The organism is Cryobacterium sp. TMT3-29-2 (assembly GCF_004564305.1).
GTDB classification, from domain to species: domain Bacteria; phylum Actinomycetota; class Actinomycetes; order Actinomycetales; family Microbacteriaceae; genus Cryobacterium; species Cryobacterium sinapicolor.
In genome coordinates, this window is sequence record NZ_SOGK01000072.1 from 53,770 (window position 1) to 95,430 (window position 41,661).

Below are 41,661 nucleotides of genomic sequence, written 5' to 3' on the forward strand. Positions count from 1 at the left end.
GAACCGGACTTGAGCGTGACGATGGCACGCTTGGTGTCCTTGCGCTTGCCCTGACCGAACTTCGTGCGACGCGTCTTGCCGATACGGTTCATGGTGTTGATCGAAGCGACCTCCACCTTGAAGATCTTTTCGATCGCGAGCTTGATTTCGGTCTTGTTCGAGCGCGGGTCCACGATGAAGGTGTACTTGCCCTCGTCGATCAGGCCATAGCTCTTCTCAGAGACGACCGGAGCGATGATGACGTCGCGGGGATCCTTGTTGATCGGGGTAGCCATTATGCGGACACCTCTTCCTTCTTGGTCTTGCTCGCCACGAACGCGTCGAACGCGCCCTTGGTGAAGACAATGTCGTCGCTGACGAGCACGTCATAGGCATTCAGCTGGTCCCACGGCAGAACGTGCACCGTCGGCAGGTTGCGGATGCTGCGCAGCGTCATTTCGTCGGTGCGCTCCAGGACGACCAGCACGTGCTTGCTGCTGGCGATCTGGCTGAGAAGCTCGATGGCGCCCTTGGTGCTGGGCGTCTCGGCGCTGAAGAGTGCGGTCACGACGTGCAGGCGGTCACCACGAGCGCGGTCAGAAAGGGATCCGCGCAGTGCTGCCGCGATCATCTTCTTGGGAGTGCGCTGTTCGTAGTTCCGCGGGGTCGGTCCGTGGACGATGCCACCACCGGTCATCTGAGGGGCGCGAATCGAGCCCTGACGGGCGCGACCGGTTCCCTTCTGCTTGAACGGCTTGCGGCCGGAGCCGGAAACTTCGCCACGACGCTTGGTCTTGTGCGTTCCCTGACGTGCGGCAGCGAGCTGCGCGACGACGACCTGGTGGATCAGCGGGACGTTGGTCTGAACGTCAAAGATTTCGGCGGGCAGCTCAACGGAGCCGGCCTTCTTACCCTTGGCGTCGATGAGATCGAGTGAGGTAGTCATACGACTAGGCTCCCTTCACTGCATTGCGGACGAATACGAGGCGGCCCTTGGCGCCGGGAACGGCACCCTTGACCAGCAGGAGGCCCTTCTCGGCATCCACGGCGTGAACCTTGAGGTTCAGCACAGTGACGCGCTCGCCACCCATACGACCGGCCATGCGCATGCCCTTGAAGACACGGCTCGGGGTCGAGGAAGCACCGATGGAACCGGGCTTGCGGTGGTTACGGTGCGAACCGTGAGAGGAGGAAACACCCTTGAAGTTGTGACGCTTCATAACACCGGCGAAACCCTTACCCTTGCTGGTGCCCATGACGTCGACCTTGGTGCCGGCAGCGAACACACCGTCAACGGTGAGTTCCTGGCCCAGGGTGTAGTCAGCGGCATCCGCAGTGCGGAGCTCGGTGAGGTGGCGGCGAGGCGTGACGCCTGCCTTTTCGAAGTGTCCGGCGGAAGGTTTGTTCACCTTGCGCGGGTCGATGGCCCCAGCAGCGATCTGGACGCCGGCGTAGCCGTCGATGTCCTTGCTGCGGATCTGGGTGACAACGTTGGGCGAGATCTCGATGACGGTGACGGGAACGAGCTTGTTGTTCTCGTCCCATACCTGCGTCATGCCGAGCTTCTTGCCGAGGAGACCCTTGGTGGTCTTGGTATCTGCGTAAGACATCGCGGGCCCTAGAGCTTGATCTCGATGTTGACGTCGGCCGGCAGGTCGAGACGCATGAGCGAGTCGACGGCCTTCGGGGTCGGGTCAATGATGTCGATCAGACGCTTGTGGGTGCGCATTTCAAAGTGCTCCCGGCTGTCCTTGTACTTGTGAGGCGAACGGATGACACACACCACGTTCTTCTCGGTCGGAAGCGGCACGGGGCCGACGACAGTCGCACCCGCGCGGGTCACTGTGTCGACGATCTTGCGCGCCGAGATGTCGATGACCTCGTGGTCATACGACTTAAGTCGAATGCGGATTTTCTGTCCCGCCATGTCGAACTCGCTTTCTTGTCAAGGCTTCTTACATCCCGAGGGTTGCATTGGACGCCGTAGTAGCACTGCTGCTGTCGCACCACTGTTCATCTGTCAATTTCGGCGGGGCCGCGGTGCGGTCTCGCCGAGCCAACCCGCTTCTCCACACTCGCGCATGGGGGAAGGCATGGCTTTACCCAGCTTTCCCGGCTGTTGGTTTGAGCTATGTCCTGCTACCCGCGGCCTAACTGTGCACCTGGCGCCTTTTACGGCGAACGGCACAAGCTATGCACTGCCTGGCAGTGATCCCGACACCGCGTGCAGCGCGGCAGTCGAAAGTGTTGAACTAGAAGAGTCTGCCACAGGGTCGGGTCATTGTGCAACCCGGGCGTGTCGCGCGCGGCGTGTCGGCACATCCGCGTCGTTCCGCGGCTTCACCGACGCTCCTCCCGGGCGCGTCGCCGTTGCTATCCGGACTTCGCGCGGGTGCTGCGCCGCTCCGCGCGTGGCACGCCACCAGCGCAGCGGCGCAGCATGCGCGCACCGCCCGGGAAGCACCGAGAAGCACCGCACCTCACCGAAATTGAAGTCGCGGGCGTCCGGTCGGCAGCCCCAACTGCAGCAGCCGGCTGCGAAGCCGGCTCTGGCTCATCCCGACCGGGAAGTCCCAGCGGGTGAACGCGTGCACCTGGCGTCGCACGCCATCCTCCCGGCGTTTCTCGTCGTAGACCACCTGCGCTGTTGTCCGGCCGTCGAGCATCACGGGGTCGAAGTACTTGCGCTTGCCGTCGGCCTCCCCCACCGAGTGCTCGGCGATCCAATAGAAGTCGGTGAAAACCGTCTTGCCATCGACAACGAACGGATGCTGCAGCACCGGCTCCGGAAAGCCGTTCAGCGCCACATTGACGCGGCTTCCAGACTCGTTGGGTGACCCAGACAGCGTCGAGGCGAAGTCGATCACGGCCCGCGCCCGCACCGACCCGCGGAACGGCAGCATCCGTTCCCAGGTCTCGAGCAGCCTGACTCTGGTGGTCAGCGGCCGAAAGCGCCCGGTACGATCCACCGCAATGGCGCGGTCCGCGATGGCCACCGCGGATTTCAGATCCAGAGTGGCCGCCAGGTCGATCACGGTGCGTTCGATGGTGGTGACCAGGAGCCCGTTGACCGTGGTGACATCCGTCGGGTCCAGGCCCGTCGCGTGTTTTCGGATTCCCGGGGTGGAGCGACCGCCCCGGGTGCGCTCGGTGAGGAAGTGAACCTCGAGTGGCCAGCCGAAGAGGGTAGGGAGTGCCCACAGAACGGCAGCGGATTGGTGGGAGAGCACCAGTTCGGTCTGCCGCGTTTCCGCCGCACCGCGCACTCGGAGCGCGTACCGCTGATCGCTGTTTAGCGCGGCCCACAGCGTGGCGTCGATGTATTGGCCGCGCGCCAGACGGTGCAATTCGCCTCTGCCCGCGAGGCGGCGGAGACGAAGGTCGGCGCCGAAGGCTCTGCGGAGATCGGACGAGAGGAGGAGGCCGTTGGGTGAGAAGTGCTCGTCAGGTGAGTCAGGCATCCGGCCACTGTGCACTGCTGCGTCTCCGTCAACGCCTCAACCCGGGCACCTGCACACTCCGCTCCGGCCGAAGCGCCTGTGGAGAACAGGTCGGATGCCGGCTCGCGGACACTGCGCCGGCTCGCGGACACTGCGCCGGCTCGCGGACACTGCGCCGGTTCGCGGGTGGCATGCCACGCGCGAACCGGCGCACGACCCGCGGAGCGGTGAGCGCGGCGAGCTCGGCCCGGGCTAGCGTGCGTCGGGGTCAGTGCCTTGCGCGCCGCGGTCGGTCGGGCCGTCACCGCGGCCGAGGTGCTTGTCCGCCTTGTCGCGGGCATCCTGGATCTTGTCGGCGTGCTTGTTGCCGGTGACCTTGTTCGCGGCGGCGGCACCCCCGTCGAGGATCTTGTCGGCGACCTTCTCGCCCTTCTCCGTTTTGAGGAACTCCTGCGCCTTGCGGCTGATGTCGTTGAAATTCACGGGGTGCTCCGATCTGGGGCGGTTGGGGTTCTAAGAGAGGCTAGTTCCTGGGCGATTCAGGATCAAATGCCCCGGTAGAGGGGGACGAAAAAGGGGCCTGTCCGAAGGACAGACCCCTTGATCTCGACCGGCTCGATCACCGAGGTGACCGAACCGGCGAAGGGAACTACTTGATGATCTTGGTCACCGTTCCGGCGCCGACGGTGCGGCCACCTTCACGAATGGCGAAGCCGAGGCCTTCTTCCATGGCGATCGGCTGAATCAGCGCGACGTTCATGTCGGTGGTGTCGCCGGGCATGACCATCTCGGTGCCCTCAGGCAGCGTGATGACGCCGGTGACGTCCGTGGTGCGGAAGTAGAACTGCGGACGGTAGTTCGCGTAGAACGGGTTGTGACGCCCACCCTCATCCTTTGACAGGATGTACGCGGTGCCCTCGAAGTCGGTGTGCGGCGTGACCGAACCCGGCTTGACGACAACCTGGCCGCGCTCGACGTCTTCGCGCTTGGTGCCACGAAGAAGAAGACCACAGTTCTCGCCGGCCCAGGCCTCGTCGAGCTGCTTGTGGAACATCTCGATACCAGTGACCGTGGTCTTGATGGTCGGGCGGATGCCGACAACCTCGACCTCGGAGTTGATCTTGAGGGTTCCACGCTCGGCGCGGCCGGTGACGACGGTTCCACGACCGGTGATCGTGAAGACGTCCTCGATCGGCATCAGGAAGGGCTTGTCCTTGTCGCGGACGGGCTCCGGGAAGTAGTCGTCGACAGCCTTCATCAGCTCAAGGATGTTGCCAACCCACTTCTCGTCGCCTTCAAGCGCCTTGAGAGCGGAGACGCGCACGACGGGAGCGTTGTCGCCGTCGAAGCCCTGGGCGGAGAGGAGTTCGCGAACCTCGAGCTCGACGAGCTCAAGGATCTCTTCGTCGTCAACCATGTCGGACTTGTTCAGTGCGACGAGCAGGGACGGCACGCCGACCTGCTTCGCAAGCAGAACGTGCTCACGAGTCTGAGCCATCGGGCCGTCAGTAGCGGCAACCACGAGGATCGCGCCGTCCATCTGAGCAGCACCGGTGATCATGTTCTTGATGTAGTCAGCGTGGCCGGGTGCGTCGACGTGCGCATAGTGACGCTTTTCGGTCTCGTACTCGACGTGCGAGATGTTGATCGTGATACCGCGCTGGCGTTCTTCCGGAGCAGAGTCGATCGACGCGAAGTCGCGCTGAACGTTCGTCTTGGACGGGTACGTGTCGGCGAGGACCTTGGAGATCGCTGCAGTCAGCGTGGTCTTTCCGTGGTCAACGTGACCGATCGTTCCGATGTTTACGTGCGGCTTGGTCCGCTCGAACTTGGCCTTGGCCACTGTGGGTCCTCCTAGGACTCATGGCTCCATCGACCGCTGGTTTGCGGCCGGTGGAACTGCTGGATTTGTGTACTTATGCTACTAGGGCCGGGAGGCCGAAGCGATTTGGGCCCGAAGGCCCGTAAGAGACCGGAAGGCCGCAGGCTACTCGCCCTTGTTCTTCTGGATGATCTCTTCGGCCACGGCCCGGGGGACCTCCGCATAGCTCTCGAAGGTCATCGAGTACACCGCGCGGCCCGAGGTCTTCGACCTCAGGTCACCGATGTATCCGAACATCTCCGACAGCGGCACGTTGGCGCGAATTACCTTCACGCCCTGAGCGTCCTCCATGGTCTGGATCTGTCCACGACGCGAGTTGAGGTCGCCAATGACGTCGCCCATGTATTCCTCGGGCGTACGAACCTCGACGGCCATCAGCGGCTCGAGCAGGACAGGGTCAGCCTTACGAACGGCTTCCTTGAAGCCCATCGAACCGGCGATCTTGAACGCCATCTCCGAGGAGTCGACGTCGTGCGCGGCGCCGTCAAGCAGGCTTGCCTTGACGCCCACCATCGGGTAGCCGGCCAGGACGCCGACGTGCAGCGCATCCTGGATTCCTGCGTCCACCGAGGGGATGTACTCCCGGGGGATGCGGCCACCCGTGACCTTGTTGACGAACTCGTAGCTCTTATCGGCAGTGATCTCGAGCGGCTCGATCGCGATCTGAATCTTCGCGAACTGCCCGGATCCACCGGTCTGCTTCTTGTGCGTGTAGTCGTGACGTTCGACCGCCCTGCGGATGGTCTCGCGATACGCGACCTGGGGCTTGCCGACGTTGGCCTCGACGTTGAATTCACGGCGCATCCGGTCGACCAGGATGTCCAGGTGAAGCTCGCCCATTCCCTTGATGACCGTCTGACCAGTTTCCTGGTTCTGCTCGGTGCGGAAGGTCGGGTCCTCTTCGGCCAGCTTCTGGATCGCGAGACCCAGCTTTTCCTGGTCCTGCTTCGTCTTCGGTTCGATCGCAACCTCGATGACCGGGTCAGGGAACGTCATCGACTCGAGCACGACCTGCGCGTTCGGGTCGCACAGGGTGTCGCCTGTGGTGGTGTCCTTGAGGCCGATGACCGCGTAGATGTGACCGGCGGTCACGAAGGCCACCGGGTTCTCCTTGTTGGCGTGCATCTGGAAGATCTTGCCGATGCGCTCCTTCTTGCCCTTGGTCGAGTTGACGACCTGGGCGCCGGAGTCAAGGTGACCGGAGTACACGCGAACGTAGGTCAGACGACCGAAGAACGGGTGGACGGCGACCTTGAACGCGAGGGCCGTGAACGGCTCCGTCGCGTCGGGGTGACGCATGATGACCTTTTCCTCATCGCGCGCGTCGTGGGCCTCGATGGCCGGCACGTCGAGCGGGGTGGGGAGGTAGTCGACGACTGCGTCAAGCATCGGCTGAACGCCACGATTCTTGAACGCGGAACCGCAGAGGACGGGGTAGATCTCGCTGGCGACCGTGAGCCCCCGAATCGCGTGCTTGATCTCGGAGACGGTGAGCTCTTCGCCGGAGAAGTACTTCTCCATGAGGTCGTCGTCGGTCTCGGCGACGGTCTCGAGGAGCAGCTTGCGGTACTCCGCAGCCTGCTCGATGAGGTCGGCGGGGATCTCTTCGATGGCGTACTTGGAGCCCATCTCGACGTCACCCTTGGAGTCGCCACGCCAGGTCAGTGCGCGCATTTCGACGAGGTCGACAACGCCTTCGAAGGTGTTCTCGGCGCCGATGGGCAGCTGGATGACGAGCGGCTTCGCGCCGAGGCGCTTGACGATCGTGTCGACCGTGTAGAAGAAGTCGGCGCCGAGCTTGTCCATCTTGTTGACGAAGCAGATGCGGGGCACGTCGTACTTGTCGGCCTGGCGCCAGACGGTCTCGGACTGGGGCTCAACGCCCTCTTTGCCGTCGAACACTGCGACAGCGCCGTCGAGGACGCGGAGCGAACGCTCCACCTCGACGGTGAAGTCGACGTGGCCGGGGGTGTCGATGATGTTGATCTGGTTTTCAGCCCAGAAACAGGTCGTCGCGGCAGACGTGATGGTGATGCCACGTTCCTGCTCCTGCGCCATCCAGTCCATGGTCGAGGCGCCGTCGTGCGTCTCGCCGATCTTGTGATTGACACCCGTGTAATACAGGATGCGCTCAGTGACGGTGGTCTTGCCAGCATCAATGTGAGCCATGATGCCGATGTTGCGGACCTTACTCAGGTCGGTGAGCACGTCAAGTGCCACGGGGGTCCTCCGGAAGTTTGCTTATGGTGCTTGGGGCGAAACAGGGCATCCGATATCCGGGCCTCGGTGATCGAGCTTGTCGAGATTTGATCTCGACAGGCTCCATCACCAAGAGCCCGGACTCCGGAACGCGACTACCAGCGGTAGTGTGCGAAGGCCTTGTTCGCCTCGGCCATCTTGTGCGTGTCCTCGCGGCGCTTCACAGCGGCACCGAGGCCGTTGGATGCGTCGAGGATTTCGTTGGTGAGACGCTCGGTCATCGTCTTCTCGCGACGGGCCTTGGCGTAGCTGGTCAACCAGCGCAGAGCCAGGGTGTTGGCGCGGTGCGGCTTCACTTCGACGGGCACCTGGTAGGTGGAACCACCGACGCGGCGCGAACGCACCTCGAGGGTCGGGCGAACGTTGTCGAGTGCTTTCTTCAGCGTGACGACGGCATCCGCACCGTTCTTGGCAACGACGCCTTCGAGTGCATCGTAAACGATGCGCTCGGCGAGGCCCTTTTTGCCGTCGAGGAGGATCTTGTTGACGAGCTGGGAGACGATCGGGGCGCCGTATACCGGGTCAGCGATAACGGGACGCTTGGGCGCTGGGCCTTTACGAGGCATTACTTCTTCTCCATCTTGGCGCCGTAGCGGCTACGAGCCTGCTTGCGGTTCTTGACGGCCTGGGTGTCCAGTGCGCCGCGAACGATCTTGTATCGAACACCGGGGAGGTCCTTAACACGACCACCGCGGACGAGCACCATGGAGTGCTCCTGCAGGTTGTGACCCTCGCCGGGGATGTAGGCGGTGACCTCGGTACCGTTCGACAGCTTGACGCGGGCGACCTTGCGGAGAGCCGAGTTCGGCTTCTTCGGCGTGGTCGTGTAAACACGGGTGCACACGCCGCGCTGCTGGGGGTTGGACTTCAGGGCGGGCGCCTTGGTCTTGGTGACCTTGGGGCTGCGGCCCTTTCGTACCAACTGCTGAATGGTGGGCACTAATTACTCCTTGTTATTGCTGCACGGTGACAGCTCATTGATGGTTAGCATTCGAATCGATCCGTTTCCGGCCCGATCGAGTTCATCTGGACCCACCGACACACGGAATGAATTCCGCAAGCTGAGGCAGGTATGCCGTGGGGGCTGCTCGGAGAGCAAACCCTGTGTGAGTGCCAGATCGAGGCGCCTAAGGTGCGGCACGACAAGATCGCGATGGCATAACTCAAGCGCACGACACAGCGCACACCCCGAAATACTAACTCGGCGGTGGCAACCCGGTCAAATGGATCACATGGTCCGAGGGGTTCGTTCAGGAGTTGTTCAGATGTTCCGGGGCCAGAGCGGGGAATCGAGCGCGGTGTCGAGGTCGGCGAGGAGAGCGAGCACCCAGGGTTCGACGAATTCGGCGACGGCGGTGCGCATCCGTTCGCGGTGCCGAACCAGCTCGGCGCAGACGCGGCCGCCGACCAGGGCGGCGTGTGCGTCGGCGCGGGCGACCTCGGCGCGGATGGCCGCCTTCTCCGCGTCGGTCAAGGGAGCCGGGGCGAGGGGCGCGGCGACGGATGCCTCCGGCCGGGCGAGTTCGGCGAACGTGAACAGGTAGGGGGCGTCGGGCGCGGCCGGCGGGTCGAGGTCGAGGCCGGTGTAGGCCGGGTCGAGGCCCTCGGCCGGGTGGTAGGCCGACGCGGCCTTGCGCTCCTCGTTCAGCTGGATCTCCCGGCTCAACAGCGGCAAGTGCGTCTCGGTGAACTCGTCGACCTCTGCGTCGATCAAGTGCTTCAGGCGCATGGCGAGGGCGTGCTGCACGGCGTGCGGGACATCTGTCGTCAGGCCAGCGGCCGCGATGACCGGCGACCCGAAGCAGGTGCGGCACAGTCGGGTGCGGCCGCGATGCGTGCCCGGGCGCCACCGGGGCAGCCAGGTCAGCCAGTCGTCAACCTGATGGCTGACCCGCGACTCGATGGAACCGTCCATGGACATCAAGGGTACTCGATCGAGCCGCTGCGCGGTCGGTGAATTTCTAGGCCGGCATCTCAGTCATCATCGCGTTCCCACGGCCATTTCGGCGGGCCGCGTTCGGGCATCCGTGAGGCCAGGACCAGCGAGTAGAGCAGGGTGATGATGAAGGCGAGGATGCCAGTGGTCACCGCGAACGGGCCCAGCAGCACCGAGGCCGCGAACCCGACGCTGTCGCCCGGGAGCCCGGCGGTGTCGGCCGGCACGCCGGTGCCGAGCGCGTAGAGCACCCCGCCCACCAGAACGAAGACTCCGATCGCGGCGAATCCGGTGCCCAGGGAGTACCCGACGGCGATCCGCTGGTTCTCCGGCCTGGTGCGCAACCCCAGGAGGAGCATCAGGATGAGCACCAGCACCACGGCGGCGGCGGTCATGATCGGCCCGACGAGGGGTCCGGCGTTCGGGTCACTGATGACATCCGTGTCGACCAGCAGGCTGATCAGGCCGAAGGCCGCGACGAGGAGCGCGGCGAGGAGCACCGCGGCGAAGACGGCGACGACCGTCGCGTATTGCTGGTAGTCCCGCATCGCTCCCCCTTGCTGGCGTGCCTGCCGGGGCCCGGCGCGTGGTGTGCGCCGGGCGTCGACCGACTAGTTGCTGCGGATGCCCTGCGGTCCGGCGGCGAGGACGCGGTCGTACTCGGCCTTCGATGCGGCGTTGCGTTCGGTGATGGAGCGGCCGTTGCGGGCGATCCAGGCGCCGGCCCAGATCGGCACCTCGCGGGCGACGATCGCGGCGGCGATGGCTCCCGGGTTCAGCCACTGCTGGCTGATAAAGCGTGCGGCCTGGTCGGGCGTGAAGTTCCACGCCTGCACGCTCAGGAGCGCCGCCCCGATGTAGGAGAAGTAGACGACCACGGCCACCAGGAAGCCGAAGAGCACGTAGGCCCACCAGCCGCCGCGGTTCACGAGCAGCACCAGCAGGGCGAACGCGACGAAGAAGAAGATGACCGGCACGTAGAAGATGGGCAGCACGATGAACTCGGTGAACTTCGTGGCCGTTTCGGAGATCGACAGGCTGCCGATGCCGGAGAGGGCGAAGGCGACGAGCGCGTAGAGCACCGCGAAGATCACGGTGGAGAGCAACGCGATCACGACGCCGGGGCCGCGGTTGCTCTTGTACTTCGGAGCGGTCGGCGCCTGGATGTAGATGGGGGGCTGAACTGTGGTGTTCGTGGGGGTGTGGGACGCGGTGGGAGCGTCGGCCCGGGTGTCGACCGGGTCGATGCGCTGGGTCTCGGCCGTGCTGTTCGAAGCGGTGCTGTTCGCAGGAGTGCTGTTCACGGAGGCGGCGGGCACGTAGGCGGCCGTCGCGGGCTCACGGGAGGCGTCGTGGGTGCCAGGAGCGGGAGTATGGGTCTCGGGGGCGTCGTAGGAGACGGGTTCGCCGACGGGCTCGCCGTGAGCGGATGCCGGTGCCAGAGTTGCAGCGTCGGTCGCGTCGCCTGAGTCGGCCGGCGCGGAGTGTGAGCCTGACCCGGTGTAGTCGGGGGCATCCGTGTGCTCGGCGTGGCCGACGTTGTCGACCGGTTCCGGGTCGTGGTCGTAGTTGCGGTTGCCCTCGGGGGGTGTGGTGTTACTCATGATGCGCTCCTTGTGGCCGAGGCCGTAACGGTCAGGAGCAACTGTAGCAATGCGACTCCCCGGTCGGGGGAGGCTCGGCCGGACGCGGCGCCCTATTCTCCCGTGACTGCAAGCGGGGCAGGTGATGCCACGATCGAGTAGATGAGGCCCGAAATCGACCCGTCGACGAGGCCATCGTTTCCAGGTTCGGCAGACGGCTGCGGTGCCGCGGTGCCACCGACGGGCGCCGAACTCAACGTCGCTGAAGTCGTAGTCAGACCAGTAACGAGGAATAGTCTCGGGCCCATCTGCAGGCCGTTCACGAAATTGAGCACGTTGCTGTAGGTCCCCGACACAGTGATCTGGACCGAGAGCGAAGCGAAATTGGATGCCGTGATTCCGGCGTTGGTTACGGGCGGGGATCCCGGTGCGGCAGTCGGTGCCGGGGTCGCTGTTGGAGCCGGGCTGGGCTCGGGGGCCCCGGCTTCGGCCGCGGGCGCAACGGGGGCCACGAGTGCAACGGGTGTGTAGGCCTCCGCATCGGCGATGGTGAGGCCCTTGAGGGTGACCTGGTTCGCGTTCGCCAGGGCGTCGAGCTGATCGACGTAGTCAGGCGCGTTGGTGCCAGACGGAACGGACTTGTTCAGAGACGCAAGTTTTTGATTGAGACCGTCGATTCCCTTGAAGTCTTCCTTGAGCTTGGCCAGGGAAGCCCGGTGGCCCACATTGGTCTGCTCGACTGAAACACGCTGATCGTTCGCAGTCGCGATAGCCGCAAACTGGGGCTGGAGGCCGATGACCCAGCCCAGCGCAATGACGAGAACCATCATCAGCGCGGAGCCGATCATCCAGAGCCGGTTCTTGTCCATGGCTACTTGCCTTCCGTCGCGAAGCGCTTCGAGAAGGCGGCGTCGTTGATGTGCATAGTGATATTCACTTTGTAGGTGTTGGTTGCCTCGTCCAGGTTGGCCGAACTCGGAAGGGCGTCGGCATACCCCGGCAACGTCGCGAGCGCGTTCAGCCAGGTCGGAACATCGGGAAGAACAGCGCTTGTCGCAGTGAAGCCAACCGTGGCGACGCGCGCACCCTGTAGTGGCAGGGTCGGCTGATCATAGATCGCGAGCGGCGAGGCCGAATCGACGGCGATGCCGTCAATCGTCACGCCCGGGGGCAGGGTCGCTTGAACGTTCTCAAGGTATTTCTTCCAGTCGATCTCCGTTGAAGAGCCGACCTGCTGAGCCGCCTCGACGAGGGTGACCTGGTCTTGCACCTTCCGCACTTCGATGTACTTCGACTGCTCTACCAGGAGACCGGCCGTACGCGCCTGCTCGTCCGCCAAGCGCATTTGAGCTTCTAAGGACAAGGCCGTTGCTGCGACGGATCCGACGATCACGAGAGCAAGCACGCCCACTACGCCGAGAGCGAGGCGCCTGCGCATAACTTTCGTTGTGCGTTCCTTTCGGACCTCAATCGGAAGCAGGTCTACCCGCGGTTCTCCGCCGATGACCAGTGTCTCTTTGCGTTTGTCGCCACTCATGTTGCGCTCCCCAACGCAAGGCCCAGCGCGACAGTGAAAGCTGAGCTGCTTCCTCGCAGCGCCTTTTCGTCAACCGAACGGGCCAAAGACACTGTCGAGAACGGATCCGCCATCGAAACGTCCAAGCGCGTCAATTCCGCCAACGCTGCGGCAAAGCCGTTGAGGAGCGATCCTCCCCCGGTGAGTACAATCCGCTGCACCTGATCAGCCGGCCGTGTATTTCCGTAGTAGTTGATGGTGTTGCGGAGACTCGTCAACAGTTCACTCGTCACCTGATAGATGATTTCGATTGCCGGCTGGTCCGCCGACGGAACGGCGCCCGTGGCTAACCCCCGGGTGCGTTTGATCGATTCGGCCTGCACCGCGTCCACTTCAAGCCCGTTGCGGAGAGCCTCGGTGAGGTCGTCGCCGCCCGTCGGGATGATTCTCACGAACTGGGGAACTCCATCCTTGATGATCACGACGCTGCTGGTGTTTCCCCCTAGATCGAGGAGGGCAACCGTGCCCGTGATTTGCGGGCGGGTCACCAGCACCCGGCTGAGTGCGAACGGGATGAGATCAACGTCAACTGTAGTCAGCCCGGCTAACTGGGCGGCCTTGACGTTGCCCAGCACTGCTTCTTTCACGGCCGCAATGAGCAGACCGTTAACAACCAGCCCGTTCTGCCCGGTCGATTCAGAGATGGGATAGAAGTCAAGGAGGGCGTCCGCGACGGGGACTGGAAGCATGTCCTGCACTTCGAACGGCAAGGACTCACGGATGCGGTTCAGCGACATCTTCGGAACGGTCAGGTCGCGGGCGAGCACTCGCTGGTTTCCCATCCCGAGTACGACGTCCTTCGACTTGAATCCGCCCTGAGACCACAACAGCTTGAGTGCGCCCGCGACCGTGTTCGGCTCAAGCACCTCACCGCGGCTGACGGCACCGTCGGGCAACGGGACCTCGAAGTACCGCAGTAAAGTCGGCTTCGCCTTGGCCGGATCGGCCAATTCCACGGCCCGAAGCGCGGCGCTGCCGATGTCAATCCCTACGACGCTCGTTGCCACTGCATCCTGCTCTCTCTAACCTATTTGATAGTCATTGCTACGCCACACCGAGGAGCGACAAGTAGCCTTGCCACAGCTGATCCCCGAAGAAGATTCCGACCCAGGCCCCGCCCAGCATCCACGGGCCGAACGGAATCCCGCTTTTCCGGCTGGCGCGTTTCGTCAGTAGCAGTCCAAGGCCGAAGATGCCCCCCAGCAAGAATGCCGCAAAACCCCCGACTATGAGCTCTCCCCAGCCGAGGCAACCGAGAAATAGTCCGAGGACGCCGGCAAGTTTGACGTCGCCGAAGCCCATTCCTCCTGGGTAGATGAGCGCGAGGCCCAGGTAGATAGCCCAAAGGATGGCGAGCCCCAATATCCCCCGTATCAGCGCAGAGGGATCACCGCCAGCGACTGCTGCCCCGCCGAGCAGCGCAAAACCAACCAGATAGGTCGGCAGCACGATCCGGTTGGGCAACGTATGAGTGTCGAAGTCGATCAGTGCGAGCGTGACGCTGACTGCGGCCAGATACAGGTACGCGAGGACCGTGAAGACCGCGGCGCCTGCACCGGGAACGTCGGATGGTGCGCTAAGAAAGTGAATGGCAACGACCACGAAGAACAGAGCCGTGCCCAGTTCGACAAGGGGGTACCTTGCGGAAATCGATGCCGCGCAATCCCGGCATCGACCACGCAGAAGCACCCACGAGAGCACGGGAACGTTATCCCAGGGGCGGATACCGGCACCACATGAGCCGCACGCGCTGGGCGGTGCAATGATGGACCGCCCGGCAGGAACGCGGAAAATCACAACGTTAAGGAAAGAGCCGATCAATGCCCCGAAGATTCCCGCACCGACCAGCGGGAGTACTGCGTAAATCACCCAACATCCAGCGTGCTGAGAGGATCGCCCAATTTCGCTCCCGTTTGAACGGGATTCGTCAGGCCGCCACTTAGATCGATCCCTTGCACACCAACGGGTACAAATTCAAGGGAGGCCTGTTGGTTGAACTCCACCTCCCCCCCATACAACTGACCACGGAAGCCGTTGCGATTGCTCCGGATCTTGCATGGTGTATAGACCATCGCTGCGATATTGGTTCCGAAATCTGTTTCGTTTGTCAGGAAGATATCGCCCTTCAGGGTGCTCGGAGCGGTAGGGCTGCAGGTTGGTTGCCCATCAGGCACGTCGTCAGGAACAAGGAAGGTCAGCGTGCGCGGCGTTACGGGGAGGCTCAGGTTGGTGAAATACAGCTTGTCGAACGTGAACTGGTTCGCCACCAACACGATGTTCGATTTCAGATCGACATAGTCCATGCTATTGCTGGTCGTCACCGGGACGTTGGGGCACGCGTTCAAGAAATTGACGACGGTTGGCGTGATGTAGGTCGCGATCTGTGCCCACTTTGTACCCGCCGCGTTGTTCTTGCTGATGTCGCACGAGCCTGTCCAATTGACGATGTTGTACCCCATCCCGGTCCATTGCGCGGGATCCCACTTGATATCGGTCCAGTTCGGGATCGCAGGAATGGGCACCGTTGCGCCGGACCTAACGGTCGCAGTGTTGTAAGTACTGCCCGCAATGGAGAGCGTCCCGGTCGCCCAAATTGACCCGCCGACGTTGCTCGAGTCAATGACGACGTTGCCATTGACATGAATTTTCCCCGCTACGTCGCACGCATTCAGCTTCGCGTTGCCATCACCCAGGATCAAATCACCACCGATCTTTGCGTTGTTCGTGCATTCGACGTCGCCCGTTTTCACCATTACAGACGTCGCAACGCTGTTGTCCGCCGAACTGAGGTTGAACTTCTTGAGGACCCCATCGACGGAGTTGGCGTACACGGCGGCTCCATCGATGGGTACCTGAACGATGATCGGCACCCACTTGTAGATGGCCTGAACTGTGCTCTTGTCCCCTGAGCTGGCCCGCGCTACACCGAGCTGCTCGGCAGTTCCGACAGACGTAATGCGAACGTGGGTCGCGCTGACCGGCGGACACCCGTTTGTCCAGGTCGACCCGGCGTTCAACGAATAGCCGATTGTCGAGGTGAAGACGGGCACCACTGTCGAGGTCAGAACGTTCCCCCCCGTCGTGCAGCCGTTTGTGGTCTTCAGCCGCGCGAGAGCAACATCGATGCCGGCGTCTGCGGCCGCATGGGATTGCACGCCGGCGCGGGACGAGGTCGTCGTTCCTGCTGATTGAACAGTCACCGCGCCAATCGTTATTGTCACGATCGAGAGGACGATCATGAGACCCAACACCGCCACCAGTGCACTCCCGCGTTCACCACGACGGACTCGAGACAGTTCTCTGGTTATGAACATGGCGGGCTCACTCCTGGGCCTGGTGTAGGCATCGGTTGTCGGCTGGCTGCAGTCGTTTGTATGAGAACGGGCGCACCGGAGGAGCCAGCAACCCTGAAACTGAGCACGACTTGAGGGCCACTCGCGCTGAACACCGGCGTTGAATTTGCCCGGCTGACCCCGGAAGCAAATAACGTCCAAGTCGCGACGTCACTAGGGGAAGCTGGAACCGCGATCGCGGATGCTGAACGCGTGGAGCGAATTTCCCCGTTACCGAAATACCAGGCCACATAGCGCACTGATACCGGCGTCGCAAGGGCGTTATCAACAACCGTGAGGCGCAACAAGCATGTACCGGCGGAAGAGGGTGTGGCCCTCAACTCACGCGCCGCGCGCACGTCGCGGGTAAGCGCTTTGGAGACGAGCTGGCCAGTGTTACTCGATTGAGCTGCCTCTCGAACGCTCGATTGTGCTTTCATCGTGCCTATCAGCATGCCTCCGACGATGACCAAACCGAGTACGCCGATTGCCAATGACACAACCAGCTCGATCAGAGTGAACCCGCGATCGGAATCGTGTAGGCGGCGGATCACGGCGCAGCCCCTTCGAGCAGCACGAATGTAGTCGCTTTGGCGAGGATGGGCGATGGAATGCCCGCGCGGGTGATTTCGACGCTGACCCGCACTACACCCGGGTAGGCAGTAGCGGCCGGGCAGGCGCCAACGGAGCGCCGGATCTCGAGAGACACGCCGCGTGCGTCAGCTGCGACTCGCGTAGGTACGTCATCAAATGTGCTGACCGTGGAGCAATCGGAATTATATCTTCGAACCAGGTCGAGTTCTTGCCCGGCGAACTGACTCGCCGTTGCCAGCGTTGCGTTGCTGCCGGAGGTTCGCAGCCCTTGGACTAGGACTGGCAGGACAGCGACGGCCAAGATCGCGAGAATCATCATGGAGACGAGGATTTCGACTAGACCCAAGCCCGGGTCGCGGCCGCCGAGAAGGCGCAGGTGGGAACATAGGGGCTTCATGATTGACCTCCCGCGAAGTAGGGGCGGGTAGTAGTTAAGGTGGGTGGCCGCGTAGATGCTGAGTGCGAGGAGAGGGACATCCGTGTGACGTCCCTCTCCTCGTGAGACTCTTTCCTTACGGGGCTACGAAGGCGCCTGCCGAACAAGTGCCCTTCTTGGCGCCGACAAGGTCGCTAGCCGCGAAAGTCACTACTGGAGAGGTCGTGCTGGGTGCAGACACGCAGAATGCAGCGCCCGCTCCGACGGTCAAGGTGAGGGCGCCGGTGTTTGCACTCTTGGTGAAGCCGTACTTAGAGTTCGCTGATGGGTCGATCGTCCCAGCAGCCGGAAGCGCACCCGTGTCCGTCTGAATTGCGACAACGCCAATCTTGGCGTTGGCCACGTCCGACTGCACGCCCGACTCCTTGGCGTTGTTCTGAATGCCCAAGTAGACCGGAATTGCGATGGCGGCGAGGATGCCGATGATGATGACGACGACGAGGAGTTCGATCAGGGTGAAGCCCTTTTCGTTCGCGTCAGGGTTCTTGCGTCGGGCGTTGAGGGCGTTGAGGCTGCGAGTGAGCACGATGAGTTCCAATCGGTGAGTGGTTGCACAGGAACCGGTTTTCGGGAACCGATCAGGATTCCACTGTATGGGCAGCGATAACCCCCCACGACCCGCGAGAGAGGGCAATGTGAATTCGAAACACCCCCAGTCGTGGGGGTCAATATTCACATCGGTCATCACGGAACACGCAGCAAGCTCTGGGCGATTATTCGATTGCGCCGGCGATGCCGAAGATCGGCATGTAAAGAGCAATGACCATGCCTCCGATAATGACGCCCAGAAATGCGATCATGAGGGGCTCGATCATGGCGGTGAGCTGCTCGGTGGCCGACTGAACCTCGTCATCGTAGAAGTCCGCGATCTTGTCGAGCATGACCTCGAGCGAGCCGGCGTCTTCACCGACTGCGATCATTTGGGTAACCATAGGAGGAAACACCGGCTGGTTCAGGAGCGGCGCGGAAATGGAGTGGCCCTGGCGCACCGATTCTGCGACCTCGGTCAGGGCGTTCTCGATCACCCAGTTTCCGGAGGTCTCGCCCACGATTTTCAGTGCCTGAAGGATCGGCACGCCGGCGCCGATCATGTTCGAGAAGTTGCGAGCGAACCTGGCGACGGCGATCTTCTTTGCCAACGGCCCGAAGACCGGCAGTTTGAGTTTGAGAGGGTCAACGAACTTCCGCACTCTGTCCGTGTTCTTGTTCTTTTTCCACCAGACGCTGAAGGCGATGATGACAACGGCGAGAAGCGGCCCCACCCACGTCATCGAGCGCGAAAGGTAGACCAGAATCATCGTTGGGAGAGGCAGCTTGTCGCCCGCGCCCGCGAACATATCCTCAAAGATCGGCACGATGAAGATCAGCATGATCATGACGGCAGCGAGGGACATCAGCAGCACGATGACGGGGTAGGTCAGCGCCGACTTGATCGTGTTTCGGAGCTTGACTTCCTTTTCGAAGTTCGCAGCGATTGACTCGAGAGCGCCGTCGAGGAATCCGCCCGTTTCACCGGCCCGAACCATGTTGACCATGATCGGCGGAAACGACTCGCTGTGTTTGCCGAGCGCATCTGAGATAGATGTGCCCGACTCGACATCGTCGCGCACAAGTACGAGGAGCTTCGAGAGCGCTGCGCTTTCGGTTTGCTCGGCCAGAATGTTGAGCGCGCGCAATAGGGACAAGCCAGAGCCGATCATGGTCGCCATCTGGCGGCTCATGATGGCGAGGTCCTTCAGGCCAACGCCCTTGCTGAATCCCGGGATCGTGATTTCCCGGCTTAGTCCGGTTCCCTCCGGTGAGGCGCTAATCGAAATCGGAGACAAGCCCATCGAATTAAGCCGGGACGCTACTGCTGCCTCGCTCGAGGCATCCAACTTTCCCTTGACGATCTTCCCGGCTGAATCGCGCCCCTTATAGGTGAATGCCTGGACTGTTGCCATCAGTGCTTGTCCCGCGAGTAGGAGTCACCGAAATCGATACCACCGGAAGCTATCGCTCGTCCGATCTCATCGCTTGGGGTCTCTGAGCGTTGGATCAGTTGGCCGATGGCATCGGGTTCTTGTGCCTTTTCGAGCGCCGCTTCACGGGTGATCTGGCCGGCATCGACGAGCTCTGCCAGATGCTGGTCCATCGTGTGCATGCCCAGCCCTCGACCGGCCTGCATCATCGAGGTGATCTGGTAGGTCTTGCCCTCGCGGATCAGGTTGCCAATCGCGGGAGTGGTCACGAGCACTTCGGTGGCGACAACACGGCCCTTCCCGCTGGCCTTCTTGACCAGCGTCTGACAGACGACACCCTGCAGGGTGGCGGCCAGCTGAGCGCGCACCTGACCCTGCTGGTGAGGCGGGAAGACATCGATCACTCGGTCGACGGTCTGCGCTGCGGACTGGGTGTGCAACGTGGCGAAGACGAGGTGCCCGGTCTCAGCAGCGGTCAACGCAACCGAGATCGTCTCCAGGTCGCGGAGCTCGCCGATCAAGATCACGTCGGGGTCCTGGCGCAGAACGTGCTTTAGAGCGTTTGCGAAGCTGTGCGTGTCGTGGCCGACTTCCCGCTGGTTGACCAGTGATTTCTGATGTCTGTGCAGAAATTCGATCGGGTCTTCCACGGTCATGATGTGGTCTGCTCGGGTGCGGTTCACAAGGTCGATGAGTGCCGCGAGCGTCGTCGACTTGCCGGACCCCGTCGGTCCGGTCACGAGCACAAGCCCGCGCGCGAGCCCAGCGAATTTGCCGATGGAAGCAGGCACGCCGAGCTGCTCAAGCGGCTTGATCTCTCGGGGAATCAGACGAAAAGCTCCACCGATGGAGTTGCGCTGCTGGTAATAGTTGACACGGAAGCGAGCCCCACCAGCGGTATAGGCAAAGTCAAGTTCCTGTTCACGCTCGAACCGCTCGCGCTGGTCGGGGAGCAGCAGGCTGTAAAGGGCCTTCGTGACCTTCTCCGGCATCCATCGTGGCACCCCTTCGATGGGGCGGAGACCGCCGTCCACGCGGATGCTGGGTGGCGCACCCGCCGTGACATGAAGGTCGGACGCATTGCACATCACGACCTCCTCGAGGGCCGCCACGAGGTCGGGGTCTGCGTTGCCGAGGGCGGCGCGCTCCTCAGGGGTGAGTCTTGCTTCCGCCCTGGCAACCTGTGGGGCGATCGCCTGTGGTTCAGCGGAGCGACGACCTCCCGGGGCCGTGAATTCATCGAGCGAGTAGACCCTGGTGTTGGCTGTATCGATCGTCGTGGCGTCAACGTCGGGCATTGCGACCGGTTCAGCTTTGCGCCGGTCGGGATCGCCAAGGCGCCAGCTGCCCTCGGCAGCCCCTGGGGGCGTGACCGGGATTTCGTAAATGGGCTGGCTCATGCAGATGTCCCCTTTTGCACTATGCGACCACTCGCAAGATTTCTTCGATCGATGTCAAACCCATTTGCGCCTTCGCCCAGCCATCCTCGCGGAGGGTGATCATGCCGTGTTCGCGCGCCACCCGGCCGATTTCGGCGCTCGATGCTCGGGCCACGGCGAGCCGCTCGATCTCCTCGGTCACGGTCATCACCTCGTGCACGGCGATGCGCCCCCGGTATCCGGTCTTTGAGCACTGCGTGCAGCCGACCGCCTCGAAGATCGTGGGCAGCGGGCGCTCCAGGTCGAACGAGAAGCGCAGCCGCGTCAGATAGTCGGCGGTCAGAGCGGATGGCGTCTTGCACTTATCGCAGAGACGGCGGGCGAGTCGCTGGGCCACCACGCAGTCGAGTGCAGAGCCCACCAGGAAGGGCTCGATGCCCATTTCCGTGAGCCGGGTGATGGCGCTCGGCGCGTCGTTGGTGTGCAGGGTGGAGAGCACGAGGTGCCCGGTCAACGACGCCTCAATGGCGATCTGTGCGGTCTCGTGGTCGCGGATCTCACCCAGCAGGACGACATCCGGGTCGCTTCGCAGGATGGAACGCAGCGCACTCGCAAAGGTGAGGCCCGCCTTCGGGTTCACCTGCACCTGATTGATGCCCGCCATGCGGTACTCGACCGGGTCTTCGACCGTGATCACATTGATCTCGGGGCGGGCGACCGCGCCCAGGGTCGTATAGAGAGTGGTCGACTTGCCCGAACCGGTGGGTCCGGTGATCAGGATCATGCCGTAGGGCTTGGAGTACGAGGTCTTGTAGGCCTCGAAGTTGTGCTCGAGCAGGGCCAGCGCGCGCACGTCGAGGGTCGTGTTCGAATTGTCGAGGATACGCATGACGACCTTCTCGCCCCACACGGTGGGGAGGGTCGCGACGCGCAGATCGATCTGGCGGCCGGCGTGGCGCACGGTCATGCGGCCGTCCTGCGGTTTGCGCCGCTCGGCGATGTCGATATCGCTCATGATCTTGAGCCGGGAGATGACGCCGTTCTGGATGCTCTTCGGCGCGGTCTGCATCTCGTGCAGCACCCCGTCGATGCGGTAGCGCACCCGCAGGTTGTGCTCGCCGGGTTCGATGTGAATATCGGAGGCCAGGTCCTGGATGGCCTGACTGACCAGCAGGTTCACGAACCGCACGATCGGGGCGTCGTCGTCGATGGAATCGGAGACGCCGAAGGAGGTGCTCTCGGCGGCGGCGTTCTCTTCCTCGAGTGTGGAGGTGAGGTCGCTGAGCTCGTCGTCGGCTCGGTGGTAGCGGGTGATGGCGGCGAGCAGGTCGGCGCGCTCGGCGACAACCTGGGTGACGCGCATCCGTGATGCTTCGCGCACGTCGTCGACGGCAAAAACGTTGCCGGGATCGACCATGGCCAGGATGAGGCGACCATCGTCGACCGCGATCGGGAGCACCTCGTGGCGCTTGCAGACGGCCACCGGCACGAGTGACACCGCCAGGCGATCGACCGGGTAGTCGATCAGCTCGACGAAGGGCAGGTTGGCCTGCTGGGCCCGAGCCTTGGCGAACTGCACCTCGGTGATGACGCCCTTGGCCACGAGGGCGCGAACGGCAGACTCGTCGGCGGGGTCGCCGGCCATGAGGTGGTCCAGCTCCTCAATGGGAAGCAGGCCGTGCAGGATCAAGATTTCGGTGAGGCTGGCCACGCGATCCTCTCGAACAGGCTCGGCAAGTAAGTAACGAATAACGCTATCTCTGGGGCGGGAAGTCTTGCCAGACCCACAATGAGGGGGGCACGGCTCGAAAAAAGCCTCTGATTAGTGATCCTAATGGGGCCCGGCAGCGACTCGGTTACGGCCCGCGGATCGCAGGCGGAATGGGTTGGCTCGTGGGGCGTCCCCTGTGGCGATTTTCACCCTGCCTGCCTGCCTGCTCTGCGCAGCCTAAACACCCATCCAGAGGTTGTCGATGATGTTCTGTGTGTAGCCCAGCGGGCCAGCGTTCGTGTACTTCGTGGCGAGCCAGATGCCGTTGCGCAGAAAATGTGACTCCCCGAAGGCGCCATCCACCGTGTTCGTCTGGATGACGCAGCGGCGGCCCTCCGATTGGTTGAAACATTCCAGGCCCTTCGCGACGAGCCTGGCCTCCACGGCCGCGCTCTGCTCCGGGGTCACCCAGACCACGTTGGTGATGATGCCGGTGTCGGATCCCCCGTAGGGGCTCGCCCAAACGCAGGTCAGGTGGTCAAGGGCGTCGATCTGGGCCCGCAACTCGGAGTCATCCGTGCCGTGGGCCACCCCGTTGTCCTGGTCCTGACTCCACTCGGGATTCAGCGTGAGGTCGCCGAGTGCATGGATCATTTCCGGGGTGTAGAGCTGCGTGCAGGTGGCCGGACGCGGAACGCCCGGCGCCGCGGCCTGCCCGGGTGCAGCGGTTGCGGATTGGCCCGGCTCAGGGTTTGCCGTGGGCGCCTGGGTGGGTGTTACCGTGGCAGGCGATTCTGTAGCGCCGGGTGTCTTGGTTGGGGTGGGCGGCACTGTGGCGGTTCCGGTGCCGGTTCCGGTGCCGGTTCCGGTGCCGGTTCCGGTGCCGGTGCCGGAGCCGGTTCCATTGGCGGTTCCGGTGGCGTCGACTGCGCGTGGAAAGCCTTCGCCGACCCGCCAGACCAGCGCCACCACGAGAACAATGAGGAGTGCGGAGGCGAATGCGGCCAGTCCGATCCAGGCTCGTCGTCGGGCTGCTGGCGGGCCCCCTACCGGGGACGAGTGGCCGGCGGCGCTCTCGTTCTCGGCCGCATTCTCTGGACTCATCGGCGTCTCCTCCGAGGTTGTGCCTCCACCATTGCCGGGGTCTCAATTGAGGCAACGGATGGCAAGGGACGGCCCCCGTGCGGCAGTCTCTGATCGAATACAAATTCGATATTCTTGACCAATTTCGGTGAGAAACTCTCGACAACAGATGCGGGCTGAGGTATCCTCGTAACATGACCAACCTCGCGGAAGACCTCAGGCAGGCGGCCGACGCCGTGGCCCTGCTGGGCTCCTCGAGCGCCGACCTTGCGGCCCTGCCCGACGCTGACGTGTTGACAGGGCAGACGCGAATCGCTTCGGCCCGCCGCCTCCTCGACACCTACTCCGTCTGGATGGCGGCGACCATCGCCGAGAGGTCCCGACCGGAGCTCGGGCACTCGGGGCTGGCGGCCCAGCAGGGGTTTCTCTCACCGGAGGCGTTGATCCAGAAGTGGACCGGGTCGTCGAAGGGTGACGCCTACAAGCTCGTGGCCGTCGGCACCATGATGGCCGACGCGGAGGCGGCGGAGAAGCGTGTCGAGGCGGCACTCTCCTCGCCCGACAGGGACGCTGCCGAGGTTGCGGGGTTCGAGGCGAAGGTGCCGTGGCAGGCACCGATCGCCCGGGCCGTCACCGCGGGAACGCTGTCTGTCGACGCGGCCGAGTCGATCCGCGCGGGACTCGGCCAGATCGACGCGGCGGTCACGGCGGAGAGGCTCGGTGCGGCGCTGGAGGCGCTGCTGGTCGAGGCGGCCTCGTTGAATGCCGACGAGGTCTTCAAACGGGCGAGACGGATGCGCGACTCGCTCGACGAGGCCGGCATCGCCGCCCGCGAGAAGCAGGCCTACGACGACCGCTACCTGAAGGTCTACCGGCTCAATAACGGCAATGTGCGCCTGAACGGGCTGTTCTCGCCCGAAGACGGCGAGTTCGTGCTCTCCACCTTCGACTCCATCACCGGCCCACGCCGTGGCGGGGTGCGCTTCGTCGACAAGGAGCGGGCCTCATGGGCGAAGAAGATGCAAGATGACCCGCGCACGAACGAGCAGATCGCCGCGGACTCGCTCGTACAGCTGCTCAAGATCGCCGGGGAGGCCGACCCGGGCCGAGTGTTCGGCGGGCGCCGGCCCGCGGTGCGGGTCATCGTGACCGAGAAGGCGCTCAACGGTGGTCAGGCCGGCCAGGCGGATCAGGCCGGCCAGACGGATCAGGCCGGCCAGGCGGATCAAACCGGCCAGACGGATCAGGCCGAGAAGGTCAGCGAGCACGGGTCGGCCGAAACAGCCGCGCACGGGCTGATCGACGGAAATCCGGTCCCGATCTCGCAGGAAACCATTGACCGGTTGCTTTGTGACACCGGCACCCGCGGAATCAAGTTCGATGACAACGGGCTAATCGTGAATGTCGGCCGCGAGGCGCGACTCTTCACCGAGAAACAGCGGGCCGCGATGGCCGTACGCGATGGCGGATGCCTCTGGATCGACTGCGACCGGTCACCCGCCTGGAACGAAGCCCACCACATCAACGAGTGGTTGAAGGACAACGGGTACACCGATCTCGCCGACGGCGTCCTGCTGTGTCATCCGCACCATCTGCTGCTGCACAATCAGCACTGGACGATCATCCGAACGGGGACGCAGTACTGGCTGCGGCCACCGGTGGAGGTCGATTTGGAGCAGACTCTGGTCGCGTTGCCGAGCAAGAGGGCGGGGTTGTAGGGCAGTCTCAGGTGAGTCGTGCGGGTGAGTGCTCCTGGTCACTGGTCACTGGTCACGACAGGCTCGACCCACCGGTGGGGGAACCTCGGGAGGGCGGCGCACCGGGTTTCGACAGGCTCAACCACCGGACGGGGGAACTCCGGAGGGCGGCGCACCGGGTTTCGGCAGGCTCAACCACCGGTGGGGGAACCTCGGGAGGGCGGCGCACCGGGTTTCGACAGGCTCAACCACCGGACGGGGGAACTCCGGAGGGCGGCGCACCGGGTTTCGACAGGCTCGACCACCGGTGGGGGAACCTCGGGAGGGCGGCGCACCGGGTTTCGACAGGCTCAACCACCGAGTGCGGGAAACCTCAGCACGTCGAGGCTCGACGACCCGGGTCAGGGGGCGACGAGCAGGGCGGGATACGCGCTCGGGGCCGGCTTCGAGAAGAGGTAGCCCTGGCCGTAGCGGCAGCCCATCCCCCGCAGCAGGTCTCGCTGCGAGGCTGTTTCGATGCCCTCCGCGACGACATCCAGGTTCAGGGAGTCGGCCAGACGCAGGATTCCCTCCACGATCGCCCGATCGTGATCGGAACTCTCGAGGTCTCGGATGAACGTCAGATCGATCTTGAGGAGGTCGACTGTGAACGCGCGCAGGTGGGTGAACGACGAATACCCTGTGCCGAAGTCGTCGATCGCCAGCCGCACGCCGACTCCGCGCAGCTCCTGGAAGGTGCGGGCGGCGGAATCGATAGCCTCCAGCACCGCACTCTCGGTCAACTCCAGCCAGAGCCGTTCCGGGGGCAGGCCCGACTCGGCGAGGACCCGTTTGACGACGTCACCGAAGTCATCCTGCACGAACTGCCGCGCGGACACGTTGACGCTGACCGCCATTCCCTGTTCCAACGCCGTGGCCGCCCGGCACGCCTGACCGAGCACGGTCGACCCGATCCCCTTGATCAGGCCAACTTCCTCAGCCAGCGCAATGAAGTCGCCCGGCATGACGAGCCCGCGTTCGGGCCTCCGCCAGCGCGCCAGTGCCTCGGTGGCCACCACGGTGTGGTTCTGCAGATCCACGATCGGCTGATACCAGGTTTCGATCTCGCCCAGGTCGACTGCGTCGCGCAGGGCGAGTTCGCTGTCGAGCCGCTGATGGATGCGGTACCGCAGGTCGTCGTCGAAGACCTCGTAGCGGGCGCGTCCGCGATCCTTCGCCAGGTACATGGCCTGGTCCGCGTTACGCAGGAGCACCTCGGCGTCGTCGTGCCCGAGGCCGAAGGCGATTCCGATGCTGGCATCGACGGATGCGATCTGGTCACCGATCATGATCGGCCGCGCGATGGATGCCTGGATCGAATCGGCGATGCGGTGCACGTCCTCGCTGCCACCGACATCCGGGCAGATCACGACGAACTCGTCGCCCCCGATCCGGGACACCGTGTCGCTGGCCCGGATGCTCTGCCGGAGGCGGATGGCAACCTCGGTCAGCACCGCGTCGCCGGCGTGGTGCCCGAGGCTGTCATTGACGAACTTGAACCGGTCGAGGTCGATGAACAGCACCGCAACACCGCGACTCCGGCGTGACGCCTGCAGCAGTGCCTGCTTCAAACGGTCGAGCAGCAGCAGGCGGTTGGGCAGGTTGGTCAGCGGATCATGGAAGGCCAGGTGCTCCACCCGTGCCTCCGCAAGGCGCCGGGCGGTGATGTCCTCTACCTGGTAGAGCAGTCCTCCGGCCTGGTCACCCTCGAAGATCTCCGCGATCTCGGCGATGCTGACCTTGACCCAGGTGTCCTGGTTGCCGCCGTGGCGCATCCGTCGGTCCAGCCGCTGACGGGTGGACGCAGCGCCCTGACCAGCGCCCTCCGGCAGATCGTCGTCACCGTTCTCGGCCGGCATGAAGATCGTTTCGATCTGCTCGGCCACCAGGGTGTCGGTGCGTCCCGCCAGACCCAGGAGCCGCTTGTTGGCGGCCACGATCTGACCGTCCACCGTCACGATGGCCGTTCCAAGCGGCGAGGAGGCGAAGGCGGCCTCGAACCGGGCGGCGGCGGCCGCCGCCGCGTTCTCGGCCGCACGCTGGGCGGTCACATCGGTGACGCTGGCCAGGTGCCCGATGATGCCCTGGTTGTCACGCATTGGGGCGGTGCTCACCTGCACCCAGTTGACCTGGCCGGTCGGAGTGCGGAACCGCAGGGTAGTTTCGTAGGCCACGCCGGCGGCGGCGCTCGCTTGCCACTCACGGACCACGCGCTCCGCATCGTCGGGATGCACGGCCTTCGCCCAGCCGTCGCGGCGCGACTCGGCCTTGGTGAGACCGCTGAGCGCCAACCACTGGTCGTTGGCAGAGATGAGCCCGCCTTCGGCGTCTAACTGCACTATTCCGACCGGTGCGATCTTAATCAGGGTGTGCAGCGTGTCGGCCGTCTCCGCGAGCTGGCGGGTGCGGTTCTCGACCGTGTCCTCCAGCGTGTGGTTGGCCTCGGCGAGAGCGTGCATGGCGGCATCGCGCTCGCGATCGAGGTTGCGCAGCCGTTTAGCCGCGACCCAGGCCAGTACGCCGGTGAGTACCGTCAGACCCAGGACCAGGCCGGCAACGCCGAACTCCGTGTCATACCACCCCTGACGCTCACCCCACAGCAGGATCCAACCGAGCACGAACGGGCCCGGAACAAGAAATGGGAGTACCTGATAGAGGAGTCGGCCCGCGCTCCCCCCGTCGCGGAGAAGGCCGATCAGGCCGGCATCGGGGCGTTGGAACAACAGCGCCGCCGCCAGGATCGCAATCCCCAAGGCCGTCGGCCAGGCCATGCTGGTGTAGCCGCCGATCGAATAGAGCGAGGAGACACCGTAGGCGTAGCCCAGGGTCGCGACGAGGCTGACGCCCAGGGCCCCGAAGGCAAAACCGAGCATCGGGGCGGATCGAACGGCTCGGCTGGCGACGACGGATGCCCCGAGCAAGGTGAGAGCTACGGCCGTGGACGGCGCCATGCGCTCGGGCAGCCCCTCGAAGTCGATTCCGGGCAGGAGCGTATCGATGCCGAATGAACGATCGAGCACGAACTCGGCGAAAGTGAGAGCACCGATCACGAGGGCCGACAGCCCCAGCGCCAGGGTCAGCCGGCGACGTTCGACAACAAGCAATGCCACTGACACCAAGACGAGCCCGACGGCCGCCATCGGCTTCATTGCCAGTAGGGAGACGAGCGCCGGCGGCAGAGAACCGATGCCGACATACCAGGAGACGAGAATAATGACCCCTGCGGCGCCGACCAGCGTCGCACCGAACTGCCCAATCACGCGCATGCTGTTCCTTTGATTCCGAAAAGCAACAGTGCTGGTCGTTGTTCCAACAATACCGGCTGCGGGAATTGCGCGGATCCGCCGATCGATGGGCGTGCGCTACGCACCGGCCCACACATTGGCGATGATGTCGTGCGTGTAGCCGTCCGGTCCGGCATTGAAGTAGCTGGTGGCCAGCCAGAGGCCGTCGCGAAGGAAGTGCGACTCACCCGTGATTTCACCGTCGTTCGTGGACTCGATGAGGCAGCGCATGCCGCCGAGTTCCTCATAACAGTTCATGCCGATCGCGGTCAGCCGGCTCTGCACTGCGGCCGACTGCTCCGGGGTGACCCACACGAGTTCCGTGGTGAGACCCAGACCGGATCCGCCGTTCTCGTTCGCCCAGACACAGGTGAGGGGTTTCCCGGCGGCGTCGATCAGAGCAATGAGTTCCTGGTCTTCGGACCCTCGGTTGACTCCCGAGTTCTCCTCGGCGACCCAGGCGGGGTTGAGCACGAGATCGCCGAAGGCAGACACGATCGCCGGGCTGTACAGCTCGTCGCAGGTCGACGGACGCGGCCCGTCCGGCGCCGACGTCTGCTCCGGCAGCGCGGCGAGGGCCAGGGGTGCCGGGGACGAGTGCGGCTGCGGGCGCCCGGTGTCCTCCACGGCGCCGGGGGTGCTCGCGCCGCCACGCCACACGATGAGTAGGACGACGAGGGCGATGACCAGCAGGGAGCCGACGGCGCCGAGGAGCACCCACATCCGTCGACGCGTCATTGCCGAAGCGGACACCGGACCTGCAGCCATGCGATACCCCCAGAGAGTTCTGGTCAGCTTATCGCGGGTGCCGTCGGGCCCGGGTCTCGACAGGCTCGGGTCTCGACAAGCTCGACCACCGGGGATGCTCGACCAGCGAGGTTGCTCAACTAGCGAGGTTGCTCGACCACCGGCCGTTAACGGCGGATGGCCCCCTGCCGAAGCAGGGGGCCATCCAGGGAACCTATCGCTAGTGACTAGTTGTAGGTGCCGGGGGTGAAGTCATCCGACGAGAAGCTGTCGAAGTCGACAAAACTCAGGTCACCCTCGTTGAACGCTGCATCATCGGTGAAGATGCGGTTCGGGTAACGCTCAGCCTTGGCTTCATCCGTTGCCTCGACGGTGACGTCGCGGTAGCGGGGAAGACCGGTGCCGGCCGGGATCAACTTACCGATGATGACGTTCTCCTTGAGGCCCATCAGCGGGTCGCTCTTGCCTTCCATGGCCGCCTGGGTCAGAACCCGGGTGGTCTCCTGGAAGGAAGCGGCCGACAGCCAGGACTCGGTCGCCAGCGAAGCCTTGGTGATACCCATGACTTCCTGACGGGCCGAAGCCGTCTTCTTGCCTTCGGTGAGCGCCGTGCGGTTGAGGTCGTTGTACTTCAACCGGTCGACGAGCTCGCCCGGGAGCAGGCCGGTGTCGCCGTGCTCGACGACGGTCACCTTGCGAAGCATCTGACGAACAATGACCTCGATGTGCTTGTCGTGAATCGGCACACCCTGCGAGCGGTAGACGTCCTGCACTCCACCGACGATGTGCTTCTGCACGGCGCGAACACCCTTGACGCGAAGAACTTCCTTCGGGTCGACGGCGCCGATGATGATCTGCGTGCCGAGCTCGACGTGCTGGCCATCCTCGACGAGGAGGGTGGAGCGCTTGAGCACCGGGTAGGCAATCGGCTCATCGCCGTTGTCGGGGGTCAAGATGACCTTCCGGCTGCGGTCGGTGTCTTCGATGGTGATGCGACCGGCGGTGTCGACGATCGGCGACGCACCCTTGGGGGTACGGGCCTCGAACAGTTCCTGCACGCGAGGCAGACCCTGGGTGATGTCGTCGGCGGATGCCGATCCACCGGTGTGGAAGGTACGCATCGTGAGCTGGGTACCCGGCTCACCGATGGACTGCGCGGCGATGATACCGACGGCCTCACCGATGTCGACGAGCAGCCCCGTGGCGAGCGAACGGCCGTAGCACACCGCGCAGACACCGACGGCCGACTCACAGGTCAGGACCGAGCGCACCTTGATGGTTTCGACACCGGCCTCGACCAGCTTGTCGATGAGCACGTCGCCCACGTCGTCGCCGGCGTCGGCGACAACCTCGCCCTTGGCGTTGACCGCCGGGGTGGCCAGGCTGCGAGCGTAGACCGCGTTCTCCACGTTGGGGTGGCGAACGAGATCGCCCATCGCGTTGACCTCGGCGATCGGCAGTTCCAGACCCTTGGTCGTGCCGCAGTCGTCTTCGCGGATGATGACATCCTGCGAGACGTCCACGAGACGACGCGTGAGGTACCCGGAGTCGGCGGTACGCAGAGCCGTGTCGGCCAGACCCTTACGAGCACCGTGAGTAGCAATGAAGTACTCGGCGACGGACAGGCCTTCGCGGTAGCTCGAGATGATCGGGCGAGGGATGATCTCACCCTTCGGGTTGTTGACCAGGCCTCGCATACCGGCGATGTTGCGCACCTGCAGCCAGTTACCACGGGCGCCGGAGGTGACCATTCGGTTGATGGTGTTGTCGGCCGGGAAGTTCTCCTGCATGGCCGCGGCAACGTCTTCGGTTGCCTTGGTCCAGATCTGGATGAGCTCCTGGCGACGCTCGAGGTCGGTCGTGAGACCCTTCTCGAACTGCGACTGCACCTTGGCGGCCTGCTTCTCGTAGCCGGCAACGATCTGCGGCTTGTTCGGCGGGGTCAGGATGTCGCTGAGCGCCACGGTCACACCGGACCGGGTGGCCCAGTAGAAACCGGCGTCCTTGACGCGGTCAAGCGTCGCGGCAACCTCCACCTTCGGGTACCGCTCGGCGAGGTCGTTGACGATCGCCGAGAGGCTGCCCTTGTCGGCGACCTTCTCGAAGTACGGGTAGTCGACCGGCATGGCCTCGTTGAAGATCGCGCGGCCGAGCGTGGTGGTCACCAGCACGGTTCCGACGGCCTGACCGTTGACGAGTTCGACGCCGTCGGGCTGCGTGCCCTCTTCGAAGTACTTGTCGGTCAGACGGATGCGCACCTTGGCGTTCAGGTCGAGGCCCTGGTTCGCGTCCTTCTTCTGGTCGAAAGCGAGAATCGCTTCCGAGATCGAGGAGAACGCACGGCCCTCGCCGATGACGCCTTCCTTGAGCGTGGTCAGGTGGTGCAGACCGATGATCATGTCCTGCGTGGGCAGGGTCACCGGGCGACCGTCGGACGGCTTCAGGATGTTGTTCGAGGCGAGCATCAGGATGCGTGCTTCGGCCTGGGCTTCCATCGACAGCGGCAGGTGGACTGCCATCTGGTCACCATCGAAGTCGGCGTTGAACGCGGCACAGACGAGAGGGTGCAGCTGGATGGCCTTACCCTCGACGAGCTGAGGCTCGAACGCCTGGATGCCGAGGCGGTGAAGCGTCGGCGCACGGTTCAGCAGCACGGGGCGCTCGCGGATGATCTCCTCGAGCACGTCCCAGACCTGCGGTCGGCTCCGCTCGACCATGCGCTTGGCGGCCTTGATGTTCTGCGCGTGGCTCAGGTCGATCAGGCGCTTGATCACGAACGGCTTGAACAGCTCGAGTGCCATCTGCTTGGGCAGACCACACTGGTGCAGCTTGAGCTGCGGGCCGACGACGATGACCGAACGGCCGGAATAGTCGACGCGCTTGCCGAGCAGGTTCTGGCGGAAACGACCCTGCTTGCCCTTGAGCATGTCGCTCAGGGACTTGAGGGCGCGGTTGCCGGTACCCGTTACGGGGCGGCCACGACGACCGTTGTCGAAGAGCGCGTCAACGGCCTCCTGCAGCATCCGCTTCTCGTTGTTCACAATGATCTCGGGGGCACCGAGGTCCAGCAGACGACGCAGGCGGTTGTTGCGGTTGATCACACGACGGTAGAGGTCGTTGAGGTCGGAGGTCGCGAAGCGGCCACCGTCGAGCTGCACCATCGGGCGCAGTTCGGGCGGGATCACGGGGACGACGTCGAGCACCATGGCGGCCGGCGAGTTGCCGGTGATGATGAACGCGTTGACCACGCGGAGGCGCTTGATCGCGCGGATCTTCTTCTGGCCCTTGCCCTCGGCGATCTGCAGGTGCAGGTTTTCGCTCTCGGTGACCAGGTCGAAGGCCTCGAGGCGCTTCTTGATCGCTTCGGCGCCCATGTAGGCCTCGAAGTACATGCCGAAGCGGTCCTGCAGCTCGTGGAAGACCGAGTCCTCGGGCTTGAGGTCGCCGACCTTGAGGGTGCGGAAGTCCTCCCACACGCGCTCGAGGTGAGCGATCTGCTCGTCGAGAGACTTGCGGACCTGGCTCATCTCCTTCTCGGCTGCGTCCTTGGTGCGCTTCTTCTGGTCGCTCTTGGCGCCCTCGGCCTCGAGTGCGGCGAGGTCGGTTTCGAGGCGCTGCAGACGGTCAGCGATCCGGGAATCGCGCTGGCCTTCGATGGTCTTGATCTCGAGGCGGAGCTCGTTCTCAAGGCCGGGCATGTCCTGGTGGCGGCCGTCTTCGTCAACCGTGATGACCATGTACGCGGCGAAGTAGATGACCTTTTCGAGGTCCTTCGGAGCCATGTCCAGCAGGTAGCCGAGACGTGAGGGGACACCCTTGAAGTACCAGATGTGGGTGACCGGGGCGGCGAGCTCGATGTGGCCCATGCGCTCACGGCGCACCGACGACTTGGTGACCTCTACACCACAACGCTCACAGACGATGCCTTTGAAGCGCACCCGCTTGTACTTGCCGCACGAGCATTCCCAGTCCCTGGACGGGCCGAAGATCTGCTCGCCGAACAGGCCGTCTTTTTCCGGCTTGAGCGTGCGGTAGTTGATGGTTTCGGGCTTCTTGACCTCACCATGGGACCAGCGACGGATGTCGTCGGCGGTCGCAAGGCCAATGCGAAGCTCGTCAAATGTGGTTACGTCGAGCAATTTCTCTCCTTGGAAAGTATTCGAAGTGTTCGTCATCGGCCGGGCCTAGATGTCGTCGATCGAGGACGACTCAAACCGGGTGGAAATGTTGATTCCAAGCTCTTCCGCAGCACGGAACACCTCGTCATCCGTGTCGCGCAGGCTGACGGCGGTGCCGTCGCTCGACAGCACCTCGACGTTCAGGCACAGCGACTGCATTTCCTTGATCAGAACCTTGAAGCTCTCGGGGATACCCGGCTCCTGGATGTTCTCACCCTTGACGATGGCCTCGTAGACCTTCACGCGGCCGAGGATGTCATCGCTCTTGATGGTCAGGAGTTCCTGCAGGGCATAAGCGGCTCCATATGCTTCCAGCGCCCACACCTCCATCTCACCGAAACGCTGTCCGCCGAACTGCGCCTTACCACCCAGCGGCTGCTGCGTGATCATGGAGTAGGGGCCGGTGGAACGGGCGTGGATCTTGTCATCGACAAGGTGGTGGAGCTTCAGGATGTACATGTAGCCCACGGAGACCGGGTTGGGGAACGGCTCACCGGAGCGGCCGTCGAACAACTGGGTCTTACCGGTGCGGTCGATCAGGCGGTCACCGTCACGGGTCGGGGTCGTGGAGTCGAGAAGGCCCTCGATCTCGATCTCGAGCGCGCCGTCGAATACCGGGGTCGCGACCTTGGTGTTCGGAGCTGCGCTGTGCGCGGCCTCGGGCAGACGGCCGGCCCACTTGGGCTTGCCTTCCACCTGCCAGCCCTGCTTGGCGATCCAGCCCAAGTGGGTTTCCAGGACCTGGCCGAAGTTCATGCGGCCCGGGATACCCAGCGGGTTGAGGATGATGTCGACCGGGGTTCCGTCGGCGAGGAACGGCATGTCCTCGATCGGCAGGATGCGGGAGATGACACCCTTGTTGCCGTGACGGCCGGCAAGCTTGTCACCCTCGGTGATCTTGCGCTTCTGGGCGATGAAGACGGCAACGCGCTGGTTGACGCCCGAGCCGAGCTCATCGTCGCCGTCCTGCGAGTCGAAGACCTTGACGCCGATGATGGTGCCGCGCTCACCGTGGGGAACCTTCAGCGAGGTGTCGCGAACTTCGCGGCTCTTCTCGTTGAAGATGGCGCGCAGAAGGCGCTCCTCGGCGGACAGCTCGGTCTCGCCCTTGGGCGTGACCTTGCCGACGAGAATGTCGCCGGGGCGAACCTCGGCACCGATCCGGATGATGCCGCGCTCGTCGAGGTCGGCGAGCAGATCCGGCGACACGTTGGGCAGGTCGCGAGTGATCTCTTCCTTGCCCAGCTTGGTGTCGCGAGCGTCTACCTCGTACTCCTCGATGTGAATCGAGGAGAGGGTGTCGTCCTTGACCAGGTTCTGGCTCAGGATGATCGCGTCCTCGAAGTTGTACCCTTCCCACGGCATGAACGCGACGAGCAGGTTCTTGCCGAGAGCGAGCTCTCCGTTTTCGGTGGCGGGGCCGTCGGCGATGACTTCGCCGACTTCGATCCGCTCGCCGGCCTGCACGATGACGCGGTGGTTGTAGCTCGTGCCCTGGTTCGATCGAGCGAACTTGCGCAGGTAGTGCTCCTGCGTGCCGCCCTCGTCGAGCTGGATGGTGACGACGTCGGCCGAAACCTCCATCACCACGCCGGCCTTGTCGGCGGTGAGCACGTCACCGGCGTCGATGGCTGCGAAGACCTCCATGCCGGTACCGACGAGCGGGCTCTCGCTCATCAGGAGCGGGACGGCCTGACGCTGCATGTTGGCACCCATCAGGGCGCGGTTCGCATCGTCGTGCTCGAGGAACGGGATGAGCGAGGTGGCGACGGACACCATCTGGCGAGGCGAGACGTCCATGTAGCCGATGTCTTCCGCGGGGAAGAGGTCGACCTCTCCACCCTTCTTGCGGGCGAGAACACGGGCGTCGGCGAAGTGCCAGTCCTTGGTGAGGGGTGCGTTCGCCTGGGCGACGATGAACTCGTCTTCTTCGCTGGCGGTGAGGTAGTCGATCTGGTCGTTCATGACCTTGCCATCGACGACGCGGCGGTACGGGGTCTCAATGAAACCGAAGGCGTTGATCCGCGCGAACGAGGCGAGCGAACCGATCAGGCCGATGTTCGGGCCTTCCGGGGTTTCAATGGGGCACATGCGGCCGTAGTGCGAGGGGTGAACGTCTCGCACCTCGACGCCGGCACGGTCACGGGACAGACCACCCGGGCCCAGCGCGGACAGGCGACGCTTGTGCGTCAGTCCGGCGAGCGGGTTGTTCTGGTCCATGAACTGCGACAGCTGCGAGGTACCGAAGAACTCCTTGATCGCGGCGACGACGGGGCGCACGTTGATCAGGGTCTGCGGGGTGATCGCTTCGATGTCCTGCGTGGTCATGCGCTCGCGAACGACGCGCTCCATTCGGGACAAGCCGGTGCGCACCTGGTTCTGGATGAGCTCGCCGACGGCACGGATACGACGGTTGCCGAAGTGGTCGATGTCGTCGATGTCGATGCGGATGTCGGCCGGCTTGCCGTCGCGGACCCCGGCGATCGTGGTCTGGTTGTCGTGCAGCGCAACCAGGTACTTGATCGTGGCCAGGATGTCCTTGAGCGTCAGCACGGAGTCGCCGAGGGGCGCCTCGAGGCCGAGCTTGCGGTTGATCTTGTAGCGACCGACCTTGGCCAGGTCGTAGCGCTTGGAGTTGAAGAAGAAGTTGTCGAGGAGCGCACGCGCGGCCTCGGCGGCAACCTGCTCGCCCGGACGCAGCTTGCGGTAGATGTCCTTGAGGGCTTCTTCCTTGGTGAGGATGTTGTCCTTCTCAAGGGTGAGTTCGATGGACGCGAAACCCTTGAACTCTTCGAGGATCTCTTCGCTCGTCAGGCCGAGGGCCTTGAGGAAGACGGTGACGGACTGCTTGCGCTTGCGGTCGATGCGAACGCCGACCTGGTCGCGCTTGTCGATCTCGAATTCAAGCCAGGCACCGCGGCTCGGGATGACGCGAGCGGAGTAGATGTCCTTGTCGGAGGTCTTCTCCTGCTGGCGGTCGAAGTAGACGCCCGGGGAGCGGACCAGCTGCGACACGACGACACGCTCGGTGCCGTTGATCACGAAGGTGCCCTTGGGGGTCATCAGCGGGAAGTCACCCATGAACACGGTCTGGGTCTTGATCTCACCGGTGAGGTGGTTCATGAACTCAGCGTTCACATAGAGAGGTGCGGAGTAGGTCTTACCCTTTTCCTTGCACTCGTCAATGGTGTACTTCTCCGGCTCGAGCTCCGGGTTGGTGAACGACAGCTGCATCGTTTCGCCGAGGTCCTCGATGGGTGAGATCTCTTCGAAGATCTCGTCGAGCCCGGTGCGAGTCGGCAGGTCCTGACGACCGGCCGCCTGGCCTTCTGCGACACGCTGTTTCCAGTTGTCGTTACCGACGAGCCAATCGAAGCTCTCGGTCTGCAAAGCAAGCAGATCCGGAACAGTCAGATTGTCGGTGATCTTCGCGAACGAAAGACGGCCAGCGGCACGTCCGTTCTTGGGTGAGTTGGTGGTTGCGTTGCGCGCAGCAGCCAAGGAAATAACCTCCGTGGACCCCGTCAGGTCTAGTCACTGTTAGTAAGGAATACCGAGTACGAACTCCTCAGACCCTCGAGTTCCGAAATTCCGTTGTTCTGAAATCCTGGAACGAGGTATGCGTCAAGGTGGCTTGAGCACGCAAAGCCGACCGCAATATGAAGGCAGAGTTTAGTCTGGGAGCGCAAAGATCAACTATATGCCGATTACCCGGCCATGTCCACTCAAATCTTGACGTTCCGGAAATTCTCAGGTATAACCCGGTTTTGGGCGGCTCCGATTCAGGCTGCGGAGGGCGCAGACTTGAGGGATGAGCAGGCCTGTAGCGCACCATCCGTCGATCACCCTGAAGCTGAGCGGCCACCATGCCGTCATCGAGCCGGACCGGTTCACCTCGGGCAGCTTCAACCTGATCGTGGACGGCACGCCCCAGTCGAACGTGAACGTGGACGACCCGGGCGAACTGTTCTTTGAGTACGTGCAGCGAATCGGTCACGTGATCGACCTGATCGGCGAGGTCGGCGAGCCGATCACGGCCGTGCACCTCGGCGCCGGCGCACTCACCCTTCCCCGCTACGTCGAGGCCACCCGGCCCGGATCCCGCCAGCAAGTCGTGGAGCTGGAGAGCGACCTGATCGACTTCGTGCGCGGCGAGCTGCCCTGGGACAAGCGGGCGCAGCTGCGCGTGCGGCACGGTGACGCCCGCGAGGTGCTGGCCAAGCTGCCGGCCGGACTGCACGGCGCTGTGGACCTCGTCGTCGTCGACATCTTCTCCGGCGCCCGAACCCCGGCCCACGTGACCAGCCGCGAGTTCTACGAGCTGGCCGCTCCCCTCCTGTCGCCTCGCGGCGTGCTCGTCGTGAACGTCGCCGACGGACCCGGCCTGCCGTTCGCCCGCTCGCAGGCCGCGACGCTGTCCGCCGTCTTCGGGCACGTGCTCGCCCTCGCGGAGACCCAGGTGCTCAAGGGGCGCCGGTTCGGCAACATCGTCTTCGTCGCCGCGCACACCCCCATCGACACGAGCTGGGTGTCGCGGCTGCTGGCCGGCGGGCCGCATCCGTCGAAGGTGGTCGAGGGCGCGGAGCTCACCCAGTTCATGGCGACAGCGATGGTCACGACGGATGCGACGGCCACCCCGTCGCCGCTCCCCGGCCGCACGGTGTTCCAGCTCGGCAGCTGAGCGGCGGGATAGCGACGGATGGCCACCGATCGCCCCCAATCGGGGACCGGCCCGGCCGGTCCGGGCTACTCTGGACGTGACCACGTTTCTCCCGCGGCACGTGCCGCCTTCGCCTCAGGACCACACCCTGCCCATCATCATTGGCTATGACGCCGTCACCCTGCGTGAGAAAGTCGACCTGCCCGCCGCCGAGCTGCGCCTCGAAGAACTCGGCGAGCTGCGCAGCCTTTCCGCTCTCAATGAGAAGGTCGTGCTGTTGCGGCTGACCAATCGGCTCGACGAGGCCTGGGAGATGGCGAACACGGCGTTGCGCCAGTCCCGGTTCACCGGTTCGAGGGAGGAACTCGCCCTCAGTCGCATCCGTCGCGCCCAGGTGCAGCAGTTCCGGGGCAAGCTCGACGAGGCGGTGACCGAACTGACCCACTGCGTGCTCGAGTCCGAGACGCACGAATGGGCCGGCGTGGCATCGTTCGCCCGGGAAAGTCGCGGCAAAGTGCACTTCGAACAGGGCGACCTCGACGCCGCCCTGGCCGACTTCCGGGCCTCGGTGACGCTTCGGGAACAGGCTGGCGCCACGCCTGCCCTCCTCGAAAGCGCGCTCGTCGCCGTCGCCGTGGTCGAGTCCTTCATCGCCGAACGGCGACAGGCCCTCCCCAAGCCGTAGCGTGCCGGAGCCGCGCCGGATGGCGGCCCTGTGCCTGGTGTCGCCGGGAGGCGTCGTCCGTCTGCCGACCGCCCGTCTGTCGACCGGCTGCCGGCTGCCGGCTGTCGGCTACCGGCTACCGGCTACCGGCTACCGGCTACCGGCTACTTGCTACCGGCTACTTGCAAGAGTCGTCCACGGGCGGGGCTGCGCACCCGGCAGCCGGAATCCGGGGCATGCTGGAACCCAGCCGGCGAGCGCGCCGGCGCGATGGAGGTGGCACATGAACGGGCGGATGCCGACACGCAGCGGTGCGGCCGGGGTACTCGCGCTGTGTACGATCCTGCTACTCAGCGCGTGCACGGCGAACGCACCCGGGCCTTCGGCGGAGACCTCGACCCCAGCGCGGCCGGGCCCGTCCGACACTGGGGCACCTGGATCGCCCGGGCCGACCGCCACCGCCGGGGCACCGGTGCGGCCGGTCGATGACCCGGTCGTGATCGCGTCCGGACTGGACGCCCCGTGGTCCATCCTGCGCCTGCCGAACGGCGGCACCCTGATCAGCGAACGCGACACGACGCTGGTGCGCGAGCTCCTGCCCGACGGCAGCCTGCGTGACGCCGGGCAGGTCACCGAGGCAACCCCGGATGGGGAGGGCGGCCTGCTCGGCCTCGCCGCGCTGGCCGACCCGGCCGCACCGGGCGGAACCGGGTGGGTGTACGCCTACTTCACGTCCGCCGACGACAACAGGATCGCGCGGATGTCTCTCCTCGGCGCGGTCGGAAGCCACACCTTCGGCGCATCCGAACCCGTGCTCGGCGGCATCCCGAAGGCCGGGAATCACAACGGCGGCCGCCTCGGTTTCGGCCCGGACGGTCTTCTCTACGCAACGGCCGGCGATGCCGGGAATCCCGCGAACGCCCAGGACCTGGACTCCCTCGGCGGCAAGATCCTGCGGATGACACCGACCGGCGACGTGCCGGACGACAACCCGTTCGGCACTTACGTCTACTCGTACGGCCACCGCAACCCGCAGGGCATCGCCTGGGACGGGAGCGGCCGGCTCTGGGCCAGCGAGTTCGGCCAGAACACCTGGGACGAACTCAACCGCATCACCTCGGGCGGCAATTATGGCTGGCCGATCGTCGAGGGTCTGGGGCAGGACGCAGACCCCGGCTTCCTCGCCCCGGAAGAGCAGTGGCCCACGAGCGAGGCCAGCCCGAGCGGGCTCGCCATCGTTAACAACACCATCTTCATGGCGGCCCTGCGCGGCGAGAGGCTCTGGCGCATCGATCCCTCCTCAGGTGAGGTCGACGACTGGTTTGTGAACAGCTTCGGGCGGCTGCGCGATGTGGTGTCGGGGCCCGATGGCACACTCTGGTTCGTGAGCAACAATACGGACGGCCGCGGCACCCCCTACCCCGGCGACGATCGTCTCTACCAGGTGAGCGTGGCTCCCTGATGGCCGACCTCGAGCGGGTGCGGCACTGGGCGAGCGCCCTGATCACGCTGCACCTCGACCCCAGCTGGACCTTCGCGTTCGACAACGCGAAAAAGCGGGCGGGGCTCTGCAACTTCACCGTGCGCCGCATCACCGTCTCCCGCTACCTGGCGGCGCGCTACGAAGACGACGAGGTGCACCAGATCCTGCTGCACGAGGTCGCGCACGCCCTGGCCGGGCCGCGCGCCGGCCACGGGCCGAAGTGGAAGCTGATCGCCCACGACCTCGGCTACGACGGCAAAAGCACCCACGACGGCGAAATCGCCGACGAGCTGGCACCGTGGGTCGGCACCTGCCCGGCCGGGCACGTGCACTACCGCTACCGGCAACCGACCCGGGCGTTCGCCTGCGGGCTGTGCGTGCGCGGATTCGACAAGCGGTTCCTGATCCGATGGGCCCGACGCGAGATCACGGCCGCGGCACGGCGGCAGGCTGCCGCGGCGAGCGCGGGCTAGCTGGGCGCTACGGTCTCGAGAGGCTCGACCACCGATTACTCGAGCCGCAATCCGGTTAGCGTCGGCTACTCGGTGACCCGGATCTCTTTCCAGAAGGCGACGTAGTCGCTGTAGTCCTGACCGACCCGGTCGAACGAGGCCGCGGGCGGGGCCGGGTAGCTGAATGCGCGGTCTTGCAGCAGGGTTTCGCCGTCCTTGACGCCGAAGTACTGGCACTCGCCCTTCCAGGAGCAGGTGTACTGCGTGGGACTCTTCACAAGGAACTCGGCGTTCACGCTCGCCGGCGGAAAGTACCAGTTTCCCTCGATCTTGAGCAGGTCGGACTGGGGTGCTTCGGCGATGACGGTGCCGTTGAGTACTGCCTTCATGGGAGTTGTTCCTTCGGTGAGGTTCGAACGAGAGGTTCGGTCAAGGTGCCGGCCGTGTCAGGGGCAACCTCAGGCCGGGAACGCGAATTCCCGCAGTCGGGAGATTCCCGGGGAGGGAGCCGGGACATCCGTCGCCGGAACCCGGACCGCCGCAGCCTGGAGTGCCGGAGCGTCGAGACGCGCCGCCGCCTGCACCTCGGCCGCCCGTCCCGCGGCAACCAGCTCCTGGGCGGTCTCCGACGCGGTGACCAGGTGCCGCACGGCCTGCGCGAGCCCCGCGAAACCCGCGGCGGCCCCAGCGGCCTCCGGCGAGCAGTGGTCGATGCCGCGCGCGGCGAGGGCGTCGATCACGGCGCCGGCGGCGAGGAAATCCTCCACCGCGAACCGGGCGCCGCCGTCTGGTCGACGCTCACCCACCATGATCACGGCCACGGAGAACCGGTCCCCCTTCTCCGTCTGACGGGCGAGCACCCATTCCGCCACGCTCGTGCGGTTGGTGAGGTTGGCGGCGATGACCTCGTGGTCGAGCAGCGCGGTCGGGCGCACGGACTCGGCGCCGACCGACGGCAGCGCGTCGGCGAGGATGACCACGTCGGCCGCGGCGGCCAGGGCCTGGAATCCGGCCAGGCCGACGTCGAAACGGACCTGGTACTTCTGCTGGGGCGCGGCGTTGTTCACGCCCTCAGGGTAGCGGCAGCGCCACCGGGCAGCGCTAGTGGGCAGCGCCACCGGGCAGCGCCACCGGGCAGCGCTAGTGGGCAGCGCCACTGGGCAGCGCTAGTGGGCAGCGCCACTGGGCAGCGCTAGTTGTTCTTCCCACGGAGGTTGTGAGCGTGGCGTGAGCTAAAAAGGTGAGGACCTCCGGTATCGATTGGGTTACCACACTCAAGTCGATGCCACGGAGGCCCTCATCTCTT

37 protein-coding genes (1 of these 37 only partly in view) are annotated in these 41,661 nt (G+C 64.5%); 6 read left to right on the plus strand and 31 right to left on the minus strand.

Annotated features, from left to right (window positions below; genetic code table 11):
- From rplW to E3O67_RS16925, 25 genes are all read right to left on the minus strand, one after another.
- Positions 1-275, minus strand: the 5' portion of a protein-coding gene (gene rplW, locus E3O67_RS08645) for a 50S ribosomal protein L23 (protein ID WP_104100968.1). Its footprint begins 28 nt before the window's first position; only the first 275 of its 303 coding nucleotides appear in the window; its start codon is at positions 273-275; the stop codon falls past the left edge of the window.
- On the minus strand, positions 275-925 hold the full coding sequence (gene rplD, locus E3O67_RS08650) for a 50S ribosomal protein L4 (protein ID WP_134369263.1): 651 nt from the start codon (positions 923-925) through the stop codon (positions 275-277). Before rplD ends, rplW begins: the two co-directional genes overlap by 1 nt.
- Positions 926-929: 4 nt before the next feature.
- Positions 930-1,589 (minus strand): 50S ribosomal protein L3, encoded by a 660-nt coding sequence (gene rplC, locus E3O67_RS08655; protein WP_134363320.1) that lies wholly within the window; start codon positions 1,587-1,589, stop codon positions 930-932.
- A gap of 8 nt (positions 1,590-1,597) precedes the next feature.
- Positions 1,598-1,906, minus strand: a complete 309-nt coding sequence (gene rpsJ / locus E3O67_RS08660) for a 30S ribosomal protein S10 (protein ID WP_035834607.1) — start codon at positions 1,904-1,906, stop codon at positions 1,598-1,600.
- A gap of 553 nt (positions 1,907-2,459) precedes the next feature.
- Positions 2,460-3,440, minus strand: coding sequence for a hypothetical protein (locus E3O67_RS08665; RefSeq protein WP_134427423.1), 981 nt, complete (start codon positions 3,438-3,440; stop codon positions 2,460-2,462).
- A 231-nt stretch (positions 3,441-3,671) separates the two neighbouring features.
- A complete protein-coding gene (locus E3O67_RS08670) occupies positions 3,672-3,902 on the minus strand; it encodes an Rv0909 family putative TA system antitoxin (protein WP_134427420.1) in 231 nt (76 codons plus the stop codon).
- 166 nt (positions 3,903-4,068) lie between these two features.
- Positions 4,069-5,262 carry an elongation factor Tu gene (gene tuf / locus E3O67_RS08675; protein WP_104171753.1) on the minus strand — a complete coding sequence of 398 codons (1,194 nt, stop codon included), beginning with the start codon at positions 5,260-5,262 and terminating at the stop codon, positions 4,069-4,071.
- A 144-nt stretch (positions 5,263-5,406) separates the two neighbouring features.
- The gene (gene fusA, locus E3O67_RS08680; protein ID WP_134427417.1) at positions 5,407-7,521 is read right to left on the minus strand and encodes an elongation factor G; all 2,115 of its coding nucleotides are present in this window, start codon (positions 7,519-7,521) and stop codon (positions 5,407-5,409) included.
- 134 nt (positions 7,522-7,655) lie between these two features.
- Complete coding sequence (gene rpsG / locus E3O67_RS08685) at positions 7,656-8,126, minus strand: 30S ribosomal protein S7 (RefSeq protein WP_066597688.1); 471 nt, start codon at positions 8,124-8,126, stop codon at positions 7,656-7,658.
- Positions 8,126-8,500, minus strand: coding sequence for a 30S ribosomal protein S12 (gene rpsL / locus E3O67_RS08690; RefSeq protein ID WP_055811472.1), 375 nt, complete (start codon positions 8,498-8,500; stop codon positions 8,126-8,128). The genes rpsG and rpsL overlap by 1 nt, the downstream gene beginning before the upstream one ends.
- Before the next feature lie 321 nt (positions 8,501-8,821).
- Complete coding sequence (locus E3O67_RS08695; protein ID WP_135102463.1) at positions 8,822-9,475, minus strand: spermidine/putrescine ABC transporter substrate-binding protein; 654 nt, start codon at positions 9,473-9,475, stop codon at positions 8,822-8,824.
- A gap of 59 nt (positions 9,476-9,534) precedes the next feature.
- Complete coding sequence (locus tag E3O67_RS08700) at positions 9,535-10,044, minus strand: DUF6121 family protein (protein WP_134427411.1); 510 nt, start codon at positions 10,042-10,044, stop codon at positions 9,535-9,537.
- A gap of 63 nt (positions 10,045-10,107) precedes the next feature.
- Positions 10,108-11,100: a hypothetical protein gene (locus E3O67_RS08705; protein WP_134427408.1), complete on the minus strand. Its 993-nt coding sequence runs from the start codon at positions 11,098-11,100 to the stop codon at positions 10,108-10,110.
- Positions 11,101-11,192: 92 nt separating this feature from the next.
- Complete coding sequence (locus E3O67_RS08710; RefSeq protein WP_134427405.1) at positions 11,193-11,948, minus strand: hypothetical protein; 756 nt, start codon at positions 11,946-11,948, stop codon at positions 11,193-11,195.
- 2 nt (positions 11,949-11,950) lie between these two features.
- Positions 11,951-12,616 (minus strand): hypothetical protein, encoded by a 666-nt coding sequence (locus tag E3O67_RS08715; protein WP_135102464.1) that lies wholly within the window; start codon positions 12,614-12,616, stop codon positions 11,951-11,953.
- On the minus strand, positions 12,613-13,662 hold the full coding sequence (pilM, locus tag E3O67_RS08720) for a type IV pilus assembly protein PilM (RefSeq protein ID WP_134427399.1): 1,050 nt from the start codon (positions 13,660-13,662) through the stop codon (positions 12,613-12,615). Before pilM ends, E3O67_RS08715 begins: the two co-directional genes overlap by 4 nt.
- 37 nt (positions 13,663-13,699) lie before the next feature.
- The gene (locus E3O67_RS08725) at positions 13,700-14,524 is read right to left on the minus strand and encodes an A24 family peptidase (RefSeq protein ID WP_134427396.1); all 825 of its coding nucleotides are present in this window, start codon (positions 14,522-14,524) and stop codon (positions 13,700-13,702) included.
- On the minus strand, positions 14,521-15,969 hold the full coding sequence (locus tag E3O67_RS08730) for a hypothetical protein (RefSeq protein WP_135102465.1): 1,449 nt from the start codon (positions 15,967-15,969) through the stop codon (positions 14,521-14,523). The genes E3O67_RS08725 and E3O67_RS08730 overlap by 4 nt, the downstream gene beginning before the upstream one ends.
- Entirely contained in the window at positions 15,960-16,541 is a 582-nt protein-coding gene (locus tag E3O67_RS17810; protein WP_166786898.1) for a prepilin-type N-terminal cleavage/methylation domain-containing protein, read from the minus strand. Before E3O67_RS17810 ends, E3O67_RS08730 begins: the two co-directional genes overlap by 10 nt.
- Positions 16,538-16,978: a prepilin-type N-terminal cleavage/methylation domain-containing protein gene (locus tag E3O67_RS17815; RefSeq protein WP_134427390.1), complete on the minus strand. Its 441-nt coding sequence runs from the start codon at positions 16,976-16,978 to the stop codon at positions 16,538-16,540. Before E3O67_RS17815 ends, E3O67_RS17810 begins: the two co-directional genes overlap by 4 nt.
- 115 nt (positions 16,979-17,093) lie before the next feature.
- Positions 17,094-17,543: a type II secretion system protein gene (locus tag E3O67_RS17670; RefSeq protein ID WP_277613354.1), complete on the minus strand. Its 450-nt coding sequence runs from the start codon at positions 17,541-17,543 to the stop codon at positions 17,094-17,096.
- 187 nt (positions 17,544-17,730) lie between these two features.
- The gene (locus E3O67_RS08750; protein WP_166786896.1) at positions 17,731-18,960 is read right to left on the minus strand and encodes a type II secretion system F family protein; all 1,230 of its coding nucleotides are present in this window, start codon (positions 18,958-18,960) and stop codon (positions 17,731-17,733) included.
- A complete protein-coding gene (locus tag E3O67_RS08755) occupies positions 18,960-20,378 on the minus strand; it encodes a type IV pilus twitching motility protein PilT (RefSeq protein WP_277613353.1) in 1,419 nt (472 codons plus the stop codon). The genes E3O67_RS08750 and E3O67_RS08755 overlap by 1 nt, the downstream gene beginning before the upstream one ends.
- Positions 20,379-20,397: 19 nt before the next feature.
- Complete coding sequence (locus E3O67_RS08760; protein WP_134427385.1) at positions 20,398-22,068, minus strand: GspE/PulE family protein; 1,671 nt, start codon at positions 22,066-22,068, stop codon at positions 20,398-20,400.
- Positions 22,069-22,305: 237 nt separating this feature from the next.
- Positions 22,306-23,172 carry a hypothetical protein gene (locus tag E3O67_RS16925; RefSeq protein ID WP_167726540.1) on the minus strand — a complete coding sequence of 289 codons (867 nt, stop codon included), beginning with the start codon at positions 23,170-23,172 and terminating at the stop codon, positions 22,306-22,308.
- Between the two features lie 173 nt (positions 23,173-23,345).
- On the opposite strand from E3O67_RS16925, the gene E3O67_RS08775 reads away from it, so the two are divergent.
- Complete coding sequence (locus E3O67_RS08775) at positions 23,346-24,869, plus strand: DUF222 domain-containing protein (protein WP_134427379.1); 1,524 nt, start codon at positions 23,346-23,348, stop codon at positions 24,867-24,869.
- A 380-nt stretch (positions 24,870-25,249) separates the two neighbouring features.
- On the opposite strand, the gene E3O67_RS08785 is transcribed toward E3O67_RS08775, so the two are convergent.
- The 4 genes from E3O67_RS08785 to rpoB all read right to left on the minus strand — a co-directional run bounded on the left by E3O67_RS08785 (position 25,250) and on the right by rpoB (position 36,597).
- Positions 25,250-28,153: a bifunctional diguanylate cyclase/phosphodiesterase gene (locus E3O67_RS08785; RefSeq protein WP_134427373.1), complete on the minus strand. Its 2,904-nt coding sequence runs from the start codon at positions 28,151-28,153 to the stop codon at positions 25,250-25,252.
- Positions 28,154-28,249: 96 nt separating this feature from the next.
- On the minus strand, positions 28,250-28,909 hold the full coding sequence (locus E3O67_RS08790) for a hypothetical protein (protein WP_134427370.1): 660 nt from the start codon (positions 28,907-28,909) through the stop codon (positions 28,250-28,252).
- A 236-nt stretch (positions 28,910-29,145) separates the two neighbouring features.
- Positions 29,146-33,057, minus strand: a complete 3,912-nt coding sequence (locus E3O67_RS08795) for a DNA-directed RNA polymerase subunit beta' (protein ID WP_134427367.1) — start codon at positions 33,055-33,057, stop codon at positions 29,146-29,148.
- Positions 33,058-33,102: 45 nt separating this feature from the next.
- On the minus strand, positions 33,103-36,597 hold the full coding sequence (gene rpoB, locus E3O67_RS08800; RefSeq protein ID WP_134427364.1) for a DNA-directed RNA polymerase subunit beta: 3,495 nt from the start codon (positions 36,595-36,597) through the stop codon (positions 33,103-33,105).
- 310 nt (positions 36,598-36,907) lie between these two features.
- Between rpoB and E3O67_RS08805 the strand changes: the two genes are divergently transcribed.
- The 5 genes from E3O67_RS08805 to E3O67_RS08820 all read left to right on the plus strand — a co-directional run bounded on the left by E3O67_RS08805 (position 36,908) and on the right by E3O67_RS08820 (position 40,376).
- Positions 36,908-37,777 carry a spermidine synthase gene (locus E3O67_RS08805; RefSeq protein ID WP_134427361.1) on the plus strand — a complete coding sequence of 290 codons (870 nt, stop codon included), beginning with the start codon at positions 36,908-36,910 and terminating at the stop codon, positions 37,775-37,777.
- A 76-nt stretch (positions 37,778-37,853) separates the two neighbouring features.
- Positions 37,854-38,441: a hypothetical protein gene (locus tag E3O67_RS08810; RefSeq protein ID WP_241982079.1), complete on the plus strand. Its 588-nt coding sequence runs from the start codon at positions 37,854-37,856 to the stop codon at positions 38,439-38,441.
- 312 nt (positions 38,442-38,753) lie between these two features.
- Positions 38,754-38,909, plus strand: coding sequence for a hypothetical protein (locus E3O67_RS17435; RefSeq protein ID WP_241982081.1), 156 nt, complete (start codon positions 38,754-38,756; stop codon positions 38,907-38,909).
- A gap of 7 nt (positions 38,910-38,916) precedes the next feature.
- Positions 38,917-39,882, plus strand: a complete 966-nt coding sequence (locus E3O67_RS08815) for a sorbosone dehydrogenase family protein (RefSeq protein WP_241982083.1) — start codon at positions 38,917-38,919, stop codon at positions 39,880-39,882.
- The gene (locus tag E3O67_RS08820; protein ID WP_134427355.1) at positions 39,882-40,376 is read left to right on the plus strand and encodes a SprT-like domain-containing protein; all 495 of its coding nucleotides are present in this window, start codon (positions 39,882-39,884) and stop codon (positions 40,374-40,376) included. Before E3O67_RS08815 ends, E3O67_RS08820 begins: the two co-directional genes overlap by 1 nt.
- Before the next feature lie 65 nt (positions 40,377-40,441).
- Here the strand turns inward: E3O67_RS08820 and E3O67_RS08825 are convergent, their stop codons facing one another.
- Entirely contained in the window at positions 40,442-40,744 is a 303-nt protein-coding gene (locus tag E3O67_RS08825; RefSeq protein ID WP_134427352.1) for a DUF427 domain-containing protein, read from the minus strand.
- A gap of 69 nt (positions 40,745-40,813) precedes the next feature.
- Positions 40,814-41,422 carry a 2-phosphosulfolactate phosphatase gene (locus E3O67_RS08830; RefSeq protein ID WP_134427348.1) on the minus strand — a complete coding sequence of 203 codons (609 nt, stop codon included), beginning with the start codon at positions 41,420-41,422 and terminating at the stop codon, positions 40,814-40,816.
- Positions 41,423-41,661: the final 239 nt, after the last annotated feature.

Excerpts from the sequence above, each read along its gene's own strand:
- E3O67_RS08785 (WP_134427373.1), bottom strand. The coding sequence starts at position 28,153 with ATGCGCGTGATTGGGCAGTTCGGTGCGACGCTGGTCGGCGCCGCAGGG.
- E3O67_RS08665 (WP_134427423.1), bottom strand. The coding sequence starts at position 3,440 with ATGCCTGACTCACCTGACGAGCACTTCTCACCCAACGGCCTCCTCCTC.
- E3O67_RS08715 (WP_135102464.1), bottom strand. The coding sequence starts at position 12,616 with ATGAGTGGCGACAAACGCAAAGAGACACTGGTCATCGGCGGAGAACCG.
- E3O67_RS16925 (WP_167726540.1), bottom strand. The coding sequence starts at position 23,172 with ATGAGTCCAGAGAATGCGGCCGAGAACGAGAGCGCCGCCGGCCACTCG.
- E3O67_RS08775 (WP_134427379.1), top strand. The coding sequence starts at position 23,346 with ATGACCAACCTCGCGGAAGACCTCAGGCAGGCGGCCGACGCCGTGGCC.
- rplC (WP_134363320.1), bottom strand. The coding sequence starts at position 1,589 with ATGTCTTACGCAGATACCAAGACCACCAAGGGTCTCCTCGGCAAGAAG.
- E3O67_RS08755 (WP_277613353.1), bottom strand. The coding sequence starts at position 20,378 with ATGAGCCAGCCCATTTACGAAATCCCGGTCACGCCCCCAGGGGCTGCC.
- E3O67_RS08825 (WP_134427352.1), bottom strand. The coding sequence starts at position 40,744 with ATGAAGGCAGTACTCAACGGCACCGTCATCGCCGAAGCACCCCAGTCC.
- E3O67_RS08805 (WP_134427361.1), top strand. The coding sequence starts at position 36,908 with ATGAGCAGGCCTGTAGCGCACCATCCGTCGATCACCCTGAAGCTGAGC.
- rpsG (WP_066597688.1), bottom strand. The coding sequence starts at position 8,126 with ATGCCTCGTAAAGGCCCAGCGCCCAAGCGTCCCGTTATCGCTGACCCG.
- E3O67_RS08705 (WP_134427408.1), bottom strand. The coding sequence starts at position 11,100 with ATGAGTAACACCACACCCCCCGAGGGCAACCGCAACTACGACCACGAC.
- rpsJ (WP_035834607.1), bottom strand. The coding sequence starts at position 1,906 with ATGGCGGGACAGAAAATCCGCATTCGACTTAAGTCGTATGACCACGAG.
- E3O67_RS08790 (WP_134427370.1), bottom strand. The coding sequence starts at position 28,909 with ATGACGCGTCGACGGATGTGGGTGCTCCTCGGCGCCGTCGGCTCCCTG.
- E3O67_RS17815 (WP_134427390.1), bottom strand. The coding sequence starts at position 16,978 with ATGAAGCCCCTATGTTCCCACCTGCGCCTTCTCGGCGGCCGCGACCCG.
- E3O67_RS08730 (WP_135102465.1), bottom strand. The coding sequence starts at position 15,969 with ATGTTCATAACCAGAGAACTGTCTCGAGTCCGTCGTGGTGAACGCGGG.
- E3O67_RS08820 (WP_134427355.1), top strand. The coding sequence starts at position 39,882 with ATGGCCGACCTCGAGCGGGTGCGGCACTGGGCGAGCGCCCTGATCACG.
- rplD (WP_134369263.1), bottom strand. The coding sequence starts at position 925 with ATGACTACCTCACTCGATCTCATCGACGCCAAGGGTAAGAAGGCCGGC.
- E3O67_RS08750 (WP_166786896.1), bottom strand. The coding sequence starts at position 18,960 with ATGGCAACAGTCCAGGCATTCACCTATAAGGGGCGCGATTCAGCCGGG.
- E3O67_RS08710 (WP_134427405.1), bottom strand. The coding sequence starts at position 11,948 with ATGGACAAGAACCGGCTCTGGATGATCGGCTCCGCGCTGATGATGGTT.
- E3O67_RS08700 (WP_134427411.1), bottom strand. The coding sequence starts at position 10,044 with ATGCGGGACTACCAGCAATACGCGACGGTCGTCGCCGTCTTCGCCGCG.
- E3O67_RS08695 (WP_135102463.1), bottom strand. The coding sequence starts at position 9,475 with ATGGACGGTTCCATCGAGTCGCGGGTCAGCCATCAGGTTGACGACTGG.